At 70.6% G+C, this 57255-nt stretch carries 50 protein-coding genes and 1 tRNA gene (2 of these 51 running past the window's edge); 20 read left to right on the forward strand and 31 right to left on the reverse strand.

The features are described from left to right. Positions 1 to 548, reverse strand: the 5' portion of a protein-coding gene (locus ACIP6U_RS37895) for a nucleotidyltransferase domain-containing protein (RefSeq protein WP_401727247.1). It extends 265 nt beyond the left edge of the window; 548 of the gene's 813 nt are visible here — the first part of the coding sequence; the start codon lies at positions 546 to 548; the stop codon falls past the left edge of the window. Between the two features lie 119 nt (positions 549 to 667). On the opposite strand from ACIP6U_RS37895, the gene ACIP6U_RS37900 reads away from it, so the two are divergent. Continuing rightward, positions 668 to 1132 (forward strand): GNAT family N-acetyltransferase, encoded by a 465-nt coding sequence (locus ACIP6U_RS37900; protein ID WP_401727248.1) that lies wholly within the window; start codon positions 668 to 670, stop codon positions 1130 to 1132. A gap of 18 nt (positions 1133 to 1150) precedes the next feature. Here the strand turns inward: ACIP6U_RS37900 and ACIP6U_RS37905 are convergent, their stop codons facing one another. The 4 genes from ACIP6U_RS37905 to ACIP6U_RS37920 all read right to left on the reverse strand — a co-directional run bounded on the left by ACIP6U_RS37905 (position 1151) and on the right by ACIP6U_RS37920 (position 5719). Then, complete coding sequence (locus tag ACIP6U_RS37905) at positions 1151 to 2107, reverse strand: glycoside hydrolase family 6 protein (protein WP_401727436.1); 957 nt, start codon at positions 2105 to 2107, stop codon at positions 1151 to 1153. Between the two features lie 366 nt (positions 2108 to 2473). Then, complete coding sequence (locus ACIP6U_RS37910; protein WP_401727249.1) at positions 2474 to 3487, reverse strand: MBL fold metallo-hydrolase; 1014 nt, start codon at positions 3485 to 3487, stop codon at positions 2474 to 2476. 31 nt (positions 3488 to 3518) lie between these two features. Further along, positions 3519 to 4238: an aspartate/glutamate racemase family protein gene (locus ACIP6U_RS37915; protein ID WP_401727250.1), complete on the reverse strand. Its 720-nt coding sequence runs from the start codon at positions 4236 to 4238 to the stop codon at positions 3519 to 3521. Positions 4239 to 4243: 5 nt separating this feature from the next. Further along, positions 4244 to 5719: an NCS1 family nucleobase:cation symporter-1 gene (locus ACIP6U_RS37920; protein WP_401727251.1), complete on the reverse strand. Its 1476-nt coding sequence runs from the start codon at positions 5717 to 5719 to the stop codon at positions 4244 to 4246. A gap of 194 nt (positions 5720 to 5913) precedes the next feature. On the opposite strand from ACIP6U_RS37920, the gene ACIP6U_RS37925 reads away from it, so the two are divergent. Both ACIP6U_RS37925 and ACIP6U_RS37930 read left to right on the forward strand, forming a co-directional pair. Further along, on the forward strand, positions 5914 to 6573 hold the full coding sequence (locus ACIP6U_RS37925) for a GntR family transcriptional regulator (RefSeq protein ID WP_401727437.1): 660 nt from the start codon (positions 5914 to 5916) through the stop codon (positions 6571 to 6573). 45 nt (positions 6574 to 6618) lie between these two features. Next, entirely contained in the window at positions 6619 to 7329 is a 711-nt protein-coding gene (locus ACIP6U_RS37930; protein ID WP_401727252.1) for a hypothetical protein, read from the forward strand. On the opposite strand, the gene ACIP6U_RS37935 is transcribed toward ACIP6U_RS37930, so the two are convergent. The 3 genes from ACIP6U_RS37935 to ACIP6U_RS37945 are packed head-to-tail and all read right to left on the reverse strand — an operon-like array spanning position 7326 to position 10933. Beyond that, positions 7326 to 8048, reverse strand: coding sequence for a uracil-DNA glycosylase (locus ACIP6U_RS37935; protein ID WP_401727253.1), 723 nt, complete (start codon positions 8046 to 8048; stop codon positions 7326 to 7328). The two genes, ACIP6U_RS37930 and ACIP6U_RS37935, sit on opposite strands and share 4 nt — an antisense overlap. A gap of 24 nt (positions 8049 to 8072) precedes the next feature. After that, on the reverse strand, positions 8073 to 9590 hold the full coding sequence (locus ACIP6U_RS37940) for a YfcC family protein (protein ID WP_401727254.1): 1518 nt from the start codon (positions 9588 to 9590) through the stop codon (positions 8073 to 8075). Next, positions 9587 to 10933, reverse strand: a complete 1347-nt coding sequence (locus ACIP6U_RS37945; protein ID WP_401727255.1) for a M20/M25/M40 family metallo-hydrolase — start codon at positions 10931 to 10933, stop codon at positions 9587 to 9589. The genes ACIP6U_RS37940 and ACIP6U_RS37945 overlap by 4 nt, the downstream gene beginning before the upstream one ends. Before the next feature lie 269 nt (positions 10934 to 11202). Here ACIP6U_RS37945 and ACIP6U_RS37950 point away from each other — a divergent pair, with 269 nt between their 5' ends. Then, positions 11203 to 11883, forward strand: coding sequence for a hypothetical protein (locus tag ACIP6U_RS37950; protein WP_401727256.1), 681 nt, complete (start codon positions 11203 to 11205; stop codon positions 11881 to 11883). 55 nt (positions 11884 to 11938) lie between these two features. Next, positions 11939 to 12556 (forward strand): RNA-binding S4 domain-containing protein, encoded by a 618-nt coding sequence (locus ACIP6U_RS37955; RefSeq protein ID WP_401727257.1) that lies wholly within the window; start codon positions 11939 to 11941, stop codon positions 12554 to 12556. Positions 12557 to 12637: 81 nt separating this feature from the next. Here ACIP6U_RS37955 and ACIP6U_RS37960 read toward each other — a convergent pair whose 3' ends face one another. Together ACIP6U_RS37960 and ACIP6U_RS37965 are read right to left on the reverse strand one after the other, a co-directional pair. After that, positions 12638 to 13093, reverse strand: coding sequence for a DoxX family protein (locus ACIP6U_RS37960; protein WP_401727259.1), 456 nt, complete (start codon positions 13091 to 13093; stop codon positions 12638 to 12640). A 124-nt stretch (positions 13094 to 13217) separates the two neighbouring features. Beyond that, on the reverse strand, positions 13218 to 14117 hold the full coding sequence (locus tag ACIP6U_RS37965) for an acyltransferase domain-containing protein (protein ID WP_401727260.1): 900 nt from the start codon (positions 14115 to 14117) through the stop codon (positions 13218 to 13220). Between the two features lie 125 nt (positions 14118 to 14242). Between ACIP6U_RS37965 and ACIP6U_RS37970 the strand changes: the two genes are divergently transcribed. Continuing rightward, positions 14243 to 14509 (forward strand): DUF6343 family protein, encoded by a 267-nt coding sequence (locus tag ACIP6U_RS37970; protein WP_401727261.1) that lies wholly within the window; start codon positions 14243 to 14245, stop codon positions 14507 to 14509. Between the two features lie 40 nt (positions 14510 to 14549). Here ACIP6U_RS37970 and ACIP6U_RS37975 read toward each other — a convergent pair whose 3' ends face one another. The 5 genes from ACIP6U_RS37975 to rpsA form a co-directional block, all read right to left on the reverse strand. Next, positions 14550 to 14930: a tetratricopeptide repeat protein gene (locus tag ACIP6U_RS37975; RefSeq protein ID WP_124004377.1), complete on the reverse strand. Its 381-nt coding sequence runs from the start codon at positions 14928 to 14930 to the stop codon at positions 14550 to 14552. 50 nt (positions 14931 to 14980) lie between these two features. Then, on the reverse strand, positions 14981 to 15610 hold the full coding sequence (gene coaE, locus ACIP6U_RS37980; protein ID WP_401727262.1) for a dephospho-CoA kinase: 630 nt from the start codon (positions 15608 to 15610) through the stop codon (positions 14981 to 14983). Between the two features lie 72 nt (positions 15611 to 15682). Next, the gene (locus tag ACIP6U_RS37985; RefSeq protein ID WP_401727263.1) at positions 15683 to 16621 is read right to left on the reverse strand and encodes a PAC2 family protein; all 939 of its coding nucleotides are present in this window, start codon (positions 16619 to 16621) and stop codon (positions 15683 to 15685) included. A 138-nt stretch (positions 16622 to 16759) separates the two neighbouring features. Beyond that, a complete protein-coding gene (locus tag ACIP6U_RS37990; protein WP_401727265.1) occupies positions 16760 to 18286 on the reverse strand; it encodes a flavin monoamine oxidase family protein in 1527 nt (508 codons plus the stop codon). 313 nt (positions 18287 to 18599) lie between these two features. After that, entirely contained in the window at positions 18600 to 20111 is a 1512-nt protein-coding gene (gene rpsA / locus ACIP6U_RS37995) for a 30S ribosomal protein S1 (protein ID WP_401727266.1), read from the reverse strand. 242 nt (positions 20112 to 20353) lie between these two features. Here rpsA and ACIP6U_RS38000 point away from each other — a divergent pair, with 242 nt between their 5' ends. After that, on the forward strand, positions 20354 to 21346 hold the full coding sequence (locus ACIP6U_RS38000; protein ID WP_401727267.1) for a class I SAM-dependent methyltransferase: 993 nt from the start codon (positions 20354 to 20356) through the stop codon (positions 21344 to 21346). A gap of 4 nt (positions 21347 to 21350) precedes the next feature. Next, entirely contained in the window at positions 21351 to 23867 is a 2517-nt protein-coding gene (gene hrpB / locus ACIP6U_RS38005; protein WP_401727268.1) for an ATP-dependent helicase HrpB, read from the forward strand. On the opposite strand, the gene ACIP6U_RS38010 is transcribed toward hrpB, so the two are convergent. From ACIP6U_RS38010 to ACIP6U_RS38020, 3 genes are all read right to left on the reverse strand, one after another. Continuing rightward, positions 23857 to 24849, reverse strand: a complete 993-nt coding sequence (locus ACIP6U_RS38010; RefSeq protein ID WP_401727269.1) for a DUF3068 domain-containing protein — start codon at positions 24847 to 24849, stop codon at positions 23857 to 23859. The genes hrpB and ACIP6U_RS38010 overlap by 11 nt on opposite strands. Before the next feature lie 21 nt (positions 24850 to 24870). Continuing rightward, a complete protein-coding gene (locus ACIP6U_RS38015; RefSeq protein ID WP_124004370.1) occupies positions 24871 to 25005 on the reverse strand; it encodes an SPW_0924 family protein in 135 nt (44 codons plus the stop codon). Between the two features lie 164 nt (positions 25006 to 25169). Then, entirely contained in the window at positions 25170 to 26897 is a 1728-nt protein-coding gene (locus ACIP6U_RS38020; RefSeq protein ID WP_401727270.1) for a lytic transglycosylase domain-containing protein, read from the reverse strand. Positions 26898 to 27214: 317 nt separating this feature from the next. Here ACIP6U_RS38020 and ACIP6U_RS38025 point away from each other — a divergent pair, with 317 nt between their 5' ends. Then, the gene (locus ACIP6U_RS38025; RefSeq protein WP_401727271.1) at positions 27215 to 28084 is read left to right on the forward strand and encodes a DUF4184 family protein; all 870 of its coding nucleotides are present in this window, start codon (positions 27215 to 27217) and stop codon (positions 28082 to 28084) included. Here ACIP6U_RS38025 and ACIP6U_RS38030 read toward each other — a convergent pair. Continuing rightward, complete coding sequence (locus ACIP6U_RS38030) at positions 28041 to 28322, reverse strand: hypothetical protein (RefSeq protein WP_401727272.1); 282 nt, start codon at positions 28320 to 28322, stop codon at positions 28041 to 28043. The genes ACIP6U_RS38025 and ACIP6U_RS38030 overlap by 44 nt on opposite strands. 336 nt (positions 28323 to 28658) lie before the next feature. Continuing rightward, positions 28659 to 31385, reverse strand: coding sequence for a DNA polymerase I (polA, locus tag ACIP6U_RS38035; RefSeq protein ID WP_401727273.1), 2727 nt, complete (start codon positions 31383 to 31385; stop codon positions 28659 to 28661). A 188-nt stretch (positions 31386 to 31573) separates the two neighbouring features. On the opposite strand from polA, the gene ACIP6U_RS38040 reads away from it, so the two are divergent. From ACIP6U_RS38040 to ACIP6U_RS38075, 8 genes are all read left to right on the forward strand, one after another. Beyond that, positions 31574 to 33853, forward strand: coding sequence for an FdhF/YdeP family oxidoreductase (locus tag ACIP6U_RS38040; RefSeq protein WP_401727274.1), 2280 nt, complete (start codon positions 31574 to 31576; stop codon positions 33851 to 33853). 59 nt (positions 33854 to 33912) lie between these two features. Further along, a complete protein-coding gene (locus ACIP6U_RS38045) occupies positions 33913 to 34401 on the forward strand; it encodes a PaaI family thioesterase (protein ID WP_401727275.1) in 489 nt (162 codons plus the stop codon). Between the two features lie 75 nt (positions 34402 to 34476). Continuing rightward, positions 34477 to 35199 carry a hypothetical protein gene (locus ACIP6U_RS38050; protein WP_401727276.1) on the forward strand — a complete coding sequence of 241 codons (723 nt, stop codon included), beginning with the start codon at positions 34477 to 34479 and terminating at the stop codon, positions 35197 to 35199. Positions 35200 to 35423: 224 nt separating this feature from the next. Next, positions 35424 to 36641, forward strand: coding sequence for a branched-chain amino acid ABC transporter substrate-binding protein (locus ACIP6U_RS38055; RefSeq protein ID WP_401727439.1), 1218 nt, complete (start codon positions 35424 to 35426; stop codon positions 36639 to 36641). Positions 36642 to 36788: 147 nt separating this feature from the next. Then, a complete protein-coding gene (locus tag ACIP6U_RS38060; RefSeq protein WP_401727277.1) occupies positions 36789 to 37718 on the forward strand; it encodes a branched-chain amino acid ABC transporter permease in 930 nt (309 codons plus the stop codon). Positions 37719 to 37723: 5 nt separating this feature from the next. Continuing rightward, a complete protein-coding gene (locus ACIP6U_RS38065; protein ID WP_401727278.1) occupies positions 37724 to 39514 on the forward strand; it encodes a branched-chain amino acid ABC transporter permease in 1791 nt (596 codons plus the stop codon). 5 nt (positions 39515 to 39519) lie between these two features. Beyond that, positions 39520 to 40383 carry an ABC transporter ATP-binding protein gene (locus ACIP6U_RS38070; RefSeq protein ID WP_401727279.1) on the forward strand — a complete coding sequence of 288 codons (864 nt, stop codon included), beginning with the start codon at positions 39520 to 39522 and terminating at the stop codon, positions 40381 to 40383. Next, the gene (locus ACIP6U_RS38075; protein WP_401727280.1) at positions 40380 to 41096 is read left to right on the forward strand and encodes an ABC transporter ATP-binding protein; all 717 of its coding nucleotides are present in this window, start codon (positions 40380 to 40382) and stop codon (positions 41094 to 41096) included. The genes ACIP6U_RS38070 and ACIP6U_RS38075 overlap by 4 nt, the downstream gene beginning before the upstream one ends. A gap of 85 nt (positions 41097 to 41181) precedes the next feature. Here the strand turns inward: ACIP6U_RS38075 and ACIP6U_RS38080 are convergent, their stop codons facing one another. After that, on the reverse strand, positions 41182 to 41838 hold the full coding sequence (locus ACIP6U_RS38080) for a response regulator (RefSeq protein WP_124004358.1): 657 nt from the start codon (positions 41836 to 41838) through the stop codon (positions 41182 to 41184). Positions 41839 to 41933: 95 nt separating this feature from the next. Between ACIP6U_RS38080 and ACIP6U_RS38085 the strand changes: the two genes are divergently transcribed. Next, positions 41934 to 42016, forward strand: a tRNA-Leu gene (locus tag ACIP6U_RS38085). Positions 42017 to 42095: 79 nt separating this feature from the next. Here the strand turns inward: ACIP6U_RS38085 and pyk are convergent. Both pyk and ACIP6U_RS38095 read right to left on the reverse strand, forming a co-directional pair. Next, positions 42096 to 43532, reverse strand: a complete 1437-nt coding sequence (gene pyk / locus ACIP6U_RS38090) for a pyruvate kinase (protein ID WP_401727281.1) — start codon at positions 43530 to 43532, stop codon at positions 42096 to 42098. 141 nt (positions 43533 to 43673) lie between these two features. Next, positions 43674 to 44405 (reverse strand): SIMPL domain-containing protein, encoded by a 732-nt coding sequence (locus ACIP6U_RS38095; RefSeq protein ID WP_401727282.1) that lies wholly within the window; start codon positions 44403 to 44405, stop codon positions 43674 to 43676. 149 nt (positions 44406 to 44554) lie between these two features. Between ACIP6U_RS38095 and ACIP6U_RS38100 the strand changes: the two genes are divergently transcribed. Further along, entirely contained in the window at positions 44555 to 46363 is a 1809-nt protein-coding gene (locus ACIP6U_RS38100) for a bifunctional metallophosphatase/5'-nucleotidase (RefSeq protein ID WP_401727283.1), read from the forward strand. Between the two features lie 60 nt (positions 46364 to 46423). Here ACIP6U_RS38100 and ACIP6U_RS38105 read toward each other — a convergent pair whose 3' ends face one another. The 8 genes from ACIP6U_RS38105 to ACIP6U_RS38140 all read right to left on the reverse strand — a co-directional run bounded on the left by ACIP6U_RS38105 (position 46424) and on the right by ACIP6U_RS38140 (position 56422). After that, a complete protein-coding gene (locus ACIP6U_RS38105; protein ID WP_401727284.1) occupies positions 46424 to 47428 on the reverse strand; it encodes a chitinase in 1005 nt (334 codons plus the stop codon). Positions 47429 to 47641: 213 nt separating this feature from the next. Beyond that, positions 47642 to 48790 (reverse strand): GDSL-type esterase/lipase family protein, encoded by a 1149-nt coding sequence (locus ACIP6U_RS38110; protein ID WP_401727285.1) that lies wholly within the window; start codon positions 48788 to 48790, stop codon positions 47642 to 47644. Positions 48791 to 48890: 100 nt separating this feature from the next. Then, positions 48891 to 50312, reverse strand: coding sequence for a lysine N(6)-hydroxylase/L-ornithine N(5)-oxygenase family protein (locus ACIP6U_RS38115; RefSeq protein WP_401727286.1), 1422 nt, complete (start codon positions 50310 to 50312; stop codon positions 48891 to 48893). Continuing rightward, the gene (locus tag ACIP6U_RS38120) at positions 50309 to 51691 is read right to left on the reverse strand and encodes a pyridoxal phosphate-dependent decarboxylase family protein (protein WP_401727287.1); all 1383 of its coding nucleotides are present in this window, start codon (positions 51689 to 51691) and stop codon (positions 50309 to 50311) included. The genes ACIP6U_RS38115 and ACIP6U_RS38120 overlap by 4 nt, the downstream gene beginning before the upstream one ends. Before the next feature lie 205 nt (positions 51692 to 51896). Beyond that, on the reverse strand, positions 51897 to 54383 hold the full coding sequence (gene pepN / locus ACIP6U_RS38125) for an aminopeptidase N (RefSeq protein WP_401727288.1): 2487 nt from the start codon (positions 54381 to 54383) through the stop codon (positions 51897 to 51899). An 85-nt stretch (positions 54384 to 54468) separates the two neighbouring features. Then, positions 54469 to 55011 (reverse strand): two-component system response regulator, encoded by a 543-nt coding sequence (locus ACIP6U_RS38130; protein ID WP_401727289.1) that lies wholly within the window; start codon positions 55009 to 55011, stop codon positions 54469 to 54471. Positions 55012 to 55160: 149 nt separating this feature from the next. Continuing rightward, positions 55161 to 55511, reverse strand: coding sequence for a chorismate mutase (locus tag ACIP6U_RS38135; protein WP_401727290.1), 351 nt, complete (start codon positions 55509 to 55511; stop codon positions 55161 to 55163). A 26-nt stretch (positions 55512 to 55537) separates the two neighbouring features. Beyond that, entirely contained in the window at positions 55538 to 56422 is an 885-nt protein-coding gene (locus tag ACIP6U_RS38140) for a helix-turn-helix domain-containing protein (protein WP_401727291.1), read from the reverse strand. A gap of 88 nt (positions 56423 to 56510) precedes the next feature. Between ACIP6U_RS38140 and ACIP6U_RS38145 the strand changes: the two genes are divergently transcribed. After that, positions 56511 to 57255: the beginning of a beta-galactosidase family protein gene (locus ACIP6U_RS38145; protein ID WP_401727292.1), read on the forward strand. Its footprint extends 1043 nt past the window's final position; the window shows 745 of its 1788 coding nt (coding positions 1-745); the start codon lies at positions 56511 to 56513; its stop codon lies beyond the right edge, outside the window.

Below are 57255 nucleotides of genomic sequence, written 5' to 3' on the forward strand. Positions count from 1 at the left end.
GTATAGGCGAGGGTGACGCGTGCGGTCCCGAACCAGCGCTCGGCGGCGGAGACACGCAGCGCCTCCGGATACCGTTCGGGCCGCGGCACTTCCCCCTCCCCCCTCAACACCTGATTGATCGCCAACTCGGCGACGATCAGGTAGGTGGGAATCCCCGCGAGATGAAACAACAACGGCTCCACCCGGAACCGCCCCTTCTCCGCCTCCGCCACCTCGTGCTCGACGACGTCGAGATCGCGATAGTGCACGTCGACGCGCCGCCCGTCGACGGTCAGCCACGCGCCCCCGTTGAACACCCCACCACCCCACCCACCGACCTCGGAGACCTCGCCCTCCCACCCCACAGCCCGAAGATCCGCCGGATCGAAGGAGCCGCGGTAGTAGACGGCCATGTCCCAGTCACTGTCGGGGCGGTGCGTGCCCTGTGCGCGAGAACCACCGAGGGCTACGGCACGGACGGTGGGCAGGTCGGCGAGGCGATCGGCGACGGCGTCGAGGAAGGCCTGGTCATCTCTGCTCGTGTCACCGTCACCGCTCATGTCAGCCATGACAGCAGCCTGCCCCTCGCCGGCCCGTCCGTGCCACGCGTTATCAGTGGCACGCCTTGGCAGCGTGGTCGTCCTAAAAATGGGGTGAGGTGCGCGCACCGGCCCCCTAGGGTGCCCGCATGCACAGCGACCCGGATCCCCAAGTGGCGCTCCGTCGAGCCACCGCCCCCGACGCCCGACCCGCCGCCGACGTCTGGCTCCGTTCCTTCGCCGCCGCGCTGCCGACCGTCGTCAGTCCACGGTCCGCCGATGACGTGCGGGGACATTTCCGGGACGTGGTGGTGCCGTTTCGGGAGACGTGGGTCGCGGATGCCGGGGGGACGGTCGTCGGGGTGATGGTCGTCAAGGGGGACGAGCTCTCCCAGCTGTACCTCGAACCCGACTGGCGTGGGCGCGGGATCGGTGACCTGTTCGTCGGGCTGGCCAAGGAGCGCAGTCCGCGCGGGCTGACCCTGTGGACCTTCCAGGTCAACAAGCCCGCCCACCGCTTCTACGAGCGGCACGGCTTCGTCGCCGTCGAGTACACGGACGGGAGCGGGAACGAGGAGCGGGAGCCGGATGTGCGGTACGTGTGGCAGCCGTAAGGCTTTTCCCCGCTTGCCTCAACGAGGCTTCCCCGTCGCCGCGTTGCGCGCCAGTTCCAACGCGTACGTCGGCCACCACTGACCCGCCGCCGGACCACCCCGGCACGTGCCGTCGGACTCACCCGGGCGTTTGATCCACAGGTAGGCGTCCAGAAGGGCGTTGGCCGTGCGGGTCGTGGGTGGGGTGCCCAGGGCGCGGCCCGGGGGGTTGCACCAGGCGTCCGTGCCGGTGGCGGCGGTGTTCGGACCGTTGCCGTTGCGGCTGGTGTCGATGACGTAGTGCTTGCCGCCGAGATCCTTCGACAACCAGTCCCCGTACGTCGAACTCGCCGCGCTGGTCTGGAAGTTGGAGACGTTCAGCGCCACGCCGTCGGCTCGGGCCACGCCCGCCGACTTCAGCGCGGCGACCAGGCGCCAAGCCTCCGGGATCCAGGCGGAGTTGCCCGCGTCGAGGTAGACGTGGGTGTGCGGTTGCCGCTTGAAACGGTCGACCGCGTACGCGAGCAACGCGTACCGCTCGGTCGCCGCCACCCGCGTGCAGCCCGCCACCACCTGCGCGACCGCGTCCGGTTCGACGATCACGTACGCGCCCCGGTCGCCCAGCGCCGTCGCGAACTGGTCCGCCCAGGCACGGTAGTCGGCCGCCGTGGGGGCACCGCCCACCGAGTACTGGCCGCAGTCGCGGTTCGGGATGTAGTACGCCACCAGCACGGCGAGTCGGCCCGCACGCTCGGCCGCCGTGGTGCGGGCGCGGACCACCGGACCGGGGTCCGGGCCGTTCAGCCACTCGGCCTGGGGGTGGTCGGCGATACGGTCCATGAGAGCGGCGTCGGCCGTCCGGCCCTGCCCCCGCCACTCGGCGGACTGCCTGGCGGCGCGCGAGTCGGGGTCAGTCCACAGGTCCGGCGACGGCTCGGCGGCACTGCGGGAGGCGCCCGTGCAGCACAGGCCGGCCAGCAGCGCCGCCAGCAGCATCCGCGGCGCGGACCCGGACCCCGACCCCGTCGGTCGAGCGGGCAGGTTCCTGAACACTGGCTTCTCCGTCCCCGGCACGACTCGCTCGTCCTGACGGGAGTCTGCGGGTACGGCTCCGCACAGCCCTGCGCATCACCGGGCAGGTCGTCGGAAAATCACCCCGACGGCGGTCGTCGCCACCTAGGGGCTGTCGTTTGGATCAGCCCGGCGTCGCGGGCCCTGGCACGCACATCTGCGGCGTTGTCGTCGGTTGTCGACGCTCCGCGTCGCCGCCCTCCTCCGCCTTGCAGCTGCACGCACCAGACCCCGCTCGGCTCGGCCAGGAAGCACCGCACCTCACAGCCGGCCTGATCCAAACGACAGCCCCTAGTCCCTGCCGTCGGCCTGCCCGGCCCCCACAGTCTGCCCAGCGCGTCCGCTCCCTGGCCCCCGGTGCTCGTACGCCCAGGCCGCCGCCTGCGCCGACAACTGGACGAGGTTCGGCTCGGAGGTGTCGCCGTCGAGGTGGCGGTATTCGACGGCGGTGAGGATGACGACGCGTTCGGGCAGGCCGAGGTGGTCGTGGAAACCGGTCGCGAGGATGTCGGCGGCGGCCTCGACGGCCGGGACGCCCGCCGCATGGTGGGCGTGGACGAGCGCTTCGAGTTCGCGGAGGTAGGCGACGTACGCCCGGACGTCCTGCGGGGTCATCAGCGAGCCGTGGCCGGGGACGACGACCTCGGGGTCGAGGGCGAGGACCGTCTCGCAGGCGGCCACGATCGCGGACAACGGGCCGTCCCAGTGCACGGGATGGTCGTCGGCGAACAGTACGTCCCCGGCGCAGACGACCCGCCGGTCGGGGAAGTGGACGATCAGGTCACCGGCCGAGTGTGCCGGTCCCACTTCGATCAACTCGGCCTCGATGGCGCCCACTTGGAGGTCGTGCCGGCCGGAGAAGGTGGTGGTGGGCGGGACGGTCTCCAGGTCCTCGTACCGGTACCGGCCGAAGTGCTCGCGGGCGTACCAGCCGAGGGGTTCGTCGGGCGGTGTCTCGTGCGTGAGGAAGTGCATCTGCTGGGGTGACGGTTCGCGGCACAGGTGCTCGGCGCTGGCCCGGGTGGCGATGATCTCGGCGCCGGGGAAGCAGCCGTTGCCGAAGGTGTGGTCGCCGTTGACGTGTGTGTTGACGATCGTCCTCACAGTGGCGTCGACACCCAGGGCCCGGCCGGCCGCCGCGATCAGCGCCTCCGTCATCGGCCGGTCGTAGGGGGTGTCGACCAGCGCCGCCTGCTCGCCGGACGTGATCAGCAGACAGTTCGCGAAGCCCCAGGTGCCGACGTGCCGCGGCGCCCACAGGTGGAGCCCCTCGGCAACCGGAACGAGTCCGTCAGGAAGGTTCATGCCCTCATTCTGACCTCACGACTTCACGCCCTCACGGGTCACCCCCGCCCCAAACCCGCCGCTTCACCAACGGCCGCGCATAACCCCCCGCCCGACTCGTCGACAACCCCAACTCGACCAAGGACTCGGCGAGTTTGACCGCGGCCCCCACGCCGTCGACGACCGGCAGGCCCAGCTTCTCCCCAACCACCCTCTGCAGCCCCGTCATTCCGGCGCACCCGAGCACCAGGACCTCCGCCCCCGCCGCCCGCGCCCGCTCCGCCGCCGCCACGAACGCCTCCTGCGTGCGGTCCGGGTCGCCCAGGTCGAGGACACCGAGGCCCGTGCCGACGACGGCGGCGCAGTTGCGGCCCACACCGGCCAGTTCCAGGCTGTCCTCGATCTGGCCGCAGGAGCGCTCAAGGGTGGTGACGACGCCGTACCGGCGGCCCAGCAGACACGCCAGATGGGCTGCCGCCTCCGTGATGTCGACCACGGGTACGTCCACCAACTCCCGTACGCCTTCCCGCCCGTGCTCCCCGAAGCCGGCCAGCACGACGGCGTCGTAGGCGGGGCCCTCGTAGGTGCGCAGGAGGTCCATGACGGCCGCCGCCGAGAGGTAGCTGTCGAGCCAGCCCTCCGCCGACTCGGGGCCCCAGGCAGGGGTCAGACCGGTCACGGAGGTGCCCGGGCCTGCGGCGGCCCGGGCACCTCGTACGATCTCCTCGGTCATCTCCTGCGTGGTGTTGCAGTTGGTGACGACGATCCGCACTCCGCTCAGACCCCCACCTCGACGGACGGTTCGGCACTGCGCTCCGCGCGCTCGCTGCGGCAGATCAGCAGGTACAGGCCCGCGCCCAGCGCCGTGCCGATGAACCAGGAGTACGGGGCGACATCGCTGAACGTCTTCACCAGGGCGAGCACCGCCGCGACCGCCGCCGACGGCAGGAACGCGGCGAGGGCCTTGGGGTTGACGCCGTTCCGGTAGTAGTAGCGGGAGCCGGGGCGGGCGTCGAAGAGTTCGTCGACGTTCACCCGGCCGCGCTTGACCCAGTAGTAGTCGACCATGATCACGCCGAACAGCGGGCCCAGGAAGGCGCCGAGGCCGCCGAGGAAGTAGTTGACGACCGTGGGGTTGGAGAAGAGGTTCCACGGGGTCACCACCAGCGCGGCCACCGTGCTGATCATGCCGCCGATCCTGAAGGTGATCTTCTGCGGCCACACGTTGGCGAGGTCGTACGCCGGTGAGACGAAGTTGGCGACGATGTTGACGCCCATGGTGGCGATGGCGAAGGTCAGCGCGCCCAGCACCATCACCCAGGTGTTGCCGACCTTGGCGACCAGTTCCGCCGGGTCGGTGATGGCCTGGCCCCAGACCTCCAGCGAGCCGGCCGTGACGATCACCGAAACGACCACGAAGGCCGTGGAGTTGATGGGCAGGCCCCAGAAGTTGCCGCGGCGGACGGTCTTGTAGTCGGGCGCGAAGCGGGAGAAGTCGCAGAAGTTGAGCATCAGCGTGCCGTAGGTCGCGAGGATCAGGCCGATCGCGCCGAACCACTGGCGCCACTGCTCGCCGACCGAGACCGGGTGCGGGGTGGAGGTGAGCGAGAGGCTCCAGCCGGCCTTCGACAGCACCCACACCGCCAGCGCGATCATCACCAGCCAGATCGCGGGACCGCAGAAGTCCTGGAACTTCCGCACGGATTCCATGCCCTGACTGATGATCACCGCCTGGATCAGCCACAGCGACACGAAGGAGATCCAGCCGAGGGCGTCAAGTCCCAGGAAGGAGTGGTGAGTCCAGGACTCCAGGCCCGGCCAGGCGGCCAGCAGCATCACGTTGACGGCGACGGAGGCCAGGTAGGTCTGGATGCCGTACCACATGATGGCGATCACGGCCCGGATGAGCGCCGGGATGTTGGCGCCCCACACGCCGAAGCTGATGCGGCTGACGACCGGGAACGGGACTCCGTGCGCCTGCCCGATCTTCCCCATCCAGTTCATGCCGACGTAGATGAGCACGAAGCCGACGAGCAGGGAGGTGAAGACCTGCCAGACGTTCATGCCGAGGACCAGCAGGCCGGCGGCGAAGGTGTAGTTGCCGAGGTTGTGGACGTCGGACATCCACATGGCGAAGAGGTCGAAGACCTTCCAGTTCCGCTTGCCTGCGGGGGCGAGGTCTTCGTTGGTGAGCCGGGGGTCGGGGACGAACGCTGGGGCGCCGGTGGCTTCGGCGCGGTCGGCGAGGGACACGGGGCCTCCATGAGCGACGGGGCTGAGGGACGGAGGAGGACTACTTGCCGGGTCGTTTGGTATACCAAACTGCCGACATGGTCCCGCCGTCAAGCGTTCCGACCGATGTCCGCCCCGTTACGTCTCCGTAAACCCACCCTCACCCGCCTCCGCGGGAACACCCCCGCGTCGGCGAAGATGGGGCCATGGGCGCCATGACGAAGATCGAACCCCTCGGTGCGGTGCGCGAGCGGGTCCTGGCCACGCTGCGGCAGGACATCATCGCGGGCCGGCTGCGGGCCGGCGACCGGCTGGTCGAGCGGGAGCTGGCCGAGCGGTTCGGGGTCTCCCGGGTGCCGGTCCGGGAGGCGATCCGGGCCCTGGTCGCCGAGGGTTTCGTCCTCTTCGAGTCCGCTCGCCGAACCGTCGTACGCCGTCTGACACCGACCGACGTCAAGGAACTCTTCGAGCTGCGCGAGGCGTTGGAGGTCTACGCGGCGGGCCTGGCCGCACAGCGGGCCACCCCTGAGGCGCTGACGGAGCTGCGCGAGCTGCTCGCTCAGGCGGCCACGGCGACGGAGGCGGGCGACGGCGAGACGATCACGGACGTCAACACCCGCTTCCACGACCGCATCCTCGCCCTCGCCGGCAACAGCCTCCTGATCTCGGTCATGGAACCGGTCGACGGCCGCCTGCGCTGGCTCACCCGCCAGAACGAGGAGTGGCCCCAACTCCTCACGGAACACGAGGAGTTGTACGAGGCGATCGCCTCCGGCGATCCCGACCGGGCCCGCGCCCACGCCCTGGACCACGTGCAGGCCAACTACCGTTCCACGGTGCGGCATCTGTTCGGGGACACTGAGGCGCACGACTGATCCACCGACCAACTGCCTTACGTACATCACCAACTGGGGGACACCATGGCGCGCCGAGTCCGGCTCAGCCTCTCCGCATCTTTTGCCATGCTCATGACCGTCTCGGCGCTCGCCGCGTGCGGCACCGGGGCGGACGACGAGCCCGCGCGTCAACAGGCGAAGAACACGTCAGGCCCGAAGGCCAGAACCCTGAGCGAGGCAGAGCTGGAACAAGCCGCGGTCACGGCCGGCGATCTCGCCGGCTACGAGGTTCAGACGACGCTCACCGCCACGTACGCGTCCCACAAGAAAGCCGACCCCGACGCGTGCGCTCCCCTCATGCGGGCGGTCGGCGGAAGCAGCGGCTACGCGGCCACGGCACGCGTCGGCCGGACCGTCTTCCCGAAGAAGCAGGGCAGCGGCGCGCAGGTGATCCTCTCGTCCCACAGCGCCGCGGACGCCGTGCGGGTGATGGAGGCGGTGCGGACGGCCGCCGAGCGGTGCGAGGGCTTCAAGGACGTCACCGCGGACCTCTCCTACGAGGACGTCGAGGTGCGCCCGGACGCCGGTCTCGGCGACGAGTCGGTGTCCCTGGGCATGACACAGCTGGTGTCGGGCGACGACGTCCGGGTCCCCTACGCGGTGGTCGCCGTCCGGCAGGGGGCGACGGTCGCCATGTTCCGTACGTTCAACAACCCCTCGCGCCCAGGCGGCAAGAAGGCGGCTGTCGTACCGGAGACGGTCATCGAGGCCCAGCTGAGGAAGATCGCCCTCTAGCCCGTTTCCCCCCGCACCGCCAACCCCGCCGTCGCCCCCGCCGTGCGCAGCACGTCCCGCAGCATCTCCGGCGTCAACTTGCCGGTGAACGTGTTGCGTTGGCTGACGTGGAAGCAGCCGAACAGGTCGATCCCGTCGCCCCCGTCGACCCCGTCCAACCGCACGCGCGTGCCATGCCCGAAGACCGGCCGCGGTCGCGGAACCGTCCACCCCGCCGCCGCGAACGCCGGCAGCGCCGCCTGCCAGCCGAAGGCACCGAGCACGACCACCGCACGCAACGTCGGCCGCAGCAGCCGGAGTTCGTCGACCAGCCAGGGGCGGCAGGTGTCCCGCTCCTCCGGCGTGGGCTTGTTCTCGGGCGGCGCGCAGTGCACGGGGGACGTGATGCGGACGCCGTGCAGTGCGAGGCCGTCGTCCACCGTCGTGGCCGTCGGCTGATTCGCCAACCCCACGTCGTACAGGGCCTGGTAGAGCACGTCCCCGGACCGGTCGCCGGTGAACATGCGGCCCGTGCGGTTGCCGCCGTGCGCGGCCGGGGCGAGGCCGATGATCAGCAGCCGGGCGTCCGGCGGGCCGAACCCCGGTACCGGCCGGCCCCAGTACGTCCAGTCGGCGAAGGCGGCGCGCTTGACCCGGGCCACCTCCTCGCGCCAGTCGACCAGCCGGGGGCAGGCCCGGCAGTCCGCGATCCGCAGGTCGAGTTCGGAGAGGGCGTTCACGTCACCACCGTACGACCGTCTCCACTACGTCCACGCCGCTCCGAGCGCCACGAACCCGCAGATCAGGAGGAACAGGATCGCCAGCAACGGCCATACGAACCGCAGGTACCTGTCGTAGCCGATCTTGGCGAGGGCCACGCCACCGATCGTCACCGCCGTCGTCGGCACCCACAGGTTCATCCAGCCGCTGGCCGCCTGCCAGGCCGTCACGACGAGTGCGCGGGAGACTCCCGCGAAGTCGGCGAGCGGGGCGAGGATCGGCATGGCGAGGGTGGCGTGGCCGGAGGTGGAGGGGATCAGGAAGGCCAGCGGGAGGTTGACGACGAAGACGAGGATCGCGAAGACGCCCGCCGAAGTGCCTTTGACCACGCCCTCGATGGAGTGCAGCACCGTGTCCGTGATCTTCGAGTTGTTCATGATGACGGTCACGCCCCGGGCCAGGACGATGACGAGCGCGGGGGAGATGAAGTCCGCCGCGCCCTGGATGATCGTCGAGCTGAGCTTCTGCTCGCGCATCCGCGCCACGAGTCCGATCAGGACCGCCGCGCACAGGAAGAGGGCGGCCAACTGCGGGAAGGACCAGTCCAGTTCCCAGCCGTACGGGGTCGCGTCCGCGTCGCCGGTGAGCGCGCTCGCCCAGGGCACCACCGAGAAGATCATGAAGGCGAAGACCAGGCCCATGGTGACCAGGACCGCCTTGTGCAGCCCGGTGAGCTCGGGGGCCTCCCCCACAGCCTCCTCGTTCTGGTCCCGGTCCCCCGGCAGGAAGCCCGACACCGACCGCGCCGGGTCCTTCTGCACCCGCCGCGCGTACCGGATGACGTACGCGACCGTCACCGCCGTCAGCACCACCCACATCACGAACCGCAGGACGATGCCGTCGCCGAGCGAGATGTCGGCCGCCGAGGACGCCACGCCGGTCGCGAAGGGGTTCACCGTCGAGCACAGCACCCCGATCCCGGCACCGAGGATGATCGTGCCGACGGCCACCATCCGGTCGTAGCCGAGGGCGAGCATCAGCGGCACGATCAGCCCGTAGAAGCCGAGCGTCTCCTCGGCGAAGCCCTCGACGGTGCCGAGGACCGAGAACACGACCATGATCCCGGCGATGAGCAACGCCCCGCGCTCGCGCAGCCGGTGGGCGAGCCGGGCGATGCCCCGGTCGAGGGCGCCGGTCGCGAACACCACCGTGATGAACGCCCCGATGGCGAGCACGAACAGGAACACGCCCGCGCTGCCGTAGAGTTCGCCGGCCAGATCGGGGCCGACCTGGCCCGACTTCTCGTCCTGGATGCCGTAAAGGCCGTTGACGGGCGACAGGAACAGGTCGTTGAGGCGGTCGACGAAGCTCTGGCCGGAGTCGACGCGGTGGTACGTGCCCTGGACCGGCGCGCCGGACTCGTTGCGCTCGTACTGCCCGGAGGGGATCAGGAAGGCGAGCAGCCAGACGGCGACCGTGACGATCGCCAGGACGGTGAGCGCGGAGGGAAACGTCACCTTCCGCTTCTGGCCGGGCTGTTGGGTGTCCGTGTCGACGGTCATACGGCCGTCTCCCGCCGGAAGTCCGCCGCGTACCGTTCGACGAATCCGCACATCGCCACGACCGTGTTGCGCAGTTCCGAGAACAGCACCCGTTCGTTCGGGGCGTGCAGATTGCACATGCTGTCCTGCGCGCCGAAGAGCAGTACCTCGGCGTCCGGGGCGGCCTGCGCGAGCCCGTTGACCAGCGGGATCGAACCGCCGGTGGCCACGTACGAGGCGTCCGCGCCCCAGGCCTCCTCCATCGCGGCGAGCGCGGCACGGTAGGCGGGACCGCCGGTCGAGGCCTCGTAGCCGGGGCCGGTGTCGCCCGGGGTGACGGTGAGCGGGATGCCGAAGGGGCGCAGCGAGCGCAGGTGGTCGACCAGGCGGGCCTGGGCCTCGCGCGGGTCCTGCCGGGGGTGGAAGCGGAGGTTGAGTCTGGCGCGGGCGTACGGCACCACCGCCGAGGCCGCGTGGTCGGCGCTCGGCGCGTCCAGGCCGATGACCGTGATCGCGGGGCCGCTCCACAGCCGCTCGCCGAGGGTTCCGCTGCCGAGGAGGGGGACGCCGTCGCGGACCCCGGCGAGCTCGCGGAACTCCTCCTCCGTGTATGTCGCCCCGGTCCACTCCTCGCGCCGCAGCCCCGCCACGGCCACGTCGCCGTGCAGGTCGTGCAGCGTGCCGAGGGCCTTGAGCAGGGCGAGCAGCGCGTCGGGGGCCGCGCCGCCGAACTCCCCGCTGTGGCGCGGCTCCTGGAGCGTGCGGACCTCGACGGTCACCTCGGCGGCGCCGCGCAGTCCGGTGGTCAGGGTGGGGGTGCCGGGCCGGAGATTGCCGAGATCCGCAATCACCATGGCGTCGCAGGCGAACCGCTCCGGTTCGCTCGGCGGATAGGCGTCGAAGGCGCTGCCGTACTCCTCCTGGCCCTCGAACACGATCTTCACGCCGACCGGCGGCCGGCCCTCGTACGCGCGCAGCATCCCGAGGTGCGCGATGACGTTCGACTTGTCGTCGGCGATGCCGCGCGCCCGCAGGCCGCCCTCGACGGGCGTGGGTTCGAAGGGCGGGGAGAGCCAGAGCTTCTCGTCGCCGGGCGGCTGGACGTCGTAGTGGGAGTAGAGGAGGACGGTCGGGGCGTCGGGGGTCGGCGGCGGGATCTCGGCGTAGAGGACCGGGGCGGTGTCGGGCAGGTCGATGCGCTCGATCCGGTCCACGCCGGCCTGCCGCAACAGCGTGACCAGCAGGTCGTGCGCCGCCCGCACGGGTTCGGCCGGGAAGCCCGGGAACGCGACGGAGGGGATGGCTGCCAGCCGCTCCAGATCGGCCCGCAGCCCGTCCATCAGCCCGTCGACCTTGGCTGCCATGTCCACGTTGGATCCCCTCGTTCCGGCCTGAGCGCTCTCCGGCTCCAGCCTCGGCGGGGCGGGGGTGGGGTGCATCCGGGGTGGGCCAAGGGGGTGCGGGCACGAGGACCGACAAGGTGGTGCGGGCACGAGGACCGACAAGGGGGGTGCGGAAGGCGGCCGTCCGTTCGGGCAGAGGTCCTGCACCTTCGACCGGAAGCGGTCGCCGAATTCATGGACACGGCGGCACCCCGCTCGGCAACAAGAGCGGTCTCGACGGTGCCCTGCTGATGGCGACGATGTCCGAGTACCTGCGGGAGAAGAACGTCGCCCCCTCCGGCCGCTTCCACTACGCGATCTGGAATCTGCTGGCGAACAAGGCCGGGGCCGAGCTGCTCAACGACAACATGCAGCAGATCGGCGCACCTCGGTTCACCGACGCGGACCACGCGTTGGCGAAGGCCGTACAGAAGTCGCTCGGCCGTGAGGAGGTGGGCATGCCGACCGCGCTGACCCCGCTGGCGCCACCGGCCGCCGCGTACACGGGCGGTCTCGCCACCGACACGGCCGACATCAGCTGGCAGGCGCCCACCGCGGTGCTGCTGTCGGCGGCCTACCCGCCCGGGATCCCGAACCACAACTGGGGTGTCACCGCGACCGCCGCCACCCGCATCGGCCACCAGGCCCTGCTGTCCGCGGCCCGTTATCTGGCGGCCGCCGCCGTCGACCTGATCGAGCAGCCGGATCAACTGGCCGCCATGAAGCAGGAGTTCAAGGACCGCACGGAGAGGATCACCTGGACGTCGATGATCCCCGACGGCACCCAGCCGCCCCTCTACCAACCCCCCGCTGAGTTCCTCCGCGAGACCGGGCAGAGCTGGCCGCCCGAGGGGGTGACCTGGCCCGTGCCGCAGACGGTGGCCGCGGAACCGCTCGGCACCACCGGCCCGACCCTCCCTCCGGTGACCTGACCGGCGTTCCCGGAGACAGATCACGACGTCACACCCGCGTACTAAGGTCGACGGCATGGCTTCCGAAGCAGACGAGGAGAAGACCGGGCGGCCCACCGCGGCCGGGGCGGACGGGGCGTCCACCACGGCCGGGGCGAGTACGAACCCAAAGGCCGCGGGCGCGGAGCAGGCCGCCGTCGACCCGAAGGTGGCCGCCGCGATCGCCGCCGCCGAGGCGGCCGGGCCCGCGGACGGCGTCTCCGTGCGCGTCGACAGCTGGATCTGGGCCGTCCGCCTGGCCAAGACCCGCTCGCTCGGCGCCAGTGCCTGCAAGGGCGGGCATGTGAAGGTCAACGGCCAGAACGTGAAGCCGTCGCACACCCTCCGCGTCGGCGACGAGGTGCGGGTGCGGCAGGAGGGCTGGGAGCGGGTCGTGATCGTCAAGCGCCTGATCCGCAAGCGGGTGGGCGCCCCGGTCGCGGCCCAGTGCTACGTCGACAACTCCCCGCCCCCGCCGCCGCGCCAGTTCATCGGCGCACCGGCCGGCATCCGCGACCGCGGCACAGGCCGCCCCACCAAGCGGGACCGCCGCGAGATGGAACGCCTGCGCGGTCTCATGGACTCGGCCACGGCGGCCCGGACCACCCGCTCGGAGGGCGACGGACCACGGGAGCAGGGACCTCAGGAGCGGTGACGTGACGGCCGTGCCGTGACATGGGTCGGTGGCGTCCGGCGAGCCGGGAGGCTCGGGCCGGACGCCACCGTCTTCGTCGGGTCACGCCCGCAGCCCCACCCGTCGCAGGAGATCGGCGTTGTGCCCGCGCCGGGCCCAAGCGATGAGGGCCAGGGGGACGATCAGGATGAGGGGTGTCGCCGCGTTCTCGCCGTTGAAGACGGTGAGCTGGACGACGAACGCACCGACCATCAGGGCGCTCAGCGCGACGGCGGCCACCGATTGCAGCACCGGGATCAACAGCGCGATACCACCGGCCAGTTCGAGCGCGCCGATGACGTACATGCCCGTGCTGCCCCAGCCGATCTTGTCGAAGGAGTCGACGGCCACGGAGTTCGCGATCAGCTTCGGCAGGGCGCTGGCGACGACGTAGAAGAGGGCGAGCACCACCTGGAGGGTGCGCAGGGCGATCCGGGCCCGACGGCCGCGCGTGGTCTCGGACTCGGCGACGACGGGACGGCGGGCGGCGGCGGTGACGGGGGTGGTGGTCTGGGACATCGTGGTCTCCTGTGATGAGCGGTTCCTGTCGCTTTCACAGAGGTAGACCGGGCCTCGCCCCGTAACTCATCGCGGATACCGGAACGTTGTCGGACTGGATCGGACCGTTGCACACTGGGGCGGGCTAGAGCGGGAACCACCCGTGCCCGATGTACCAGTGGCCGCCCGCCCGCAGATGGTCGCCGACGGCCCGTTCCACGGCCGTCCGCCGGGGCAGCTTCTCGACCGCCAACTCCGGGTCCCCGAACACGAACTGGACCGGTTCGGCGTCGGACGGCTCGGCGTCCGCGCGGGCGAGCCGGAAGCGTTCCTGGAAGCGGACGATGTTGGAGTACTCGGGCAGATAGTCCCTCAACTGCGGGTCCAGCAGCCAGGAGTGGCAGAGTCCGGCCCGGTACTTCTCCTCGGGATAGTGCCGCGCGAAGAACTCCCGGGCCAGCGCCAGCGAGCGGTCGCAGGCGGCCGGTGACAGCGGGCCGAAGAAGTCGGGGATGTGGAGGTCGAGACAGGCCGTGCCGGCGGTCGCGTCCAGCCCGGCCGCCGTGACCGCCCGCGCCGTGCGCTCCCCGAGCCGGGCCCGCTCGAACTGGAGCCGGCCCAGCTGGTACAGCTCGCCCCGGAAGTGATGGGTCAGCCACCAGGGGGCCTGCACGCCCAGCTTCCCGTACCGCCTGCGGTGCACCACCATGTTCCGCCCGAGGTCGGCGAGGGTCCGCCGGGACACCTCGTCCGGCACGCCCCGCGCGCGGTGGTAGGCCCGCGTGTACGGCAGCGCCGCGACGAACACGAACACGGGGAAGCAGCGTTGCAGGTCCCCCGACGGCCAGTCGAGCTCGGGCAGGTCGACCGCGGTGCCGACCTCCCCCATCCCCCGGACCAGTTCGTCGACCGACGCCTCCAGGAACCGCAGCAGTTCCGGGTCCTCGGTCACCCGTCGGCCGATCTGGACGAGTTCGTTGATGTCCTCGTGGGGTACCGCCAGGTCGAAGAGTGTCTCGGCCAGTTCCTCGGCTACCGGAAGCACGTGATGAACCCCCTGCACGTCATGGACCCGCACAGACCCGTATGGGCCCGTATGGATCCGTATGGACCCCTTGTGGTGGACCTCCGCACCGAAGAGTACGTTGCAGAGAGGAACGGTGATCAGCGATGCGTACCGGCAGTGAACCGACGACCGCGCGCAGTGCCCTGCGGGCCCGCTTCTGGCTGACCGTGTGGGGGCTGGTCTGGACGGTCTTCGGCACGGTCGCCTTCGCCCTCGCCGGGCGTCCCGGGTGGGCGCTGGCCTGCGGGGTGCTGTGGCTGGTGATCACCGTCGACCTGGCGTTCGTCCTCCGGCACATCCGGCAGGGCCCGCACTATCAGCCGGGCAAGGACATCCCCCCGTACCGACCACCGGAGAGCCGCCGGCGCTAGCCCGAAAGGACTCGCGGAAGAGCTCCCGCAACGGCCCCGGTCAGGACTCGAAGTCGGCGTGCCGCAGGTACTGCGGGTTGGGGTCCAGCGCGGCGGCCAGCCGGAAGTGCCGCTTGGCCTGGTCGGGCAGGCCCCGGCGCTCGTAGGTGCGGGCGAGCGCGAAGTGCGCGTACGCGTTGTCCGGCTCGCGCTCCAGGACGATCGTGAACTCCAGCTCGGCGGGCCGCAGTTGCGCGGCGGCGAAGAAGGCACGCGCGCGCAGCAGCCGGGCGGCGGTGTTCTCGGGGTGTGCGGCGATCACTCCGTCGAGCAGCTTCACCGCGCCCCGCGGGTCCCGTGCGTTGAGCAGTTGCTCGGCGGCACGGAAGTCGATGACATGCGTCTCCGGAGTACGTCCGGTCGAACCGCTGATCTCGGGCACGGCACAGTCCTTCCCTGTCTCAAGCGGTTCAACGCCCCGACAGCGGGCCGCTATTCCTCCGACGCCCCCGCCGCCCGCCCCGTCCCGTACGCCCCACCCGTCAGTTCCGCCCACACGTCCTTCACCCGGCGCTCCAGGTCCGCCAGGGGTACGTCGTTGTCGATGACGACGTCCGCGATGGCCCGGCGCTGCTCGCGCGTCGCCTGGGCGGCCATACGCGCGCGTGCGTCCTCCTCGGTCATGCCGCGCAGCCGCACCAGCCGGTCCAGTTGGGTCTCCGGACTGGCGTCGACGACGATCACGACGTCGTAGCGGGGGGCGAGGCCGTTCTCGGCGAGGAGGGGCACGTCGTGCACGACGACCGCGTCGTCGGCCGCGGCCTCTTCGAGTTCATGGGAGCGGGCGCCCACGAGGGGGTGCACGATCGAGTTGAGGACGGCGAGCTTCGCCGGGTCGGCGAAGACGATCGAGCCCAGCTTGGGGCGATCGAGACTGCCGTCCGCGGCGAGCACGTCCGCGCCGAACGCGTCCACGACCGCCGCGAGACCGGGCGTACCCGGCGCCACGACCTCGCGCGCGATGCGGTCCGCGTCGATCAGCACGGCCCCGCACGCGACGAGCAGCCGTGACACCTCACTCTTGCCGGCGCCGATACCACCGGTCAGACCCACCGTCAGCATGAGCGGCAGCTTAGAGCCTGGCACCGACAGAGGCGATGCCAGGCCTGAGCCGCCGACCGACTGCCCGCCCCGCTAGTTGTCGCCCTCGCGCTCCGCCAGGAAGCGTTCGAACTCGAGCCCGATCTCGTCGGCGGACGGGATGTCCACCGGCTCGGCGAGCATGTTGCCCCGGCTCTCGGCGCCCGCGACCGCGTCGTACTGGTTCTCCAGGCCCGTGACGAGGGCGGTGAGCTCCTCGTCGCCCTCTTGGATCTGCCGGTCGATCTCCGTCTGCGTGCGGTGCGCGTCCGTGCGCAGGCCGTGGGCGAGCGTGGGCAGGACCAGCCCGGTGGCGGCCGTGATGGCCTCCAGGGCGGTCAGGGCCGCGTCCGGGTACGGGGAGCGGGCGATGTAGTGCGGCACGTGCGCGGCGACGCCCAGGACGTCGTGTCCGGCCTCCATGAGGCGGTACTCGACGAGGGACTCGGCGCTGCCGGGGACCTGCGCCTCGTCGAAGGGGCTGCGGTGGCCCGGGACGAGGTCCGTGCGGTTGCCGTGCGGGGTCAGGCCCACGGGACGGGTGTGCGGTACGCCCATGGGGATGCCGTGGAAGTTCACCGCCAGGCGGACTCCCAGCCGCTCCACGATCTGCTCGACGGCCTTGGCGAAGCGCTCCCACTCCACGTCCGGCTCGGGGCCCGACAGCAGCAGGAAGGGCGCTCCGGTGGTGTCCTGGACCAGCCGCACGTCGATGGTGGGCTCGTCGTAGTCGGTCCACTGGTCGCGCTTGAACGTCAGCAGCGGGCGGCGGGCGCGGTAGTCCACGAGCCTGTCGTGGTCGAATCTGGCCACGACCTGATGGGGCAGCGAGTCGAGGACCCGATCGACGATCTGATCGCCGGTCTCGCCCGCGTCGATGTATCCGTCGAAGTGGTAGAGCATGACAAGACCGGCCGACTCCTGCGCGAGCGCCATGTCGACGACAGCCAGGCCTTTCGGCTCCCATGCGTACAAACCCTGCGGATCAAGCACAGTGACCGCTCCTCCTCGTGTTCGTACTGCACAACGCGCCCAGGGACACGGGCATTCCCACCCGCGCCCCTGATCAGGCCTCTCTTACTGCCTTTTCATGCCCTTCTTCATGCCCTGCTCCATGCCTGCCGGGCCGGCTCAGGAGGAGAGCACGCGCGTGTGCAGGGCGGTCACCGCCTTCCGCGCCGAGGTGAACGCCCCGTGCTGCCAGGCGTCCGTGTAGCTGAGCCAGTCGCCGGCGAAGTACACGCGCCCGGTCGGCTCGTTCAGCGGCTTGTAGCGGGGGTCGTCGGGTCCGCCGGGGGTGCTGTGCCAGGCGGCTTCCAGGTGGGGCGTCTGCCGCCAGTGGTGCGAGAAGGAGGACGCGAGTTCGCTGCGGTACTTCCCCCCGTAGATCTTCACGCCCGCGGCCACCGCCCGCGCCTCGCGCGCCTTCGGCATGAGCTTCGCGTAGCTGTCGGCGTCGTCGCCGTAGTTGTAGTACCCCACGAGGACCCCGCGTTCGCCGTGGAAGCCGTACGAGGGATGCCAGATGTGGGTGACGTCCTGGTCGGTCTCGGTGATGCCGCCGTAGATGCCGTGGTCGAGCTCCCACCAGCGGGACCGGTACTCCAGCCCGATCTTCGCGGCCGAGGAGGGGGTGATCGCCTCCAGCGCGGACTGCACCCCGGAGCCGAGGTTGTGCGGCACCTTGGCGAGGATGTTGGGCGGCAGCGCGGCGACGCAGTAGTCGGCCTCGACGACCTTCGTACGACCGCCCTGCGCATACGTCACCGACACCCCGCGCCCGGTGTCGCTGATCTTCTTCACTACCGCGCCGGTACGTATCCGATGGGCGCCGACCGCCTTGCTGAGCGCCTTGGGGATCTGGTCCATGCCACCGACCGGCTGGAACATCAACATGGCCTGGTCGAAGCCGAATTCGAAGGAGAAGTACCGCCCGACCCCGCTGGCGAAGACCTCGGACGCGCTCGGCACGTCCCCGAGCAGCACACCGGGGGTGCCCGCGGCGGCCGGAACGGTCGTGTACCCGCGCCGTTCACCGCCCTCGTACGCCAGGGTGTCGCCCAACTCCCCCCAGTCCTTGAGGAATTCGACCAGCCGCTCCTGGTCGGTCGCGGTCAACTCCTTGTCGAGCGCGCCCTTGTCGGTGGCCTTGGCGAGCAACTCCGAGACGTAGCCGTACACATCGGCCTTCGCCGTGCGGTACCGCACCGGCTTCGTCATCCCGGCGGACTCGTTGTAGAGGTACGCGTCCGCGTTGACGTTGGTGAACACCTCGATGGGAACGCCGAGTTCACGACAGTAGTCGAGGGTGACCATCCACTGCGGGATCCGGGCGGGCCCACAGTTCATGTACTGCCCGTCGTGAAAGCGGGCGGTCTGCGTGTTCCCGTAGAGGTCGGTCGTCTTGTCTCCACCGCGCACGGTGAAGTTACGCCCACCGGTCCGGTCCCTGGCCTCCAGGACCGTACAGTCGTAGCCGGCCTTGCCCAGCTCGTAGGCGGTGGTCAGCCCGGCGATGCCACCCCCGACGATCACCACCTTCGCGGCCCCGCGCCCGGTGACGGTGAAGTCCCCGGTCCTGAGCCCCCGGAAGGGCTCTTCCCGCTGAGCGGCCTGCGCGGTGGGCGCGAGCCCGAGCGCCCCCATGGTCGCGAACATGGCCCCGGCCCCACCACTGACCCCGACCTTACGAAGAAACGCCCGACGACTGGTCCCGGGCGTGTACTGAGCGTCTGCCATCTCGGCTCCCTATTCCCGATCACGAACGACCGGGGGAGCGTCCCAGCAACCGATTACGCCTCATCGGTTACTGATGTATCCCGCAAGTTTCTGCAAGAGGTCAGGTGCAGCGCCCCGTCAGGGGCGCGGGGAACTGCGCGCTCAGCCCCCACCGGGCCGGCAGCCAAAAAAACTGAGGGACCGCACCCCGAAAGGTACGGCCCCTCAATCAAGAACTACCGCTCAGTGAGCGTCAGCTCTGGCCACCGGCCAGCTTCTCGCGCAGCGCGGCAAGCGCCTCGTCGGAAGCCAGCGCACCGGAGGTGTCCGCACCCTCGGAGGAGTACGAGCCACCGCCACCGCCACCACCGACACCGGCGGCAGCCGGAGTCGCGGCGTCGCCACCCTCGGCGGCCGCCGCGGCGTCCGCCTCACGGGACTTGATGACCTGCTGCTGGTGCTGCTCGAAGCGGGTCTGCGCCTCGGCGTACTGGTTCTCCCACACCTCACGCTGGGACTCGTAACCCTCGAGCCAGTCGTTGGTCTCGGGGTCGAAGCCCTCGGGGTAGATGTAGTTGCCCTGGTCGTCGTACGACGCGGCCATGCCGTAGAGCGTCGGGTCGAACTCGACCGAGGCCGGGTCGGCACCGAAGGACTCGTTGGCCTGCTTCAGGGACAGCGAGATCCGGCGACGCTCGAGGTCGATGTCGATGACCTTGACGAAGATCTCGTCGTTGACCTGGACGACCTGCTCCGGGATCTCCACGTGGCGCTCGGCCAGCTCGGAGATGTGGACCAGACCCTCGATGCCCTCGTCCACGCGGACGAACGCACCGAACGGGACCAGCTTCGTGACCTTGCCGGGCACGACCTGGCCGATCTGGTGGGTCCGGGCGAACTGCTGCCACGGGTCTTCCTGGGTCGCCTTCAGCGACAGGGAGACACGCTCGCGGTCCATGTCGACGTCGAGAACCTCGACGGTGACTTCCTGGCCGACCTCGACAACCTCGGAGGGGTGGTCGATGTGCTTCCAGGAGAGCTCGGAGACGTGGACCAGTCCGTCGACGCCACCCAGGTCCACGAAGGCACCGAAGTTGACGATCGAGGAGACCACGCCGGAGCGGACCTGACCCTTCTGGAGGGTCGTGAGGAAGGTCTGGCGGACCTCGGACTGCGTCTGCTCCAGCCAGGCACGGCGGGACAGGACCACGTTGTTGCGGTTCTTGTCCAGCTCGATGATCTTGGCCTCGAGCTCCTTGCCCACGTAGGGCTGGAGGTCGCGAACGCGGCGCATCTCGACCAGAGAGGCCGGGAGGAAGCCACGGAGGCCGATGTCGAGGATGAGACCACCCTTGACGACCTCGATGACGGTACCGGTGACGATGCCGTCCTCTTCCTTGATCTTCTCGATCGTGCCCCACGCCCGTTCGTACTGGGCGCGCTTCTTCGAGAGGATCAGGCGGCCTTCCTTGTCCTCCTTCTGGAGAACAAGGGCTTCGATCTCGTCACCGACGGCGACGACCTCATTGGGGTCGACGTCGTGCTTGATCGAGAGCTCGCGGCTCGGAATGACACCTTCGGTCTTGTAACCGATGTCGAGGAGAACCTCGTCCCGGTCAACCTTGACGATGACGCCGTCGACGATGTCACCATCGTTGAAGTACTTGATCGTCTCGTCGATGGCGGCGAGGAATGCTTCCTCGTTACCGATGTCGTTGACCGCAACCTGCGGGGTGGTGGCGGTGGTCTCGGTGCTGCTCGTCATGTGGGAAAGGGCTCCGGTACGGACATTGAAGTCGTAGGTACTGCTACGCCGGGAGCCCGTATCGCTCTGAAGAAGCCGGACAGCCTAGGAAGCGCCCCAACAGCAACTGGCGAACCAGGGACTGGAGATGGCGCCTCGACAACCGAGGGGACATACAACAGATGCGAGCGCAGCCTGCTACGTCTGAGGAGCGCAGGCCCGCAGCGCAACTTGTAGCATACGGGGGCAGCCGGACAGGGTCAATGCGCGAAGGCGCACACCCGGGGCGGATCGCCGCATACCCGGCACAAGAACTGTCTCTGGAGGCCACGCGGGCCTTGGGACACCTCTTCCGTGACACCCGTGGACGCCCTCGGGCGCCCCGGATCGGAGGGAAGAGTACGACGAGGGAGCCGATCATCCAAGAGTCCGAAGCGGCCGAAGCGTTCGAGGCATCCGGGACGCACGAGCCGGAAGCGACCCGGCGTCAGGCCGACATCACGGAGAGTTCGCGGGCCAACCGGGGCTGGTGGGACCGCAACGCCGACGAGTACCAGGTCGAGCACGGCACCTTCCTCGGTGACGACCGTTTCGTCTGGAGTCCCGAGGGGCTCGACGAGGTGGAGGCGGAGCTGCTCGGTCCGCCGGAGGAGCTGAAGGGGAAGGACGTCCTGGAGATCGGCGCCGGCGCGGCCCAGTGCTCGCGCTGGCTGACCGCCCAGGGGGCCCGTCCGGTCGCCCTGGACATCTCCCACCGCCAGCTCCAGCACGCGCTGCGCATCGGCTCGGCGTTCCCCCTGGTGTGCGCCGACGCGGGCGCGCTCCCCTTCGCGGACGGCTCCTTCGACCTGGCCTGCTCGGCGTACGGGGCGCTGCCCTTCGTCGCGGAGCCGGTGCTGGTGCTCAAGGAGGTGCACCGGGTGCTGCGCCCGGGCGGCCGGTTCGTCTTCTCGGTGACGCATCCGATCCGCTGGGCGTTCCCGGACGAGCCGGGCCCCGAGGGTCTGTCGGTCTCCGCCTCCTACTTCGACCGCACGCCCTACGTCGAACAGGACGACGAGGGCCGCGCGGTCTACGTCGAGCACCACCGCACGATCGGCGACCGGGTCCGGGACGTCGTGGCGGGCGGCTTCCGGCTGGTGGACCTGGTCGAGCCGGAGTGGCCGTCCTGGAACACCTCGGAGTGGGGCGGCTGGTCCCCGCTGCGCGGGAACCTCATCCCGGGCACGGCCGTCTTCGTGTGCGTAAGAGACTGACCGCGTGATCCGTCACGACGCGCTGGACGCCCTTCCTGTCCGTGGTGCGCTGCCCGCGCTGGGCGACGCCCTGGAGGGACACGGCACAGCGGTCCTCGTCGCGCCGCCCGGCACCGGCAAGACGACCCTCGTCCCGCTGGCGCTGGCGGGCCTGCTGGGCGACGGGCCCGCGCGCCGCGTCGTCGTCGCCGAGCCGCGCCGTATCGCCGCCCGGGCCGCCGCCCGGCGGATGGCGTGGCTGCTGGGCGAGCGGGTCGGCGAGAGCGTCGGGTACACCGTGCGCGGCGAGCGGGTCGTCGGACGGCACGCACGCGTGGAGGTCGTCACGACGGGTGTGCTGCTGCAACGGCTCCAGCGCGACCAGGAGTTGGCGGGCGTCGACGTGGTGGTGATCGACGAGTGCCACGAGCGCCATCTGGACGCGGACACCACGGCGGCGTTCCTGTGGGACGTGCGCGAGACGCTGCGGCCGGAGCTGCGCCTGGTGGCCGCGTCGGCGACGACGGACGCGGCGGGCTGGGCACGGCTCCTGGGCGATGCGCCGGTGGTCGAGGCCGCGGGCACCTCGTACCCGGTGGAGGTGGTCTGGGCGCCGCCGGTACGGCCCGTACGGCCGCCGCACGGCATGCGCGTCGACCCGGCGCTGCTCACGCACGTGGCGACGGTGGTGCGCCGGGCGCTGGCCGAGCGGGCCGGGGACGTGCTGTGCTTCCTGCCGGGCGTGGGTGAGATCGCGCGCGTGGCGGGGCAGTTGGGGGACCTCGGAGACGTCGACGTGCTCCAGGTGCACGGGCGGGCGCCGGCGGCCGTGCAGGACGCGGTACTCGTGGCGGGCGCGCGGCTCCGGGTGGTGCTGGCGACCTCGGTCGCGGAGTCCTCGCTGACGGTTCCCGGAGTGCGGTCGGTCGTCGACTCCGGTCTTGCGCGGGAGCCGCGGGTCGATCACGCGCGCGGGCTGAGCGCCCTGGCGACCGTACGGGCCTCGCAGGCGGCGGGACGGCAGCGGGCGGGGCGGGCCGGCCGGGAGGCGCCGGGGGCGGTGTACCGGTGCTGGGCGGAGGCGGAGGACGCGCGTCTGCCGCGTTTCCCGGCTCCGGAGATCAAGGTGGCCGACCTGACCGCGTTCGCCCTCCAGACGGCGTGCTGGGGCGATCCGGACGCCTCCGGTCTGGCCCTCCTCGACGCACCGCCCGCCGGCGCGATGGCGGCGGCACGGGCCGTGCTCACGGCGATCGGTGCGGTGGACTCCGCCGGGCGGGCCACGGACCGGGGAGTGCGGCTGGCCCGCCTGGGGTTGCACCCGCGACTGGGCCGGGCACTGCTCGACACCTCGGGTGCGGGCGCCGAGGTGGTGGCGTTGCTCAGCGAAGAGCCACCACGGGCGTACGGGGACGATCTCGCCGCCGCGCTGCGGGCGGCCCGGCGCGGCGGAGACGCCTATGCGGGACGGTGGCGTCAGGAGGTACGCCGACTGCGGGCCGCCGCGACGGAGACCGCCGAGCCTCGCACCCGGAACGCCGACGCGAAGGTCACCCCAAGCCCTCCGGGCGACGACCACCTCGTGGGTCTCGTCGCCGCCCTCGCCTTCCCCGAGCGCGTCGCCAAGGCCGAGGGCGGCTCGTACCTCATGGTCTCCGGCACGCGCGCGGAGCTCGGCGAGAGCACCGGCCTGCGCGGCGCCCCCTGGATCGCCGTGGCCGTCGCCGACCGGCCCGTCGGGCGAGGGCACGCACGCGTGCAGCTCGCGGCGACCGTCGACGAAGGGGTCGCCCGATCCGCGGCGGGCGCGCTGCTCGAGGAGCGCGAGGAGGTGCACTGGGCCGACGGGGACGTCGTCGCCCGGCGCGTGGAGCGGCTGGGGGCGATCGAACTGGCGGTGCGGCCCCTGAAGAAGGCGGACCCCGTCCTCGTACGCGAGGCGCTTCTGGAAGGGCTGCGGCAGGAGGGGTTCGGCCTGCTGCGGTGGACGGCCGACGCCCTCGTACTGCGTCAGCGGCTCGCGTTCCTGCGGCTGCGGCTCGGGGAGCCGTGGCCCGATGTGAGCGACGACGCCCTCCACGCGCGCGTGGACGAGTGGTTGGAGCCGGAACTGGGGCGCGCCCGGCGGCGGGCCGACCTCGGGCGGATCGAGGCCGGGCAGGCGCTCGGCCGGCTGCTGCCGTGGGCCACGGGCGAGGCCGGGCGGCTGGACGATCTGGCACCCGAGCGGATGGCCGTTCCGAGCGGGTCCAGGATCCGGATCGACTACGGCGATCCCGAGCGGCCCGTGCTCGCGGTGAAGCTCCAGGAGATGTTCGGGCTCCAGGAGTCCCCCGCCGTCGCCGGTGTACCCCTGCTCGTGCACCTGCTCTCCCCCGCCGGCCGGCCCGCCGCGGTCACCGCCGATCTGGCGTCGTTCTGGCGGGACGGCTACAAGGGCGTGCGCGCCGAGCTGCGCGGCCGGTATCCCAAGCATCCGTGGCCGGAGGACCCGGCCACGGCGGAGCCGACGCGGTACACGAACGCGCGGCTCAGGCGGTGACCGGTTCCGGTGTCGACGACTCCGCCGGTTCCGGGTCGGCCGGGCGGCGGCTGCGGGCCTCCAGGTAGAGGGAGAGCGACAGGAGGAGGACGCCGAGGCCCAGGAAGCCCCAGGGGAGGTACGAGGTCAGGAGCAGGACCAGGGTGCGGTTGGACTTGACCAGGTCGACGGTGTGCTCGACGTAGTCCTCGCGCATCTTCACGTCGCCCGCGAACGCCGTCACCTTGTCCTTGTCGCCGAGCAGCGTGCCGCCGCGCAGTTCCTCCTTGTGGACCTCCTCGCCGTTGACGGGGGCGCCGGTGACGGGTTCGACCCAGAACTTGCGGACCGTGGTGTACCAGCGGGTCGTGCCCGTCTTGGCGATCGACTCCGGCGTGATGCCCTCGACGGGAAGGATCTTGGGGAAGGGGACCTTGGTCCAGGGGATGGTCTGCTCGAAGTAATAGACCTTCAGGCCGCGGAAGTTCTGGGTGCCCTTGTAGTGGATGGGCGCGCTGGTGCGGGTCTGCGCGTCGAAGTAGACGTAGTCCCGTTTCTCGGTCAGGAAGGGCCACTTGAACTCGATGCCCTGCCGTTTCACCGGGTCGTTGTCGACCATCTCGCCGGCGGCGTGGACGGGTTCCTGGGAGTGGGCGTCGAAGATGTAGCGCTCGGGGAGCTTGGAGACCATCTTGCCGTCGGGGCCCTGTACATAGGAGAGGCTGTCCCAGACGACGACGTCCTTGCCGTACGACTTCTCGACCTTGTCGGCGGCCTCCACATTGCCCTTGAGGGTCTGCACGACGGTGACCTTCGGGACCTTCTTCGCGGTCATCGTGCCGTAGTCGAGGAGGGTCGCGTTCTTCGCCTCCAGGACCATGTCCTGGTACTGGTTCGCCGGGATCTTGGCCAGGCGCGGGAAGGCGTACCAGCGCAGCAGCGGGGACAGCGCCGTGCAGAACACGGCGAGGGCGAGCAGGACCAGACTGGCCTTGCGGCGCATCTCGGCCTCCCGGGCGGACGGCTACGGGTGTGCGGGGACCGTCGTCAGCAGCGGTTTCGGGGACGTCTTGCCGGCCGGCGAGCCCATCGCGGTCATCGTGAGAACGAGCGCGAACGCCAGGGCGAGACCGGTCGCGGCGGCGATCAGGGCGCGCATGCCTGCCTCCCGACGGACTGGAACCAATGGACGGACGGGAACTGATACATCGTCAGGTCCGGCACCGTAGCAACGGGTGGGCGAGATGAGAACAGGTTCTACGCATCCAACAACGACGGCGCCCCTTCGGCGAAAGGGCGCCGTCGTGGTCGTACCAGGGGCCGCTAGGAAGCGGCGCTCTCCGACGCGCTGGGCGACGGGCTGGGTGCGGGAGACGTCTCGGCCGGTGCCGCCACCGTCAGTTCGACGGTGAGGGTGGCACCTCCCGCCGTGGTGATGCGGAGCAGGTAGGTGCCGGCGGTGTCGTCCGCGTAGAGCTTGGGCAGCTTGATCAGGCCGTTCGCATCCGTCGTCAGGCCCGTGAGGGTGCGTACGGTCTTGCCGTCCGCGTCCTTGAAGTAGGGGCCCTTGTCGTTCTCGGTGGCGTCGTCCGCCGACTTGATGAGGGTGGCGGTGGCCGCGACCTTGCCCGCGACGGCGTCCTTGTAGGTGGCCTTCACCTCGACCTGGTCGGCGAACTCGCCACCCGGGACGCAGGTCAGCGCGGTGTCGCTGGTGCGGGCGAGGGTGTCGGCGACGCGCTCGGTGACCGTGGCCTTGTAGTCGAGGGCGGTGACCGAGCGGCCGACGACCGTGGCGCGGACGGTGAAGTCGCCGGTCTTCTCGCCCGCCTGGAGCGCGGGCGCGACGGCCACGCCGGAGGTGTTGGTGACGACCGTGGCGACGCTCTCGCCGCCGGTGAAGGTGGCGTCGGTGGTGCCGACGACGGTGAACCGGACCCGGACCTTGGCGACCGTCTTGCCGGCCTTGGTCTCCGCCTTGGTGCTGATCTTCTGGGCGAACGCCCCGCCCGCCGTCGCGGTGAGCTTGGCGGTGCCCCCGTCCTCCAGGTGGTCCACCGTGTCGGTGGGCGTCTGCGGAGGGGTCGTGGGCGGGGTGCTCGGGTCGGACGGCGGCGGTGTGCCGGGGTCGGACGGCTTGCCCGGGGTCGAGGGCGTCGACGGCGTCGAGGGCGTGGAAGGTGTCGACGGCTTCGGGTCGGGCTGGTCGTCGTCGCTGCGGTTCGACGGGACGGAGCCGGTGCCGTCCGGGATCTCGTGCGTGCCCTTGCGGTAGTACTCCAGCCACGACAGGACCGTGTTCAGGTAGTCCTGCGAGTTGTTGTAGCTGAGGATCGCGCGCTTCAGGTCCGCCGATACCGACAGGTCCCAGCTGTAGCGGCACAGGTAGTGGCCGGCGGCGAGGGCGGCGTCGTAGACGTTGTTCGGGTCCTTGACCCCGTCGTCGTTGCCGTCGCGGCCCGCCCACGCCCAGGTGGACGGGATGAACTGCATCGGCCCGACGGCCTGGTCGTACGTGCTGTTGCCGTCGTACTGACCGTTGTCGGTGTCCTGGATGAGCGCGAAGCCGTTGCCGTCGAGCTGCGGTCCGAGGATCGGGGTGATCGTGGTGCCGTCGGCGGTGACCTGGCCGCCGCGGGCCTGGCCCGACTCCACCTTGCCGATGGCGGCGAGCAGTTGCCAGGGCAGGTTGCAGCCGGCCTTGGACCGGGCCAGCTCGTCCGCGGCCTTCTTGTAGGCGTCCAGGACGGTCGCGGGTATGCCGGCCTCGCCGTCGCCCTGCACGACCGGGGTGCCCACGGTCGGACTCGGCGACGGGTTCGGGCTGTTGAGCGGCGGCAGGTCCGTGTAGTACGGCGAGTTGCCGGTCGCGCCGCCCTCGTCGGAACCGGTGGCTTCGGGCGAGGACTGGGCGTCGGCGGCGCTGGTTCTGCCGTGGTCGTCGGCCGTGACACCCGGTGCCTGGGACGCGGACAGCGCCGCGACCACGACCGCGGCGACCGCGGTGGTCGCCGCTCCCTTGCGCAGCCTCATACCGAATTGCGCCGCCATAGAGTGAACCAGCCCCTCCGGTGGACGCGCCCGTGCGTCCGTCGCTGTCTGCCGCGGGCCTGTTGGGCCCACCCTGTTGTGACGATCAACCCGGTGCGTCGGTTGCCCTCGTCACGGATTTCGGTGCTTTTCTCACCTGTTTCGACCGCGCTCCCCCGAGTTCCATCGGCACGCCGACCCAGGCGACCCTACGACAACTTCTTTTGCACCGGCACCCGTTCGTGCCCGGTTTTCACCGGTTGGCCATATGCGGTTGGCGCCTTGTTGCCGCCCGCATACTGGACCGCAGCGACCACCCCGGCCGACCAGGAGTTCCTTTGCCGTTCACCTTGAGCCACGCGGCCGCCGTACTGCCCGCCGTGCGCGCCGACGGAACGGGTCGGGGCCGACTGGTTCCGGCCGTGCTCGTGGCCGGTTCCTTCGCACCCGACATGACCTACTACGCGGCGAGTGCCCTTCCCGGGGCAATGGAATTCGGCGAGTTCACGCATTCCTTCACGGGCGTCCTCACTTTCGACGTCCTGGTCTCCTGGACGCTGGTCGCCCTGTGGCTGCTCCTGCGCGAACCGCTGGTGGCCCTCCTTCCCCGGTCCCGCCAGTCCCGTCCCGCCGCTCTCCTCCGGTGCGGCGCGCCCCACGCGCGCGTGCGACCCGCCCTGGTGGCCCGGTGGTACGTCTCCGCCGCGCTCGGCGCGCTGACGCACGTCGTGTGGGACGCGTTCACGCACCACGACCGCTGGGGCGTACGGCTGCTGCCGGTGCTGGACCGGGAGTTCGGGGGCTCGCCGCTGTTCTGGTACGTCCAGTACGGCGGCTCACTGGTCGCCGCGATCATCATCGGCGCGTTCCTGCTCCACGCGCTGCGCCGGATGCCCGCCGCGGCCGGACCGACGGGCGTCCCCGCCCTGTCGGCGCGCGACCGGTGGTGGGCCGGCGCCGTGATCGGCGGCTGCGCGCTGGTCGCGGCGGTGCAGCGGGCGACACGGTGGTGGGCGTACTGGGGCTCGACCGCCAAGCCCTGGGAACTGATCCCGACGGTCTGCTTCGGCGCGGGCGCGGGGCTCGTGCTGGGGTTGCTCGTCTACGCCGTGGGGGTACGGGTGTGGCGGCCGGCGCCGGACGCGGAAGGCTCGGTGGGTGTGCTCACGGGGTCGAGTCGTCGGGGCGGCGACCGGCGAGCCGGATGAGGTGATCGCCCAGCAGGCCGGCCCAGAGCCGCCAGGCGGACGGTTCGCCCGAGCCGGTACGGGCGTCGAGGCCCGCTCGGGGCAGCCCGCGCCCCAGGACCAGGCCGGGTTCGGCAGGAATCCGGGCGGTGCTCGCGTCGGCCGCGAAGACCGGGACCGAGGTGAATGTCGGGCGGGGGCGCGTATCGGTGCTCGCCTGCGCTGACGCCGTCCGGCGATGGAGCGTGCGTATACCCATGCCCGCATCCTTGCGGGAGGTCGGGGAGAGGGGCGCTTTTGCGGGGGCCACGTGAGTGACGGGCCCTGGCGGGGGGTGCGTGAGTGAAGTCGCCCGCGGGGCCACGTCCGCACGGCCCGCGGGGACACCGCCGAAGCCCCGCCCCGACCCGCCACCGAAGCCCCGCCCCGAGCCTGCCGCCGAGGCCTCGCCCCGGGAGCCGGCTCGGCCGCTCGGCACGGATGGCGACCTCACGCGCCACCCGCACCCCGCACCCGACCCCGGCCCCGGCCCCTGCCCCTGCCCAGCAGCACGGCCCCGGACACCCGCAGCCCCCACCTACCGAACCGCCGGAGGCTAATGCGCTGCCGACTCCCAGTCCGGTCCCACGCCCACCGACACGTCCAGCGGGGCCCTCAGGTGGACGGCGTCAGCCATTTCGTGGCGGACGATCTCCTCCACCGCCGTGCGCTCGCCGGGGGCGATCTCCAGGACGATTTCGTCGTGGACCTGGAGGAGCATGCGGGAGGTGAGGTCCGCCGCGCGCAGGGCCTTGTCGACGTTCAGCATGGCGATCTTGACGATGTCGGCCGCGGTGCCCTGGATCGGCGCGTTCAACGCCATCCGCTCGGCGGCCTCGCGGCGCTGGCGGTTGTCGCTGTTGAGGTCGGGCAGGTAGCGGCGGCGGCCGAAGAGGGTCGCCGTGTAGCCGGTCGCTCGGGCCTCGTCGACCGCGCGGCGCAGATAGTCCCGTACGCCGCCGAAGCGCTCGAAGTAGGTGTCCATCAGGACCCTGGCCTCGCCCGCGTCGATGTTCAGCTGCTGCGAGAGGCCGAAGGCCGACAGACCGTACGCCAGGCCGTACGACATCGCCTTGATCTTGCGGCGCATCTCCGCGTCGACGTGGTCCTTGTCGACCGAGAAGACCTGCGCCGCCACCGTGTTGTGCAGGTCCTCGCCGGAGGTGAACGCCTCCAGGAGGCCTTCGTCCTCGGAGAGGTGGGCCATCACGCGCAGTTCGATCTGGCTGTAGTCGGCGGTCATCAGCGACTCGTAGCCCTCGCCGACCACGAAGCCCCGACGGATCGCGCGGCCCTCGTCGGTGCGGACCGGGATGTTCTGGAGGTTCGGGTCGGTCGAGGAGAGGCGCCCGGTGGCCGCGACCGTCTGGTTGAAGGTGGTGTGGATGCGGCCGTCCGTCGCGACCGTCTTGATCAGGCCCTCGACGGTGACGCGGAGCTTGGCCTGCTCGCGGTGGCGGAGCATGATCACCGGCAGCTCGTTGTCCGTCTGGCCCGCGAGCCAGGCCAGCGCGTCGGCGTCCGTGGTGTAACCGGTCTTCGTCTTCTTCGTCTTGGGCAGGCCCAGTTCACCGAAGAGGACCTCCTGGAGCTGCTTGGGCGAGCCCAGGTTGAACTCGTGCCCGGCCGCCGCGTGCGCCTCCTTCACCGCCTGCTGGACGGCGCCCGCGAACATCTGCTCCATGGCCTCCAGGTGCGCCCGGTCGGCCGCGATGCCGTGCCGCTCCAGGCGGGCCAGCAGGGCCGAGGTGGGCAGCTCCACGTCACGCAGCAGGTCCGCGGCACCGACCTCCTGGAGCCGGCCCTCGAAGGCCTCCCCCAGATCGAGGACGGCACGCGCCTGGATCATCAGGGCGTCGGCCTCGGCCCCCTCGTCGGTGCCGAAGGCCAACTGGCCGTCGGCCGAGGCCGCGGGGGTCAACTCGCGGCCCAGGTACTCCAAGGACAGCGCGTCCAGGTCGAAGGAGCGGCGGCCCGGCTTGACCAGGTACGCGGCGAGCGCGGTGTCCATGTCGACGCCGGCGACGCTCCAGCCGTGCTCGGCGAAGACCCGCATCGCGCCCTTGACGTTGTGGAAGACCTTGGGCTTCGCCGCGTCGGCCAGCCAGCCGGCGAACGCCTTCTCGTCGGCCTCGTCCAGCTGGGTCGGGTCGAACCAGGCGGCCGCGCCGTCGGACGCGGCGAGCGCGATCTCGGCGACCGAGCCGGTGCCCAGCGCCCAGGTGTCGACCGTGGCGACACCGAGGGTGGCGGTGCCGTGCTCGGTGAGCCAGCCGGGCAGCTCGCCGGTGGACAGGACCGTGCCGTCGACCTCCACGCCGTCCGCGACGACCGGGGTGCCCTCGGCCTCCTCGGCGCCGGGGTCCACGGCCAGCAGCCGCTCGCGCAGCGAGGGGTTCCTGATCTCCAGGGTGTCCAGGACCAGGGCCAGCGCCTTGCGGTCGTAGGGCTCGCGCGCCAGGTCGGCGACCGTCTTGGGCAGCTCGACCGTGCGCACCATCTCCGTCAGACGGCGGTTGAGCTTGACCGCGTCCAGGTGGTCGCGCAGGTTCTGCCCGGCCTTGCCCTTGACCTCGTCGACGCGCTCGACCAACTCGGCGAAGGAACCGAACTGGTTGATCCACTTCGCCGCCGTCTTCTCACCGACCCCGGGGATGCCCGGGAGGTTGTCGGACGGGTCGCCGCGCAGGGCCGCGAAGTCGGGGTACTGCGCGGGGGTGAGGCCGTACTTCTCCTCGACCTTCTCCGGGGTGAACCGGGTCAGCTCGGAGACGCCCTTGGTCGGGTACAGCACGGTCGTGTGCTCGGTGACCAGCTGGAAGGAGTCGCGGTCGCCGGTGACGATCAGCACCTCGAAGCCCTCGGCCTCGGCCTGGGTGGCGAGCGTGGCGATGACGTCGTCCGCCTCGAAGCCGTCGACCGCGAACCGCGACACGTGCATCGTGTCGAGCACCTCGCCGATCAGCTCGACCTGGCCCTTGAACTCGTCCGGGGTCTTGGAGCGGTTCGCCTTGTACTCCGTGAACTCCTCGGAGCGCCAGGTCTTGCGGGAGACGTCGAAGGCCACCGCGAAGTGCGTGGGCTCCTCGTCACGCAGGGTGTTGGCGAGCATCGACGCGAAGCCGTAGATCGCGTTGGTCGGCTGGCCCGTCGCCGTCGTGAAATTCTCCGCGGGCAGCGCGAAGAACGCGCGATACGCCAGCGAATGCCCGTCCATGAGCATCAGCCGGGGCCGGTTGCCGCCGGCGGTTTTCTCGGTCTTCTTCGCTGCTGTCTCTGCCACGCCCCCGATCCTGCCACGCCGCACTGACAGTCGGCCCCGCCCACCGCCGACGACGGCACGGACGGACGACCCCGGCCGTCCGCACGCATTGCTGGTGCCCTCTACAACGACCGGGCTCCGTCGCTGTCGCGGGCAGGTGAGAGGATCGAAGAGGTACCCGACATGTGCGCGTGTGAGGAGAGTGGGCGATGGCCACCAAGCCGCCCCAGGGCGATCCGGTCCAGGACGCCCCGAAGGTCGTCGAGCCCAAGCACGCGGCGGCGGGGCTGCCGGCGATCGGGCACACCCTGCGCATCGCGCAGCAGCAGATGGGCGTGAAGCGCACCGCGTTGACGCTGCTGCGGGTCAACCAGAAGGACGGCTTCGACTGCCCGGGCTGCGCCTGGCCGGAGCCGGACCACCGGCACGCGGCGGAGTTCTGTGAGAACGGCGCGAAGGCGGTCGCCGAGGAGGCCACCCTGCGCCGGGTCACCCCGGAGTTCTTCGCCGCCCACCCGGCCGCCGACCTCGCGACCCGCAGCGGTTACTGGCTCGGCCAGCAGGGCCGCCTCACGCATCCCATGTACGTCCCCGAGGGCGGCACGCACTACGAACCTGTGTCCTGGGAGCGCGCCTTCGACATCGTCGCCGAGGAACTGCACGCCCTCGCCTCTCCCGACGAGGCGCTCTTCTACACGTCCGGCCGCACCAGCAACGAGGCCGCGTTCCTCTACCAGCTCTTCGCCCGCGAGTTCGGCACGAACAACCTGCCGGACTGCTCCAACATGTGCCACGAGTCGTCCGGTTCGGCACTCAACGAGACCATCGGGATCGGCAAGGGCAGCGTCCTCCTGGAGGACCTCTACAAGGCCGACCTGATCGTCGTCGCCGGCCAGAACCCGGGCACCAACCACCCGCGCATGCTCTCCGCCCTGGAGAAGGCCAAGGCCAACGGCGCGAAGATCATCAGCGTCAACCCGCTGCCCGAGGCGGGCCTCGAGCGCTTCAAGAACCCGCAGACCCCGCAGGGCATGCTCAAGGGCGCCGCGCTCACCGACCTGTTCCTGCAGATCCGCATCGGCGGCGACCAGGCCCTGTTCCGGCTCCTCAACAAGCTGATCCTGGAGACGCAGGGCGCCGTCGACCAGGCTTTCGTCGACGAACACACCCACGGCTACGAGGAGTTCGCGGAGGCCGCCCGTGCCGCGGACTGGGAGCAGACGCTCGCCGCGACGGGCCTCACGCGCGCGGAGATCGAGCAGGCGCTCGGCATGGTGCTCGCCTCCGAGCGCACCATCGTGTGCTGGGCGATGGGCCTGACCCAGCACAAGCACTCGGTGCCGACGATCCGAGAGGTCGTCAACTTCCTTCTGCTGCGCGGCAACATCGGCCGTCCGGGCGCGGGCGTGTGCCCGGTGCGCGGCCACAGCAACGTGCAGGGCGACCGCACGATGGGCATCTTCGAGCGTCCCGCGCCGGCCTTCCTGGACGCCCTGGAGAAGGAGTTCGGCTTCGCCCCGCCGCGCGAGCACGGCTACGACGTCGTCCGGGCCATCGGCGCCCTGCGCGACGGCGTGGCGAAGGTCTTCTTCGCGATGGGCGGCAACTTCGTCTCGGCGTCCCCCGACACGGACGTCACCGAGGCGGCCATGCGGCGCGCCCGGCTCACCGTGCACGTGTCGACCAAGCTCAACCGCTCGCACGCCGTCACGGGCGCGCGGGCGCTGATCCTGCCCACCCTGGGCCGCACCGAGCGCGATCTCCAGGGCGGCGGCGAGCAGTTCGTGACCGTCGAGGACTCCATGGGCATGGTGCACGCCTCCCGGGGCCGTCTGGAGCCCGCGAGCACCCATCTGCTGTCCGAGCCGGCCATCGTGTGCCGACTGGCCCGGCGCGTCCTGGGCGAGGAATCCCGCACGCCCTGGGAGGAGTTCGAGAAGGACTACGCGACGGTCCGCGACCGCATCGCGCGCGTGATCCCCGGCTTCACCGACTTCAACGCGCGCGTGGCCCACCCGGGCGGCTTCGCCCTCCCGCACGCCCCGCGCGACGAGCGCCGCTTCCCGACCGCCACCGGCAAGGCCAACTTCACCGCCGCGCCCGTCGAGTTCCCCCAACTGCCCGAGGGCAGGCTGCTGTTGCAGACCCTGCGCTCGCACGACCAGTACAACACCACGATCTACGGCCTGGACGACCGCTACCGGGGCATCAGGAACGGCCGCCGGGTGGTGCTCGTGAACGCCGAGGACGCGCGCGTGCTGGGCATCGCCGACGGGTCGTACGTCGACCTGGTCGGCGAGTGGAAGGACGGCGTCGAGCGGCGCGCGCCGGGCTTCCGGGTCGTGCACTACCCGACGGCACGGGGGTGCGCGGCCGCGTACTACCCGGAGACCAATGTCCTGGTGCCGCTCGACGCCACCGCGGACACCAGCAACACCCCGGCCAGCAAGTCCGTCGTCGTCCGTCTGGAACAATCGACCACCGACTGAGCGTTTGCTCAGCGGCGAGCCAGATCCACCGTCAGGCGTACGAGAACGGAGCCGGCCCCATGGGCGAGCAGCAGCACGTGAAGTTCCCGCAGGAAGTCATCGACGAGTACGCGGAGCTCGGCGTCGACCTGCCGGCTCTGTTCTCCGCCGGGCACCTGGGCAACCGGATGGGCGTCCAGATCCTGGAGGCCTCCGTGGACCGGGTCGTGGGGACCATGCCGGTGGAGGGCAACACCCAGCCGTACGGGCTCCTGCACGGGGGCGCCTCCGCGGTGCTGGCCGAGACCCTGGGGTCGGTCGGGTCCATGCTGCACGGCGGCAGCTCCAAGATCGCGGTCGGCGTCGACCTGAACTGCACCCACCACCGCGGCGCCCGCTCCGGCCTGGTGACCGGCGTGGCCACGCCGGTGCACCGGGGGCGCTCGACGGCGACGTACGAGATCGTGATCAGTGACGAGGAGGGGCGGCGGGTGTGCACCGCGCGGCTGACCTGTCTGCTGCGGGACGTGCGCCCCGGGGACGGGGAGCACGTGGGCGTCGCCGGCTGAGCGGCACCGCCCGGCGGTACGGCGTCTTTCCAGCTCCGGCGCCCTGACCTACCGTTTCCCCATGGGGCTGCGGTCATGAGCGGCATCGGGCCCGTCGAACCCGTCAACGGGCCCGAGGCGGACGAGAGTTACGACGTCATCGGCACCGACGCGCCGCGCCTCACCGACCGGTTCCGGAGCCGTCGTCCCGCGAGCGGCCTCGCCGCACGCTGGGGCGCGCTGCCGCCCACGGCCCGCAGGGCACTCCTCGCCGCGGGTGTGATCGTCGTGGCCGCGGCCGGAGTCGTGCTGCTGCCCACCGCCGGCGCCCCGGACCGGGCCGAGCCGACCGAGCCCATCCCGTATCCCGCCAATGTCACCGCCTGGGAGTACCTGGGACGTGCCGCCCCGCCCGCCACCCCGACGCCTCCCGGCCCCCGGGTGACCGGCGGGCTGTTCCGGTTCGCCGTGTCCGTCGACCACGGCCCCCCGGTCACCGTGCGGGTCGACGGCGCCGCCTTTCCCGGTCTCACCGCGCACGTCACACCCGAGCGGAGTTTCACCGTGTCCGCCGGGACACCCCGGCGAATCGCCGTCGAAATATCCGTATCCGACTGTTCGGGACTGCCCCGGATCGCGGACCTACCTTTTCTTGACGTAACGCTGCGTAACACACGCGCAATACAACACCACAGCTTCATCTTCGACGGCGGGTACGCCCGGGACCTTTCCGAGCTGCTCCACGGGGCCTGCGGACCGGCAACCTTGCGACCAGGCCCGCGGCCAACCGGAAGTGCGGGTTCTCAGAATGCGGACTGAGCGGAAAATCCGCCAAAACGGCTGAGAGCCCACTTTCGCCGGGCTCGTCCCGCATCACGGCATAACAAGAAAGTCACAAGCGCGGCTACGGCGATGCCGCCGCCTACAGACGGGCTTAGAGTCACGGCCAGTCACCGCTCCATCGGGAGTTCGGTACCAGAGGCATCTGCCGCCCTCACCCAGGCGAGCGGGCTGCGAAAGGACTGATTGTGCGACAGCGTTCCTTGGTGATACTTACCTCCGTTCTTGCGAGTGGAGCTCTGACCCTCACCGCCTGCGGGTCCCGAGACGACAGCGGTGACAAGAGCGACAGCAGCACCACGACCTACACCATCGGCGTGGACGCCCCGCTCTCCGGTGAGAACTCCACCACCGGCCTCGGCATCCAGTACGGCGTTCAGGTCGCCGTCGACGACGCCAACAAGAACAACTGGGTCCCGGGCGTGAAGTTCAAGGTCAAGGCCCTGGACGACAAGGCCCAGCCCGCCAGCGGCCAGCAGAACGCCACGGCCCTGGTCGGCGACAAGACCGTCATCGGCACCGTCGGCCCGCTGAACTCCGGCGTGGCCCAGTCGATGCAGCAGGTCTTCGCCTCCGCCAACATGGTCGAGATCTCCCCCTCGAACACCAACCCCGAGCTGACCCAGGGCAAGAACTGGCAGACGGACAAGAAGCGGCCGTACAAGACGTACTTCCGCACCGCCACCACCGACGAGCTGCAGGGCAGCTTCGCCGCCGACTACGCGTACAACGGCCTGAAGTCGAAGAAGGCCTTCGTCGTCGACGACAAGCAGACCTACGGCGCCGGCCTCGCGAAGATCTTCGGCGAGAAGTTCAAGGCCGCCGGTGGCACGGTCGTCCAGACCGACCACGTCAACACCGGTGACAAGGACTTCGGTTCGCTCGTCACCAAGATCAAGAACTCCGGCGCCGACCTGCTCTACTACGGCGGCCAGTACGACGAGTCCTCGCTGATCACCAAGCAGATGAAGGACGCCGGCGTCAAGATCCCGCTGTTCGGCGGTGACGGCATGTTCGCCTCGACCTACATCGAGACCGCGGGCAAGGCCTCCGAGGGCGACCTCGCCACCTCCGTCGGTGTCCCGGTCGACACCCTGCCGGCCGCCAAGCAGTTCGTGGAGACCTACAAGGCCAAGGGCTACAAGGGTGACTACGGCGCCTACGGCGGTTACTCCTACGACGCCGCCTCGGCGATCATCAAGGCCGTGAAGGCCGTCAAGGACGCCAACAGCGACAAGCTCCCCAGCGACATCAACGACCTGCGCTCCAAGCTCGTCGACGAGGTCCAGAAGTCCGACTTCGAGGGCATCACCGGCAAGGTCTCCTTCGACGAGTACGGCGACACCGGCAACAAGCAGCTCACGGTCTACCAGGTCACCGACGGTGCCTGGAAGGCTGTCAAGACGGGCACTGCCAGCTGACCTGTCAGCCCCAGCACGTCGCACCACGGGCCGCGCGGAAGGAGGATCCCGACCGCGCGGCCCGTTTCCACACCCAGACCTTGTACACGCCCCGTGCACAACTCCACCGATTCTGTGCACACGACCCAGCGACATGGAGGCCATGCGGTGAACACCCTGCCGCAGCAGCTGGCCAACGGGCTGCTTCTTGGCTCGATGTACGGGCTGATCGCCATCGGCTACACGATGGTGTACGGCATCGTCCAGCTCATCAACTTCGCGCACGGCGAGATCTTCATGACCGGGGCCTTCGGTGCCCTCACGGTCTACCTCTACATCCTTCCCGACGGCACCAACCTGGCCGTCGCCGTCCCCCTGATGTTGATAGGCGGTGCGATCGTCGCCGTCCTCATCGCGGTCGGAGCGGAACGGTTCGCCTACCGACCTCTGCGCGGAGCACCACGCCTGGCACCGCTCATCACCGCCATCGGTCTCTCCCTGGCCCTCCAGGAACTGGTCCGCAACTTCTACCCCAACGCCGACCGCGCCCGCGCCTTCCCCGGCCTGGACGCCACGCACGACATCGGCTCCGTCACCATCAAGGACGCCGACATCTTCCTGGTCGTCGCCGCCATCGTCTGCATGTCCGGCCTCGCCTGGTTCGTGCGCAAGAGCCGCACCGGCCGGGCCATGCAGGCCACCGCGCAGGACCCGGACACCGCGCAGCTCATGGGCATCGACACCAACCGCATCATCGTCATCGCCTTCGCCATCGGCGGTCTGTTCGCCGCCGTCGCCGCGGTCGCCTACGGCCTCAAGTACGGCAGCATCGACTACCGCATGGGCTTCCTGATGGGCCTCAAGGCCTTCACCGCGGCCGTCCTCGGTGGCATCGGCAACATCTACGGGGCCATGCTGGGCGGACTCGTCCTCGGCGTCGCCGAGACCCTCGCCTCCGCCTACATCGACGGCATCCCCGGCATGGACAAACTCGGCGGCCAGAGCTGGGCCAACGTCTGGGCCTTCGTTCTTCTCATCCTCGTGCTCCTGTTCAGGCCCCAGGGGCTGCTCGGTGAGCGCGTCGCGGACAGGGCGTGATCAGCGTGACCGAGACGACCAAGACCCCGTCCACGGACACCGCCCCGCGCGGCCTGATCCCGCTGCCCCTGTCCGCCGCCCGCGCGCTCCTCCTCGTCGGCGGCGTCGCCACCGCGGTCTCCGCGTTCCTGGCCTGGACCTGGACCTCCGAGTTCCCCGGGGACCTCACGGTCACGGGCTACCCGGGCGGCCTGCAGTGGCTCACCTTCACCGCGGGCGTCCTCACGGCCCTCTTCGCGCTCGCCTCCTACGGCGTCCGCGGCCTGGGCTGGCTGCTGCCCGCCCGCAACAACGCCCCCCTGGTGCTGCTGGCCCTGGGCGGCTTCGGCACCACCTGGTACACGGTCATCGCGATCGCCTCCAAGCTCGGCGGCCTGTCCAACCTGGAGCCCGGCGGCTGGGTCGCCGCCGTCGCCTCCCTGCTGCCCGTACTCGGCGCCCTCGCCCTCCCGGAGCAGACCGGCGAGACCACCAAGGACACGCTCAAGGCATACGTCGCCAAGTCCGAGCGCATCCCCGCGCCCGCGCCGCTGTCCCCCTGGATCCAGCGGGCCGTGATCACGGTCGTGGCGGCCATCGGCCTCTTCGTCTTCGCCTACGGCATCGACACCGAGTACGGCGAGCTCTTCGTCGGCTACCTGATCGTCGTGGTCTTCACGGTCTGGGCGATGCACACCGCCGGTCTGCTGGACCGGTTCTCCCACATCGTCGCCGCGAACCGCAGCTTCGCCCTCGCCATGGGCTTCATCGCGGCCATCGGCTTCCCGTTCACCCAGACCGACGACCACTACGCCAACATCGGCGTGAACATCCTGATCTTCGGGACGGTCGCCCTGGGCCTGAACATCGTCGTCGGCCTCGCCGGCCTCCTGGACCTCGGGTACGTCGCCTTCCTCGGCGTCGGCGCCTACACCGCGGCCCTGGTCTCCGGCTCGGAGTTCTCCAAGTTCTCCGGCGTCCAGTTCCCCTTCTGGGCCGCCGCCCTCGCCGGTGCCGCCGCCTCGCTGATCTTCGGTGTCCTGATCGGCGCACCGACCCTGCGGCTGCGCGGCGACTACCTCGCCATCGTCACTCTCGGCTTCGGAGAGATCTTCCGTATCGCCGTCAACAACATGGACGGCGAGTCCGGCCCGGACATCACCAACGGTCCCAACGGCATCCCGGCCATCCCGGACCTGGACTTCTTCGGGTTCAACTTCGGCAAGGCACACGACGTCGCCGGCTTCACCCTCGGCCGCTTCGCCAACTACTACCTGCTGATGGTCCTGATCATGGCCCTGGTGGTCCTGGTCTACACGCGGGCCGCCGACTCCCGTATCGGCCGCTCCTGGATCGCCATCCGCGAGGACGAGACCGCCGCCACCGCCATGGGCATCAACGGCTTCCGGGTCAAGCTCATCGCCTTCGCGCTCGGCGCCTCCCTGGCCGGCCTCGCAGGCACGGTCAGCGCCCACGTGACGTACAGCGTGGTCCCGAACCCGTACCAGTTCGCCGGCGCCACGCCTCCGAACTCGGCGTTCCTGCTCGCCGCCGTCGTCCTCGGCGGCATGGGCACGGTCGCCGGTCCGCTGCTCGGCGCGGCGCTGCTCTACCTGCTCCCGGAGAAGCTCGTCTTCCTCCAGGACAAGTCGCTGCTCGCCTTCGGTATCGCGCTCATCCTCCTGATGCGCTTCCGCCCCGAGGGCATCATCGCCAACCGCCGCCGACAGCTCGAGTTCCACGAGACCGGCCAACTCGACGTACCAGACACCGAAACGCTCAGCGACGAGCCGGCCGTCACGAAGGCAGGGGCGTAGGAGCCATGACGACACCTGTACTCGAAGCCCGCGACGTCACGATGCGCTTCGGCGGCCTGACCGCCGTGCGTTCGGTCGACTTCACCGTCAACTCCGGTGAGATCGTGGGTCTGATCGGCCCGAACGGCGCCGGCAAGACAACGTTCTTCAACTGCCTGACCGGCCTGTACATCCCGACGGAGGGCACGGTCTCCTACCAGGGGACCGTCCTGCCGCCGAAGCCGCACCTGGTGACGAAGGCGGGCATCGCCCGTACGTTCCAGAACATCCGGCTGTTCGCCAACATGACCGTCCTGGAGAACGTCCTGGTCGGCCGGCACACGCGGACGAAGGAAGGCCTCTGGTCGGCGCTGCTGCGCGGCCCCGGCTTCAAGCGGGCCGAGCGCGCCAGCGAGGAACGGGCCATGGAACTACTGGAGTTCATCGGTCTCGCCCACAAGCGCGACCACCTCGCCCGCAACCTCCCCTACGGCGAGCAGCGCAAGCTGGAGATCGCCCGGGCGCTGGCGTCCGAGCCCGGTCTGCTGCTCCTGGACGAGCCGACGGCCGGCATGAACCCGCAGGAGACGCGGGCGACGGAGGAACTCGTCTTCGCCATCCGCGACAAGGGCGTCGCCGTGCTCGTCATCGAGCACGACATGCGCTTCATCTTCAACCTCTGCGACCGTGTCGCCGTCCTCGTCCAGGGCGAGAAGCTGGTCGAGGGCACCTCCGAGGTCGTCCAGGCCGACGAGCGGGTCATCGCGGCCTACCTGGGCGAGCCCTTCGAGGGCGACCCCGGGGCGACCGAGGCCCCGGAGAGCCCGGCCGGGGAGGCCGGCGCCGTCGCGGACAGCACCCCCGGCACCACCAAGGGAGACGTCCAGTGACCACGCTGCTCGAGGTCGAGGACCTCCGCGTCGCCTACGGCAAGATCGAGGCCGTGAAGGGCATCTCCTTCAAGGTCGAGGCCGGCCAGGTCGTCACCCTCATCGGCACCAACGGCGCCGGCAAGACGACGACCCTGCGCACCCTCTCCGGGCTGCTGAAGCCCAGCGGCGGCAAGATCATGTTCGAGGGGCAGCCGCTCAATGGCGTCGCCGCGCACAAGATCGTGGCGCTGGGTCTGGCCCACTCCCCCGAGGGCCGGCACATCTTTCCGCGCCTGACCATCGAGGACAACCTCCGGCTCGGCGCCTTCCTCCGCAAGGACAAGGAAGGCATCGAGAAGGACATCCAGCGTGCCTACGACCTCTTCTCGATCCTCGGGGAGCGGCGCAAGCAGGCCGCGGGCACCCTCTCGGGCGGTGAGCAGCAGATGCTGGCGATGGGCCGTGCGCTCATGTCCCAGCCCAAGCTGCTCATGCTGGACGAGCCCTCCATGGGTCTGTCGCCGATCATGATGCAGAAGATCATGTCGACGATCGTCGAGCTGAAGTCCCAGGGCACGACGATCCTGCTGGTCGAGCAGAACGCCCAGGCCGCCCTGTCGCTGGCCGACCAGGGCCACGTCATGGAGGTCGGCAACATCGTCCTGTCCGGCACCGGCCAGGACCTGCTGCACGACGAGTCGGTGCGCAAGGCGTACCTGGGCGAGGACTAGCCGCCCGCCCTTGCGCGACACCGCGATACGCCGGAGGCCCGCACCCTGTCAGGGGGTGCGGGCCTCCGTCACGTACCGCGCGGGCTCAGCCCTTGCTGTTCTTCTTCTCGTCCGCGTCCAGGATGACCGCCTCGGCGACCTGCTGCATCGACATCCGGCGGTCCATGGAGGTCTTCTGGATCCAGCGGAACGCGGCGGGCTCGGTCAGTCCGTACGCGGTCTGGAGGATGGACTTCGCCCGGTCGACCAGCTTCCGCGTCTCCAGGCGCTGGCTGAGGTCGGCGACCTCCTTCTCCAGCTCCTTCAGCTCGGTGAAGCGGGAGACGGCCATCTCGATGGCCGGTACGACGTCACTCTTGCTGAACGGCTTGACCAGGTACGCCATCGCGCCGGCGTCCCGGGCCCGCTCGACGAGGTCGCGCTGCGAGAACGCGGTGAGCATCAGCACCGGGGCGATGCGCTCCTCGGCGATCTTCTCTGCGGCGGAGATGCCGTCCAGCTTGGGCATCTTCACATCGAGGATGACCAGGTCGGGCTGGTGCTCGCGGGCCAGCTCGATCGCCTGCTCGCCGTCACCGGCCTCGCCGACGACGCTGTAGCCCTCTTCCTCCAGCATCTCCTTGAGGTCGAGGCGGATCAGTGCCTCGTCCTCCGCGATGACGACACGGGTCGTCAGCGGAGGCACGTGCGACTTGTCGTCGTCGGGCGCGTCCACGGGCTGGGGCGACTCGGGGGCGGTCACGGGGGCTCCTCGTTCCGGGCGGGGTGCTGCTGACAAGCAGCCTACCTAGCTGCGACGCAGTGAGGTCACCCGGTATAGTCCTGTGGGGTTGCCCGGCCGGGTTGGCGGAATGGCAGACGCTGATGTCTCAAACACATCTGTCCGAAAGGGCGTGCGGGTTCGAATCCCGCACCCGGCACCCGACACACCAGTAAGCGGATGCCCACATCGATGTGGACATCCGCTTTCTCGTACCCCCGACTGCTCGCGTCAGACGGTCACTTGGGGCTGTCGTCCTCGCCGATGTGGTGCACCCGGACGAGGTTCGTCGCGCCCGAGACGCCGGGCGGGGAGCCCGCCGTGATGACGACGATGTCGCCCTTCTCGCAGCGGCCGAACTTCAGGAGCAGTTCGTCGACCTGGTCGACCATGGCGTCGGTGGAGTCGACGTGCGGGCCGATGAAGGTCTCGATGCCCCAGGTGAGGTTGAGCTGGGAGCGGGTGGCCGGCTCCGGGGTGAAGGCCAGCATCGGGATCGGGGAGCGGTAGCGGGACAGGCGGCGGGCCGTGTCGCCGGACTGGGTGAAGGCGACCAGGAACTTGGCGCCGAGGAAGTCGCCCATCTCCGCCGCCGCGCGGGCCACCGCGCCGCCCTGGGTGCGGGGCTTGTTCCGCTCGGTCAGCGGCGGGAGGCCCTTGGCGAGGATGTCCTCCTCGGCCGCCTCGACGATCCGGGACATGGTGCTGACGGTCGCCACGGGGTACTTGCCGACGCTGGTCTCGCCGGACAGCATCACCGCGTCCGCGCCGTCGATCACCGCGTTCGCCACGTCGCTCGCCTCGGCCCTGGTGGGGCGGGAGTTCTCGATCATCGAGTCGAGCATCTGGGTGGCCACGATGACCGGCTTGGCATTGCGCTTCGCCAGCTTGATCGCGCGCTTCTGGACGATCGGGACCTGCTCCAGGGGCATCTCGACGCCGAGGTCGCCCCGGGCGACCATGATGCCGTCGAACGCGGCGACGATGTCGTCGATCGCCTCGACGGCCTGCGGCTTCTCGACCTTGGCGATCACCGGGAGGCGGCGGCCCTCCTCGTCCATGATGCGGTGGACGTCCTCGATGTCCTTGCCGCTGCGGACGAAGGAGAGGGCGATGACGTCGCAGCCGATGCGCAGGGCCCAGCGGAGGTCGGCCTCGTCCTTGTCGGAGAGGGCGGGCACGGACACGGCGACGCCGGGGAGGTTGAGGCCCTTGTGGTCGGAGACCATGCCGCCCTCGACGACGGTGGTGTGGACGCGGGGGCCGTCGACGGTGGTGACTTCGAGGCAGACCTTGCCGTCGTCGACCAGGACGCGCTCACCGGGAGTGACGTCGTCGGCGAGTCCCGCGTAGGTGGTGCCGCAGGAGTGGCGGTCGCCCTCGGCGCCGTCCTCGACGGTGATGGTGAAGGTGTCTCCGCGTTCAAGGAGTACCGGGCCCTCGGTGAAGCGGCCGAGTCGGATCTTCGGGCCTTGAAGGTCGGCGAGGATCCCGACGCTGCGGCCGGTCTCGTCCGAGGCCTTTCGCACGCGCTGGTAGCGCTCCTCGTGCTCGGCGTAGCTGCCGTGGCTGAGGTTGAATCGGGCGACGTCCATTCCGGCTTCGACCAGTGCCTTGATCTGGTCGTACGAGTCGGTGGCGGGCCCCAGAGTACAGACGATTTTTGCTCGGCGCATGATTCGAGCCTAGGCCTTACCGGCCAGTAGAGAATTGGCCGCGTATGACCACTCAACAACCTTTGAGTGAAGGGCTATTGACAAGTATTGAATTGTGCGGAGGGGTGCTCCGATGAGCATTTTTCTGCTTGCCGCGCCTTTCTACAGCCGGGGCGGTGTCATGGTGAAGCGGGCGTTGACCTGGGCGAAGACGTGCTGGCGCTGGGGTTCCAGGTCGAGGGCCGGAGCGCCGGCGTCCGCGGCGGCCGCGAACTCCATGGTCGCGCTGCGCATACGGCCGGGCGCCTGCGGATACGGCTGGGCGTTCTCGGCGCCGATGTCGGCCAGCTCGACCAGCGCGGCGAGGCCGGCGCCCAGGGCCTCGGCGTATTCACGGGCGCGTTGGACGGCTTCGCGCACCGCCTGCTGCCGGGCCTTGCGGTGGACCGGCGAGTCGGGCCGCAGGGCCCACCAGGGGCCGTCGACGCGGGTGAGGTCGAGATCGGCGAGGCGGGTGGTGAGTTCGCCGAGCGCGGTGAAGTCGGTCAGCTCGGCGGTGATGTGGACGCTGCCGTGATAGGTGCGCACGCGTTCGCCGCGACCACGCTGGGTGAGCTCGGGGGTGATGGAGAAGTGCCCGGTCTCCAGCCGCTCGACGGCGTCCCCGTACGTCTTCACCAGCTCCAGCGCGGTGGCGTTGCGGCGCGTGAGGTCCTCCAGGGCGGCTCGGCGGTCCTTGCCGCGGGAGGCGACCGCGATGCCGATGCGGGCGATCTCGGGGTCGACTTCGAGGCGGGCCTCGCCGCGGACGGCGATGCGCGGGGCGTCGGGGGTGCCGTACGGCACGGCGGGCTGGGAGGTGTCCGGCGACGGGGTGCTCGAAGCGGTGGCCATACGCCCAACTCTGTCACTTCTTAGCGGGGTACGGCCCGGGAGCGCACAGGTTAGGTCATCAGATCGCAACCTCAGGGACCTGTTGCCGTCGGTCGTGGACGCGTCAGAATCTACGCGCGTTGTTGACCATTCCCCGAGGAGAGCCAGAGATGCCCTTGAACCGCCGGAAGTTCCTCAAGAAGTCCGCCGTGACAGGTGCCGGGGTCGCGCTGGCCGGCGCGGCGGCGACACCGTCGGCCGAGGCAGCGGAGAGCGCGATGAAGAAGCCGTCGAAGGCGAAGCGGTACTCCCTCACCGTCCTGGGCACCACCGACCTGCACGGGCATGTCTTCAACTGGGACTACTTCAAGGACGCGGACTACACGGACGCGGCCGGCAACGCACAGGGCCTGGCCCGGATCTCGACGCTGGTGAACGCGATCCGCAAGGAGCGGGGCCGCGAGAACACGCTGCTGCTGGACGCGGGCGACACGATCCAGGGCACCCCGCTGACGTACTACTACGCGAAGGTCGACCCGATCACCGCCAAGGGCGGCCCGGTGCACCCGATGGCGCAGGCGATGAACGCGATCGGGTACGACGCGGTGGCGCTGGGCAACCACGAGTTCAACTACGGCATCGAGACGCTGCGCAAGTTCGAGGAGCAGTGCCGCTTCCCGCTCCTCGGGGCGAACGCGCTGGACGCGAAGACGCTGAAGCCCGCCTTCCCGCCGTACTTCATCAAGAAGTTCTGCGTGCGGGGCGCGCCGCCGGTGAAGGTGGCCGTGCTCGGTCTGACCAACCCGGGCATCGCGATCTGGGACAAGGCGTACGTGCAGGGCAAGTTGACGTTCCCGGGCCTTGAGGAGCAGGCCGCGAAGTGGGTGCCGAAGCTGCGGTCGATGGGCGCGGACGTGGTCATCGTGTCGGCGCACTCCGGCTCCTCGGGCACCTCGTCCTACGGTGACCAGCTGCCGTACGTGGAGAACTCGGCGGCGCTGGTCGCGCAGCAGGTGCCCGGCATCGACGCGATCCTGGTGGGCCACGCGCACGTGGAGATCCCGGAGTTGAAGGTCACCAACGCCAAGACCGGTAAGACGGTGGTGCTTTCGGAGCCGCTGGCGTACGCGGAGCGGCTTTCGCAGTTCGACGTCGAGCTGGTCTTCGCCAAGGGACGGTGGAGCGTCGAGTCGGTCGCCTCCAAGGTCCTCAACACCAACACGGTCGCCGACGACCCGAAGATCACCCGGCTGCTCTCGGACGAGCACGCGAAGGTCGTCGAGTACGTCAACCAGGTGGTCGGCACGGCCACGCAGACGCTGACGACGGTCGAGGCGCGCTACAAGGACGCCCCGATCATCGACCTGATCACCAAGGTCCAGGAGGACGTCGTCAAGGCGGCCCTGGTGGGCACCGCGTACGCCTCGCTGCCGGTGGTCGCGCAGGCCTCGCCGTTCTCGCGGACCTCGGAGATCCCGGCGGGCGAGGTGACCATCCGGGACCTGTCGGGTCTGTACGTGTACGACAACACGCTGGTCGCGAAGGTGCTGACGGGCGCGCAGGTGCGGGCGTACCTGGAGTACTCGGCGGAGTACTTCGTGCAGACGGCCGCGGACGCGGTGATCGACCCGGCGAAGCTGACCAACGCGAACAACCGCCCGGACTACAACTACGACTACGTATCGGGCTTCACGTACGACATCGACATCGCTCAGGCGGCCGGTGCGCGGATCAAGAACCTGACGTACGACGGGGCGGCACTGGACGACACCCAGCAGTTCGTGCTCGCGGTGAACAACTACCGTGCCAACGGCGGCGGCGCGTTCCCGCACGTGGCCTCGGCGACCGAGGTGTGGTCGGAGTCGACGGAGATCCGCACCCGGATCGCGGAGTGGGTGACCGCGAAGGGCGAGCTGGACCCGGCGGACTTCGCGTCGGTGGACTGGAAGCTCACGCGGAACGGCACGCCGGTCTTCTGACGTTCAGTCAACTGCTGGGCGGTGCTTCGGACCTGGAGTGTCCGAAGCACCGCCGTCGGGTCAGCGCAGGGTGCGGGTGAACTGGTACGCGCTCTGCGAGGTGCCGCTGCACGTGTCGGAGAGCTGGCCGTTGGTCGCGCAGGCCTTGTCGCGGCCGAGCGACCAGAAGGAGAGCTCCTGGATGCCCTTGCTGGCCGCGAAGTTGGCGAGGGTCGTCGCGTTGGCCGTGGTGAACACCTCGGCCTGGGTGTCGTTGACCCCGATCATGGGGGTGTTGCCCTCCATGGCCCACAGCTGCGCGGAGGTCTTGGTCGTCCAGATCCGGCCCAGCTGGTCGTGCAGGGCGGTCGCCGCGTCGGTGGCCGCCTTGCCCATGTCCATGGCCGGCCCGTAGTCCATGGTCATGATGTTGACCAGGTTGACGGTCAGGGCGTTGCTCTTGGCGTTGTTGAGCAGGTTGATCGAGTTCTGCTCCAGGCCGGTCGGGTTGACCGGCAGGGTGTACTGGACGTCGAGCTTGCGCCCCGCCGCCGCGTACTCGCTCTGCAACTGCGCCAGGGCCTTGTTGCGCCGGTCGTTGGCGGCCGTGTTGTTGAGGGTCGAGCCCTCGATGTCGAGGTCGACACGGGTGAGGTTGAGCGTGTCGATGACCTTCTTGTACTGGGCCTTGAGGGTCGAGACCGAGGTGCAGGCCAGACCCAGTTCCGTGCCGGAGGCGCCGCCGAAGGACGCGATGACGTCCCCGCCCGCCGCGCGCAGCGAGTTGATGGCGGAGGTCCAGGAGGCGTTGTTGATGGCCGTGTCGCCGTTGAACGTCGCGTTACAGCCGCTGCCGGCGATGACGAAGGCGAGGGTGAAGTACTTCTGCCCGGTGGCGTTGCGCGCGTTGGCCAGGGCGGAAGGCGAGTTCCAGGTCTCCGCGTAGGGCGCGGAGTACCGGGCGGGGAAGCCGGGGCCGGGGTTCGCCGCCGTCGTGGCGGCGGACGCCGAGGGGGCGAGCAGGCCGGCCACCGTCGCACCTGTGGCAGCGGCAACGGCCAGCGCGTATCGGCTGTTTCGACGCATGAGTCCTCCAAGATGCGGCGCACGCGGCGCTGGTGGGGGTAGAGGAAGTCACGCCCAGTTCACGAGTCTGAACAACCTCTGTTCATGTGAACGGACTGTGAGCCATTAAGGCCTAGACCAATACCCCCGTCAACCCATGCGTCGGAAAAGGAGGGTTGGCGTCGACGCCGGTCCTTCCGAGGGCCGGCGGCCGTCCGGCGGCTCAGCGGCCTTCTAGAGGTCCAGCAGCGTGATGTCGACGGCGTCCGCGATGGCCTTCGCGCCCGCGTCGTTGACGTGCACGCCGTCACCGGAGTCGAACTCCGCGCGGATACGGTCCTGTTGGTCCGGGTCGGCGACGGCGGCGGCCACGTCGACGACACCGTCGAAGGGATGGTCGTCGCCGAGCAGCCAGGCGTTGACCTCACGGCGTGCGACCTGGCCGCTCTCGCTGTCGTAGCCGGGATAGGTGGTGCCCGCGTAGGGGCCCAACGTGCTGCCGATGACGGTGAGTCCGGCGGTGTGCAGCCGGGCGGCGAGCATACGGAGGCCCGCGATCAGGTCGGCCGAGGTGGGCCGGGCGGCGGGTTCGGGGTAGGCGAGGGTGCCGGGCAGGCCCAGGTCGTTGAGGCCGATGTGGATCAGGACGTGGCTGACGCCGGGCACGGCGAGGACGTCACGGTCGACGCGGGACAGCAGGTGGTCGCCGACCCCGTCGGTGAGCAGACGGTTGGCGGAGATGCCCTGGTTGACGATCCAGCCGCGGGTGAGCCGGCGTCCGAGCTGGGCGGGGAAGCTGTTGTCGGTGCCGGGGGTGATGGCCGCGCCCTCGATCCAGGAGTCGCCGAACGCGACGGCGATCCGGGTGCCGGCGGGGGCCAGGACGTCCACGCCGGTGAGGTAGTGGCCGGTGGACAACTCCTCGGCGTCCTCCAGGACTTCGGCGGAGAGCCGGTCACCGGGGACGGCGTGGCCGATGTCGTACGGGATCGCGGAGTACGTGCTCGGACCTGTGTCACCGGGCAGGTAGAGGCTGACGGTGAGCTCCTCCCCCGCGCTGACGGGCAACTCGACCGGATCGCTGACGAGTTCCTCGCCGACCGGGATCGTGGCGTCCTCGGCGCCCGCGAAGCGCAGGGGTGTGTCGCTGGTGGGGTCGATCCGGCTGCCCCGGGTGCGGACGGCGAGGTGGGCGCCGCCGACGTGCAGGGGCTCCTTGCCGTAGCGGTTGCTGAACCGGACGCGCAGCGCCTCGCCGCCGCCGGCCAGGCGCAGGGACTGGCGGACGGTCCGGTCGGTGAAGCCGCGGATCTCGAAGAGGGCGAAGGCCTCGTACGGGTCGATGACGGCGGAGCGGTGCGCGGCGATCCAGGTCGAGGTCATGGCGGGCCCCAACGCCCCCGCCGGACGGGTTCTTCCCCCGTTGACCTTTTGCGGCCTTTCGTCGGTGCCGTTTCGCGCGGGTGTCACCGCGCCGTCGGTGTCACGTCCCCTCGACGAGCGGGGTGAGGACCTGGGCCTGGCGGGCCTGCGGGATGTGCGGTTGGCGCTGGTCGAGACCGAAGGTGGTGAAGGCCGTACGGGTCGGCAGGGAGTAGGTCTCCTTCCCGGCAAGGGAGTTGAGGATGGTCGCGCTGCGCCAGGCGGCGAGGCCGAGGTCGGGGGTGCCGACGCCGTGGGTGTGGCGTTCGGCGTTCTGGACGTACACCGAGCCGGTGACGGCGGGATCGGTCACCAGCCTGAACTGCTCGTCGACCCGCGGGCGTTCGCGGCTGTCGCGGCGCAGATAGGGGTCGATGCCGGCGAGGATCCGGTCCAGGGGGCGTTCCCGGTAGCCGGTGGCGAGGACCACGACGTCGGTGGTGAGGCGGGAGCGGGTGTTCTGCTGGATGTGTTCCAGGTGGAGTTCGACCTTGGTGGCGCCGATCCGGCCCGCGGTGCGGACGCGGACGCCCGGGGTGAGCACGGCGTCGGGCCAACCGCCGTGCAGGGTACGGCGGTAGAGCTCCTCGTGGATGGCGGCGATGGTGTCGTTGTCGATGCCCTTGTGGAGCTGCCACTGGGTGGTGCCGAGCCGGTCGCGGACGCCCTCGGGCAGGGCCTGGAAGTAGCGGGTGTAGTCGGGCGTGAAGTGTTCCAGGCCGAGCTTGGAGTACTCCATGGGCGCGAAGGCCTCGGTGCGGCCGATCCAGTGCAGTCCCTCGCGGCCGGCCGGGCGGGCGCGCAGCAGGTCGAGGAAGACCTCGGCGCCGGACTGTCCCGAGCCGACGACGGTGACGTGTTCGGCGGCCAGCACCGTCTCGCGGTGGGCGAGATAGTCGGCGGCGTGCACGACGGGCACGGCGGGCGCCTCGACGAGCGGCTTCAGCGGCTCGGGGACGTACGGCTCGGTGCCCACGCCGAGCACGATGTTCTTCGCGTACGTCCGCCCGAGCGCCTCGGCCTCGCCGTCGGCGTCGAGCTGGGTGAAGTCGACCTCGAACACGTCGCGTTCGGGGTTCCAGCGGACGGCGTCGACCTGGTGACCGAAGTGCAGTCCGGGCAGGCTCTCGGCGACCCAGCGGCAGTAGGCGTCGTACTCGGCGCGCTGGATGTGGAAGCGCTCGGAGAAGTAGAACGGGAAGAGCCGGTCGCGGCTCTTGAGGTGGTTGAGGAACGACCAGGGGCTGGCGGGGTCGGCGAGGCTCACCAGGTCGGCGAGGAACGGGACTTGGATCCGGGCCCCGTCGATGAGGAGGCCGGAGTGCCACCCGAAGGCGGGCCGCTGCTCGTAGAAGGCGATGTCGAGCTCGGTGAGCGGATGGGCGAGCGCGGCGAGGGAGAGGTTGAAGGGTCCGATGCCGATACCGACGAGGTCACGGGGCGCGTCGGGTTCGGGGTGCGGGGGGTTGGGGGTGGTGCTCATCGGGGGGTGTTTCCTTCCGCGGGTGTCTCTACGAGTTCTTCGACGACCTTGAGGAGCGCGGCCAGGTCGGCGGACCGGGTGGCCGGGTTGAGGAAGGTCGCCTTGAGCCAGAGGCGGTCGGCCGTGCGCGCGCGGCCGAGGACCGCGCGGCCGTCGGTGAGGAGGCGCCTGCGTACGGCGGCCACGGCGTCGTCGGTGGCCCCGCCCGGCCGGAACAGGACCGTGCTGATGGTGGGCCGGTCGTGGAGCTCGAAGCCGGGGTGGTCGCGGACGAGGGCGGCGAACTCGCGGGCGCGGTCGCACACTTGGTCGACGAGCGCGCCGAGGCCGCTGCGGCCGAGGGTCTTGAGGGTGACGGCGATCTTGAGGATGTCGGGGCGGCGGGTGGTGCGCAGGGAGCGTCCGAGGAGGTCGGGCAGGCCCGCCTCGGTGTCGTCGTCGGCGTTGAGGTAGTCGGCGCGCTGGTTCAGGGCGGCGAGGTCGCGGGGGTGGCGTACCGCGAGGAGCCCGGCGGCGACCGGCTGCCAGCCGAGTTTGTGCAGGTCGAGGGTGATGGTGTGGGCGCGCTCCAGACCGGCGAGCTTGTCGCGGTGGCGGTCGCTGAAGAGCAGGCCGCCCCCGTAGGCGGCATCGATGTGCAGGCGGGCGCGGTGGGCCGAGCAGAGGCCGGAGATCTCGGGCAGCGGGTCGATGAGCCCGGCGTCGGTGGTGCCGGCGGTGGCGGCGACCAGGCAGGGGCCCGACAGGGCGGTGAGGGCCGCGTCGAGGGCGGCGGGGTCGAGGGTGCCGGCGGGGGTGGGCACGATCACCGGTTCGGGCAGTCCGAGCAGCCAGGCGGCGCGGGCCAGCGAGTGATGGGCGTTGGCACCGCACACCAGCCGGACGTCGGCGCCCTGGGTCTCGCGGGCGAGCAGCAGGGCGAGTTGGTTGGACTCGGTGCCGCCGGTCGTGACGAGGGCGTCGGCGGCGCCGGCTTCCAGGGCCAGCTCCCGGGCGACCTGGGCCTCCAACTCGGCGGCGGCCGGGGCCTGGTCCCAGGAGTCGAGGGACGGGTTGAGGATGCTCGCGGCCAGGTCGGCGGCGGTGGCGACGGCCAGCGGCGGGCAGTGCAGATGCCCCGCGCACAGCGGGTCGGCCGGGTCGGCGGCCCCTTCGGCGAGCAACCGCACGAGCGCGTGCAGGGCGTCCGGATCGCCGTCGTCCGGCAGTACGTCCCCCACCACCTCCCGCACCCGCGCGGCGACCGCGTCCGGGCCGCCCGAGGGCAGCGGCCCGCCCCTCGCGCGCGTGCCCTCCCGCAGCGCGTCGAGCACGGTGTCCAGCAGAGGCCGCAGGGCGCGGGGGCCTTCGGGACCTGAGGCGAGAGGCGGCGTGCTCATGAGGTGACCTCCGGGGCGCCGGACAGAGGGAGTTCCAGCTTGTACGCGGATGCGATGGCGCGCCCGAAAAGTTCAACGATTCAAACCCGAAAGAAGGTACTTCCGTACGGGGAAAACGTGTCGGGGTGGGCCGATTCCTGCCCCGGCCCACCCCACTGCCCATTTCTCGTGTACCGGCGGCCAGGGCCTGTCCGCCGGACAGGCCCTAGACCTCCCGCACCCGCAACGCCCGCGCCAGGTCGTCGAGTTCGTCGACCAGCCGGCGGCGCAGGGCCGGGGTCAGGTCGGCGTCGCGCAGGCACTCCTCGCCCAACCGGAGGTTCTCCGTGTCGACGGCGTACCCGGGGAAGGCCCAGCGGCCGACGGCGACGGCGATCGCGGGGCCCCGGCGGGCGGCCACGGCGACGGCGTCCTCGTAGTAGCGCGGGACGTACTCCCGTACGAGGTCCGCCTGTTCGGGCTGCCAGAAGCCCTGGGCGGTGGCCGTGAAGAGGTAGTTGGAGAGGTCGTCGCCCGCGAACATCGCGTCCCAGGCGCGGCGCTTGGCCTCGGGGTCGGGCAGGGCCGCGCGGCAGCGGGCGGCGCCCTCCTGGCCGGTGGCGGAGGGGTCGCGGTCGAGTTCGGCGGCGATGGCGGCCTCGTCGGTGGCACCGAGGACGGCGAGCCGGCCCAGGACCCGCCAGCGCAGCTCGGGATCCAGGTCCGGGCCGCCGGGCACCGTGCCCTCGGCCAACCAGGCGGCGATGGTCTCGGGTTGGGCCGCTACGTCGATGAAGTGGCGGACCGCGATCAGCCGCAGGCCGGCGTTGTCGCCGTCCTCGGTGCGGCGGATCAGGTCGCGGCACAGGTCGGTGAGGGTGGCGAGGGCGACCGGGCGGGCCTCCGCGGTGATGTACCGGTCGGTGACCTGGGCGGAGGCGAAGGCGAGGACGCCCTGGACGAGGGCGAGGTCGGTCTCGCGCGGGAGGTGGGCGCGGGCCGCGTCCAGGTAGGCGGTGGCGGGGAGTTGGCCGTCTCGGACCGAGTCCCGCAGCGCGTTCCACACGACCGCGCGGGTGAGCGGGTCGGGCAGTCCGGAGAGGCCGGAGCGGACCGCCTGGAAGGACTCGGGGTCGAAGCGGACCTTGGCGTAGGTCAGGTCGCTGTCGTTGAGCAGGAGCAGCGCGGGCCGCTTGCCCAGGGGCAGCGGGGCGGACTGCGGGATGTCGAGGTCGAGGCGCTCGCGCAGGACGAGCCGACGGGCCTCGTCGGCGGGGTCCTGGTCGTAGAGGCCGACGGCGATGCGGTGCGGGCGGCTGCCGGCGTGCTCGACGGTGAGGGCGCAGGTGCCGTCGTCGCCGGGGGCCACGACCGGGGTGAGGGTGTCGACGCCGGTGGTGCGCAGCCAGGCGTCGGCCCAAGCGTGCACGTCACGTTCGGTCGCGGAGGCGAGGGAGTCGATGAAGTCGGCGAGGGTGGCGTTGCCGAACCGGTGGCGGGCGAAGTGGGTGTTGATGCCGGCCAGGAAGTCCTTCTCGCCGAGCCAGGCGACGAGTTGGCGCAGTGCGGAGGCGCCCTTGGCGTAGGAGATGCCGTCGAAGTTGAGGAGGGCGGCGGCCGTGTCGTCGACGGCCTCGGGGGCGACGGGGTGGGTGGACGGGCGCTGGTCGGCGTCGTAGCCCCAGGACTTGCGGGCGACCCCGAAGTCGGTCCAGGTGTCGGAGAAGCGGGTCGCCTCGGTGAGGGTCTGGTAGCCCATGTACTCGGCGAAGGACTCGTTCAGCCAGATGTCGTCCCACCAGCGCAGCGTGACGAGGTCGCCGAACCACATGTGGGCCATCTCGTGCGCGATGACCATGGCGCGGGTCTGCCGCTCGGTGTCGGTGACGGCGGAGCGGTAGACGAACTCGTCCCGGAAGGTGACCAGTCCGGGGTTCTCCATGGCGCCGGCGTTGAACTCGGGGACGAACGCCTGGTCGTAGGAGTCGAAGGGGTAGGGCTCCTCGAACTTCTCGTGGTAGCGGTCGTAGCACTGCCGGGTGATCTCGAACAGTTCGTCGGCGTCCACGTCGAGGTACGGCGCGAGCGAGCGGCGGCAGTGGATGCCGAAGGGCAGGCCGCGGTGTTCGGTGCGCACGGAGTGCCAGGGGCCGGCCGCGACGGCGACGAGGTAGGTGGAGATCGGCGGGGTGGGGGCGGCCTGCCAGCGGCCCTCTCCGAGGTCCTCGGCGATGCCGTTGGCCAGCACGGTCCAGCCCTCGGGGGCCTTGACGGTCAGCTCGAAGACGGCCTTGAGGTCGGGCTGGTCGAAGGCGGCGAAGACGCGCTGGACGTCCTCCATGAACAGCTGGGTGTAGAGGTAGGTCTCGCCGTCGGTGGGGTCGGTGAAGCGGTGCATGCCCTCGCCGGTGCGCGAGTAGCTCATGACGGCGTCGATGACCAGCTCGTGCTCGCCCTCGGTGAGGCTGCTCAGCGGGAGCCGGTTCTCCGCCAGTGTCCCCGGGTCGAGGGGCTGTCCGTCGAGGACGACCGTGCGCAGTTCGGCCGGCTTGAGCTCGACGAAGGTGTCCGCGTCCGCGCGGGCCGTGAAGTGGATGACGGTCCGGGAGTCGAAGTGCTCGTCGCCGACGGTCAGATCGAGGTCGATCGTGTACCGCTGGACGTCGAGGAGCCTGGCACGGGTCTGCGCTTCGTCGCGCGTGAGTACGGACATGCAGGACATGCTGCCTGATGGCACCGACAAGGCACAGAGGAGGGCCGGTACGCGTCCTACGTCCGGTACGCCGATTCGCGCCCCGCTATGTCCGTTCCTGTGCCGTCGGCTGCTGCTCGCCGTCGCGCTGCGGCGGGACGTGCGGGTCGGGGTGGGGGCGGGCGGGGCGTGCGGTGGCGGGGTCGGGATCGTGGTCCTTGACCAGGGCGCGCAGTTCGCGGACCTCGTTCTCCAGGGCGAGGTGGCGCTGGTGGGTGTCGTACAGGTAGCGGACCTTGGTGCGCAGGGACCAGGGGTCGACGGGTTTCATGACGAGGTCGGCGACGCCCAGGGCGAAGGCGGTGGCGGTCAGTTCGTGGTCGGCGCCGAAGCCGGTGAGCAGGATGACCGGAATGTGCTGGGTCTGTTCCAGGCGGCGCAGGTAGCGCACCACGTCCAGGCCGCTGACGCCGGGCATGCGGACGTCGAGCAGCAGGAGGCCGACCTGTCCGCGCAGGACCTGCTTGAGCGCCTCGTCGCCGCTGGTGGCGCGGCCGAGCCGGTAGCCCAGCGGTGCCAGGGCGCTCTCCAGCGCGTACAGCGTGTCCTCGTGGTCGTCGACGATGAGGATCTTTGCGTCCGACGGCATGGCCCGGTGTCCCTCCCGCGTGGTCCACCAGTTTAGGTGCGGGTCGCTGACGGGGTGTGTCCGTCGGCTGACAAGGAGTGCACAGCAGCATGCACCGCCCGGGCCCGTCTGTCACGGCCCCCCAGGCATCCTCCGGACATCGTCCGAGGTCAGTTCCCCGCGCGCGGGGAGCCGTTCACGACGTCCTCGGCGATGCGCTCGTGGTGGCGGATCACCTCGCCGATGATGAAATTGAGGAACTTCTCAGCGAACGCCGGGTCCAGCTTGGCGCTTTCGGCCAGCGTGCGAAGGCGCTCGATCTGGCGGGCCTCGCGGGCCGGGTCGGCGGGCGGCAGTTGGTGCGCGGCCTTGAGGACGCCGACCTGCTGGGTGCACTTGAAGCGCTCGGCGAGCATGTGGACGACGGCCGCGTCGATGTTGTCGATGCTGTCGCGCAGCCGGGCGAGCTCCTCGCGGACGGCGGGGTCGACGTCACCGGTACCGGTGTTGCTGGTGGTCATGGGCGTCCACCCTACGTGACCTGGGTTCACCGGTTCCGCCCGATCACCGGCGGATCGGCGGGGTCCGGCACCTGGTTGCTCCAGCCGCCGGGGACGGCCCGGAACTGCTGGGCGCGGAAGCGGACCGGAGCCATGCCGACGCGGCGGGTGAACAGGCGGGAGAAGTAGGCGGGGTCGTCGTAGCCGACCCGGCGGGCGACGGCCGCGACGGGCAGTCCGGTGGTGGCGAGCAGCTCCTTGGCGCGGGCCAGGCGGATGCCGAGCAGGTAGTCCTTGGGGCTGCACCCCGCGCCGCGGCGGACGGCGGTGCGCAGTTCGGCCGGGGTCATGCCGTGCTTGGCCGCGTGGTCGGCGACCGACAGCGGCAGACACGCGTCGCGGGCGAGGGCCTTGAGGACGGCCTCGCCGGAGGGGGCGAGGTCGGCGCGGGCCCGGCGCAGGGCGACGAGGAGTTCGTGCACGGCGGCGCCGGTCTCCACCTCCAGGAGGGGGTTGTCGCGGCGCGCGGCGCGCGCCATGCGGCCGATGACGGCACGCGCGCCCGTGGCGTCCGAGAGGGGCACCACGGGCCGGTCCGGTTCGATGTAGCCGAGTTCGGTGTACGTGGCGGTCGCGGGCCCGGTGAAGTCGACGAAGCCCTCGTCCCAGCCGGTCCCGTCGTCGGGCGCGTAGTGGTGCGGGACGCCCGGGGTGAGCCACAGCAGGGCGGGCGCGGTGACGATCGTACGGCGGCCGTCGGGGCTCAGGTACCAGCCGGTGCCCGCGTTGACGACGACGGCCACGTGGTGGTCGAGGGTGCGGGGGCCGACGGTGGGCAGGGCGCCGTACTGGAGGCCGACGCCGAGGCAGACCAGGCCGAGCCGGTGATGGGCCGGTCCGGGCGTGAAGAACCGCATCCAGGTGTGGTACATCGCGGCGGCCCTCTCCGGTCCGAGCAGTCCAAGTAGCGGCGATCTTTGTCCATGGACGGTGATCGCCGCCAGGGGTGAGGCTGGGCGCATGAGCGAGTTCACGGTGGGGGACACGGATTTCCTGCTGGACGGGCGGCCGGTGCGGCTGCTGTCCGGCGCGCTGCACTACTTCCGGGTGCACGAGGCGCAGTGGGGCCACCGGCTGGCGATGCTGCGGGCGATGGGCCTGAACTGCGTGGAGACGTACGTGCCGTGGAACCTGCACGAGCCAGGTCCCGGTCGCCCCAAGGACGTAGAGGCCCTCGGCCGCTTCCTGGACGCGGCCCGGGAGGCGGGGCTGTGGGCGATCGTGCGCCCGGGGCCCTACATCTGCGCCGAGTGGGAGAACGGCGGCCTTCCGCACTGGGTGACGGGCGAGCTGGGGGCAAGCGCACGCACGCGTGACGAGCGGTTCCTGGCGCATGTGGAGCGCTGGTTCGGGGCGCTGCTGCCCGGGATCGCCGACCGGCAGATCGACCGGGGCGGCCCGGTGATCATGGTGCAGGTCGAGAACGAGTACGGGAGCTACGGCTCCGACGCGGCCTATCTGGAGCGGCTGGCCGAGCTGGTGCGGGCGAGCGGCATCACGGTCCCGCTGTTCACCTCGGACGGCCCGGAGGACCACATGCTCACCGGCGGCTCGCTCCCCGGTGTCCTCGCCACGGTCAATTTCGGCTCCCACGCGCGCGAGGCGTTCGAGACGCTGCGCGAGCACCGTCCCGAAGGGCCGTTGATGTGCATGGAGTTCTGGTGCGGCTGGTTCGACCACTGGGGCGGCGAGCATGTCGTGCGGG

The sequence above is a fragment of the Streptomyces sp. NPDC088794 genome (genome assembly GCF_044750545.1).
Classification (GTDB): Bacteria; Actinomycetota; Actinomycetes; order Streptomycetales; family Streptomycetaceae; genus Streptomyces.

Coding starts and splice junctions, on each gene's coding strand:
- ACIP6U_RS37900 (WP_401727248.1), top strand. CDS start 668: ATGCACAGCGACCCGGATCCCCAAGTGGCGCTCCGTCGAGCCACCGCC.
- ACIP6U_RS37905 (WP_401727436.1), bottom strand. CDS start 2,107: ATGCTGCTGGCGGCGCTGCTGGCCGGCCTGTGCTGCACGGGCGCCTCC.
- ACIP6U_RS37910 (WP_401727249.1), bottom strand. CDS start 3,487: ATGAACCTTCCTGACGGACTCGTTCCGGTTGCCGAGGGGCTCCACCTG.
- ACIP6U_RS37925 (WP_401727437.1), top strand. CDS start 5,914: ATGACGAAGATCGAACCCCTCGGTGCGGTGCGCGAGCGGGTCCTGGCC.
- ACIP6U_RS37930 (WP_401727252.1), top strand. CDS start 6,619: ATGGCGCGCCGAGTCCGGCTCAGCCTCTCCGCATCTTTTGCCATGCTC.
- ACIP6U_RS37940 (WP_401727254.1), bottom strand. CDS start 9,590: ATGACCGTCGACACGGACACCCAACAGCCCGGCCAGAAGCGGAAGGTG.
- ACIP6U_RS37945 (WP_401727255.1), bottom strand. CDS start 10,933: ATGGCAGCCAAGGTCGACGGGCTGATGGACGGGCTGCGGGCCGATCTG.
- ACIP6U_RS37950 (WP_401727256.1), top strand. CDS start 11,203: ATGGCGACGATGTCCGAGTACCTGCGGGAGAAGAACGTCGCCCCCTCC.
- ACIP6U_RS37955 (WP_401727257.1), top strand. CDS start 11,939: ATGGCTTCCGAAGCAGACGAGGAGAAGACCGGGCGGCCCACCGCGGCC.
- ACIP6U_RS37960 (WP_401727259.1), bottom strand. CDS start 13,093: ATGTCCCAGACCACCACCCCCGTCACCGCCGCCGCCCGCCGTCCCGTC.
- ACIP6U_RS37970 (WP_401727261.1), top strand. CDS start 14,243: ATGCGTACCGGCAGTGAACCGACGACCGCGCGCAGTGCCCTGCGGGCC.
- coaE (WP_401727262.1), bottom strand. CDS start 15,610: ATGCTGACGGTGGGTCTGACCGGTGGTATCGGCGCCGGCAAGAGTGAG.
- ACIP6U_RS37990 (WP_401727265.1), bottom strand. CDS start 18,286: ATGTTCGCGACCATGGGGGCGCTCGGGCTCGCGCCCACCGCGCAGGCC.
- rpsA (WP_401727266.1), bottom strand. CDS start 20,111: ATGACGAGCAGCACCGAGACCACCGCCACCACCCCGCAGGTTGCGGTC.
- ACIP6U_RS38000 (WP_401727267.1), top strand. CDS start 20,354: ATGCGCGAAGGCGCACACCCGGGGCGGATCGCCGCATACCCGGCACAA.
- ACIP6U_RS38010 (WP_401727269.1), bottom strand. CDS start 24,849: ATGCGCCGCAAGGCCAGTCTGGTCCTGCTCGCCCTCGCCGTGTTCTGC.
- ACIP6U_RS38015 (WP_124004370.1), bottom strand. CDS start 25,005: ATGCGCGCCCTGATCGCCGCCGCGACCGGTCTCGCCCTGGCGTTCGCG.
- ACIP6U_RS38020 (WP_401727270.1), bottom strand. CDS start 26,897: ATGGCGGCGCAATTCGGTATGAGGCTGCGCAAGGGAGCGGCGACCACC.
- ACIP6U_RS38030 (WP_401727272.1), bottom strand. CDS start 28,322: ATGGGTATACGCACGCTCCATCGCCGGACGGCGTCAGCGCAGGCGAGC.
- ACIP6U_RS38040 (WP_401727274.1), top strand. CDS start 31,574: ATGGCCACCAAGCCGCCCCAGGGCGATCCGGTCCAGGACGCCCCGAAG.
- ACIP6U_RS38045 (WP_401727275.1), top strand. CDS start 33,913: ATGGGCGAGCAGCAGCACGTGAAGTTCCCGCAGGAAGTCATCGACGAG.
- ACIP6U_RS38050 (WP_401727276.1), top strand. CDS start 34,477: ATGAGCGGCATCGGGCCCGTCGAACCCGTCAACGGGCCCGAGGCGGAC.
- ACIP6U_RS38070 (WP_401727279.1), top strand. CDS start 39,520: ATGACGACACCTGTACTCGAAGCCCGCGACGTCACGATGCGCTTCGGC.
- pyk (WP_401727281.1), bottom strand. CDS start 43,532: ATGCGCCGAGCAAAAATCGTCTGTACTCTGGGGCCCGCCACCGACTCG.
- ACIP6U_RS38095 (WP_401727282.1), bottom strand. CDS start 44,405: ATGGCCACCGCTTCGAGCACCCCGTCGCCGGACACCTCCCAGCCCGCC.
- ACIP6U_RS38100 (WP_401727283.1), top strand. CDS start 44,555: ATGCCCTTGAACCGCCGGAAGTTCCTCAAGAAGTCCGCCGTGACAGGT.
- ACIP6U_RS38105 (WP_401727284.1), bottom strand. CDS start 47,428: ATGCGTCGAAACAGCCGATACGCGCTGGCCGTTGCCGCTGCCACAGGT.
- ACIP6U_RS38110 (WP_401727285.1), bottom strand. CDS start 48,790: ATGACCTCGACCTGGATCGCCGCGCACCGCTCCGCCGTCATCGACCCG.
- ACIP6U_RS38115 (WP_401727286.1), bottom strand. CDS start 50,312: ATGAGCACCACCCCCAACCCCCCGCACCCCGAACCCGACGCGCCCCGT.
- ACIP6U_RS38120 (WP_401727287.1), bottom strand. CDS start 51,691: ATGAGCACGCCGCCTCTCGCCTCAGGTCCCGAAGGCCCCCGCGCCCTG.
- pepN (WP_401727288.1), bottom strand. CDS start 54,383: ATGTCCGTACTCACGCGCGACGAAGCGCAGACCCGTGCCAGGCTCCTC.
- ACIP6U_RS38130 (WP_401727289.1), bottom strand. CDS start 55,011: ATGCCGTCGGACGCAAAGATCCTCATCGTCGACGACCACGAGGACACG.
- ACIP6U_RS38135 (WP_401727290.1), bottom strand. CDS start 55,511: ATGACCACCAGCAACACCGGTACCGGTGACGTCGACCCCGCCGTCCGC.
- ACIP6U_RS38140 (WP_401727291.1), bottom strand. CDS start 56,422: ATGTACCACACCTGGATGCGGTTCTTCACGCCCGGACCGGCCCATCAC.